Annotated in this window: 47 protein-coding genes and 2 pseudogenes (1 of these 49 running past the window's edge); 18 read left to right on the plus strand and 31 right to left on the minus strand. The window is 73.8% G+C overall.

The window, feature by feature from the left end:
- The 3 genes and pseudogenes from ASG41_RS25340 to ASG41_RS21950 form a co-directional block, all read right to left on the minus strand.
- Positions 1-1063 (minus strand): annotated as a pseudogene (locus tag ASG41_RS25340) (methyl-accepting chemotaxis protein); the annotation flags it as partial.
- Positions 990-2012, minus strand: coding sequence for a GAF domain-containing protein (locus tag ASG41_RS25565; RefSeq protein ID WP_369800070.1), 1023 nt, complete (start codon positions 2010-2012; stop codon positions 990-992). The pseudogene ASG41_RS25340 and the gene ASG41_RS25565, both read right to left, overlap by 74 nt.
- The gene (locus ASG41_RS21950) at positions 1978-2730 is read right to left on the minus strand and encodes a class I SAM-dependent methyltransferase (protein ID WP_082557259.1); all 753 of its coding nucleotides are present in this window, start codon (positions 2728-2730) and stop codon (positions 1978-1980) included. Before ASG41_RS21950 ends, ASG41_RS25565 begins: the two co-directional genes overlap by 35 nt.
- Before the next feature lie 289 nt (positions 2731-3019).
- Between ASG41_RS21950 and ASG41_RS21955 the strand changes: the two genes are divergently transcribed.
- The 8 genes from ASG41_RS21955 to ASG41_RS21990 all read left to right on the plus strand — a co-directional run bounded on the left by ASG41_RS21955 (position 3020) and on the right by ASG41_RS21990 (position 11384).
- Positions 3020-4012 carry a hypothetical protein gene (locus ASG41_RS21955; protein ID WP_056300815.1) on the plus strand — a complete coding sequence of 331 codons (993 nt, stop codon included), beginning with the start codon at positions 3020-3022 and terminating at the stop codon, positions 4010-4012.
- A 4-nt stretch (positions 4013-4016) separates the two neighbouring features.
- On the plus strand, positions 4017-5573 hold the full coding sequence (locus tag ASG41_RS21960; protein ID WP_200939184.1) for a hypothetical protein: 1557 nt from the start codon (positions 4017-4019) through the stop codon (positions 5571-5573).
- The gene (locus tag ASG41_RS21965) at positions 5570-6292 is read left to right on the plus strand and encodes an ABC transporter ATP-binding protein (RefSeq protein WP_056300818.1); all 723 of its coding nucleotides are present in this window, start codon (positions 5570-5572) and stop codon (positions 6290-6292) included. Before ASG41_RS21960 ends, ASG41_RS21965 begins: the two co-directional genes overlap by 4 nt.
- On the plus strand, positions 6289-7590 hold the full coding sequence (locus ASG41_RS21970) for an ABC transporter permease (RefSeq protein WP_082557233.1): 1302 nt from the start codon (positions 6289-6291) through the stop codon (positions 7588-7590). The genes ASG41_RS21965 and ASG41_RS21970 overlap by 4 nt, the downstream gene beginning before the upstream one ends.
- A gap of 43 nt (positions 7591-7633) precedes the next feature.
- Entirely contained in the window at positions 7634-8092 is a 459-nt protein-coding gene (locus ASG41_RS21975) for a DIP1984 family protein (RefSeq protein ID WP_056300822.1), read from the plus strand.
- Between the two features lie 294 nt (positions 8093-8386).
- Positions 8387-9409: an iron-siderophore ABC transporter substrate-binding protein gene (locus ASG41_RS21980; RefSeq protein ID WP_200939185.1), complete on the plus strand. Its 1023-nt coding sequence runs from the start codon at positions 8387-8389 to the stop codon at positions 9407-9409.
- A 23-nt stretch (positions 9410-9432) separates the two neighbouring features.
- Positions 9433-10308, plus strand: a complete 876-nt coding sequence (locus ASG41_RS21985) for a serine hydrolase (protein ID WP_056300825.1) — start codon at positions 9433-9435, stop codon at positions 10306-10308.
- Positions 10309-10412: 104 nt separating this feature from the next.
- Entirely contained in the window at positions 10413-11384 is a 972-nt protein-coding gene (locus ASG41_RS21990) for a zinc-binding dehydrogenase (RefSeq protein ID WP_056300828.1), read from the plus strand.
- A 46-nt stretch (positions 11385-11430) separates the two neighbouring features.
- Here the strand turns inward: ASG41_RS21990 and ASG41_RS21995 are convergent, their stop codons facing one another.
- The 6 genes and pseudogenes from ASG41_RS21995 to ASG41_RS22020 form a co-directional block, all read right to left on the minus strand.
- The gene (locus tag ASG41_RS21995) at positions 11431-12387 is read right to left on the minus strand and encodes a VWA domain-containing protein (RefSeq protein WP_056300830.1); all 957 of its coding nucleotides are present in this window, start codon (positions 12385-12387) and stop codon (positions 11431-11433) included.
- Complete coding sequence (locus ASG41_RS22000; RefSeq protein ID WP_235565008.1) at positions 12384-13304, minus strand: DUF58 domain-containing protein; 921 nt, start codon at positions 13302-13304, stop codon at positions 12384-12386. Before ASG41_RS22000 ends, ASG41_RS21995 begins: the two co-directional genes overlap by 4 nt.
- A 257-nt stretch (positions 13305-13561) precedes the next feature.
- Positions 13562-14485: pseudogene (locus ASG41_RS22005) on the minus strand (AAA family ATPase); the annotation flags it as partial.
- A 334-nt stretch (positions 14486-14819) separates the two neighbouring features.
- The gene (locus ASG41_RS22010; RefSeq protein ID WP_235565009.1) at positions 14820-16211 is read right to left on the minus strand and encodes a C40 family peptidase; all 1392 of its coding nucleotides are present in this window, start codon (positions 16209-16211) and stop codon (positions 14820-14822) included.
- A gap of 176 nt (positions 16212-16387) precedes the next feature.
- Positions 16388-17926, minus strand: coding sequence for an AMP-binding protein (locus ASG41_RS22015; RefSeq protein WP_056300833.1), 1539 nt, complete (start codon positions 17924-17926; stop codon positions 16388-16390).
- Positions 17927-17957: 31 nt separating this feature from the next.
- Positions 17958-18944: a phosphatase PAP2 family protein gene (locus tag ASG41_RS22020; protein WP_056300835.1), complete on the minus strand. Its 987-nt coding sequence runs from the start codon at positions 18942-18944 to the stop codon at positions 17958-17960.
- Positions 18945-19139: 195 nt separating this feature from the next.
- On the opposite strand from ASG41_RS22020, the gene ASG41_RS22025 reads away from it, so the two are divergent.
- Genes ASG41_RS22025 through ASG41_RS22035 form a run of 3 tightly spaced genes read left to right on the plus strand, consistent with a single transcriptional unit; the run spans position 19140 to position 23539 of the window.
- Positions 19140-21965: an aconitate hydratase gene (locus ASG41_RS22025; RefSeq protein ID WP_056300840.1), complete on the plus strand. Its 2826-nt coding sequence runs from the start codon at positions 19140-19142 to the stop codon at positions 21963-21965.
- A 6-nt stretch (positions 21966-21971) separates the two neighbouring features.
- The gene (locus ASG41_RS22030; RefSeq protein ID WP_056300843.1) at positions 21972-22733 is read left to right on the plus strand and encodes an SDR family oxidoreductase; all 762 of its coding nucleotides are present in this window, start codon (positions 21972-21974) and stop codon (positions 22731-22733) included.
- Positions 22730-23539, plus strand: a complete 810-nt coding sequence (locus ASG41_RS22035) for a sirohydrochlorin chelatase (protein WP_235565010.1) — start codon at positions 22730-22732, stop codon at positions 23537-23539. Before ASG41_RS22030 ends, ASG41_RS22035 begins: the two co-directional genes overlap by 4 nt.
- Before the next feature lie 308 nt (positions 23540-23847).
- Here the strand turns inward: ASG41_RS22035 and ASG41_RS22040 are convergent, their stop codons facing one another.
- The 11 genes from ASG41_RS22040 to ASG41_RS22090 all read right to left on the minus strand — a co-directional run bounded on the left by ASG41_RS22040 (position 23848) and on the right by ASG41_RS22090 (position 35826).
- Positions 23848-24645, minus strand: a complete 798-nt coding sequence (locus tag ASG41_RS22040; protein ID WP_056300847.1) for a sulfurtransferase — start codon at positions 24643-24645, stop codon at positions 23848-23850.
- Complete coding sequence (locus ASG41_RS22045; RefSeq protein ID WP_056300851.1) at positions 24642-25094, minus strand: SgcJ/EcaC family oxidoreductase; 453 nt, start codon at positions 25092-25094, stop codon at positions 24642-24644. The genes ASG41_RS22040 and ASG41_RS22045 overlap by 4 nt, the downstream gene beginning before the upstream one ends.
- 49 nt (positions 25095-25143) lie before the next feature.
- Positions 25144-27042, minus strand: coding sequence for an ABC transporter ATP-binding protein (locus ASG41_RS22050; protein ID WP_235565011.1), 1899 nt, complete (start codon positions 27040-27042; stop codon positions 25144-25146).
- Positions 27043-27115: 73 nt separating this feature from the next.
- Entirely contained in the window at positions 27116-27889 is a 774-nt protein-coding gene (locus ASG41_RS22055; protein ID WP_056300854.1) for an enoyl-CoA hydratase/isomerase family protein, read from the minus strand.
- Positions 27886-28137, minus strand: a complete 252-nt coding sequence (locus ASG41_RS22060; protein ID WP_056300858.1) for a helix-turn-helix domain-containing protein — start codon at positions 28135-28137, stop codon at positions 27886-27888. The genes ASG41_RS22055 and ASG41_RS22060 overlap by 4 nt, the downstream gene beginning before the upstream one ends.
- A 163-nt stretch (positions 28138-28300) precedes the next feature.
- Positions 28301-29434, minus strand: a complete 1134-nt coding sequence (locus tag ASG41_RS24035) for a DegT/DnrJ/EryC1/StrS aminotransferase family protein (RefSeq protein WP_056300861.1) — start codon at positions 29432-29434, stop codon at positions 28301-28303.
- Entirely contained in the window at positions 29431-30390 is a 960-nt protein-coding gene (locus ASG41_RS24040; RefSeq protein ID WP_056300865.1) for a hypothetical protein, read from the minus strand. The genes ASG41_RS24035 and ASG41_RS24040 overlap by 4 nt, the downstream gene beginning before the upstream one ends.
- 381 nt (positions 30391-30771) lie before the next feature.
- Positions 30772-32373: a ribosomal protection-like ABC-F family protein gene (abc-f, locus tag ASG41_RS22075; RefSeq protein ID WP_056300868.1), complete on the minus strand. Its 1602-nt coding sequence runs from the start codon at positions 32371-32373 to the stop codon at positions 30772-30774.
- Between the two features lie 81 nt (positions 32374-32454).
- Positions 32455-33222, minus strand: coding sequence for an enoyl-CoA hydratase (locus ASG41_RS22080; RefSeq protein ID WP_056300871.1), 768 nt, complete (start codon positions 33220-33222; stop codon positions 32455-32457).
- On the minus strand, positions 33219-34361 hold the full coding sequence (locus ASG41_RS22085; RefSeq protein ID WP_056300874.1) for a CaiB/BaiF CoA-transferase family protein: 1143 nt from the start codon (positions 34359-34361) through the stop codon (positions 33219-33221). The genes ASG41_RS22080 and ASG41_RS22085 overlap by 4 nt, the downstream gene beginning before the upstream one ends.
- Before the next feature lie 40 nt (positions 34362-34401).
- The gene (locus tag ASG41_RS22090; RefSeq protein WP_056300877.1) at positions 34402-35826 is read right to left on the minus strand and encodes a GntP family permease; all 1425 of its coding nucleotides are present in this window, start codon (positions 35824-35826) and stop codon (positions 34402-34404) included.
- A gap of 213 nt (positions 35827-36039) precedes the next feature.
- Between ASG41_RS22090 and ASG41_RS22095 the strand changes: the two genes are divergently transcribed.
- Positions 36040-36732 (plus strand): FadR/GntR family transcriptional regulator, encoded by a 693-nt coding sequence (locus ASG41_RS22095; protein WP_056300880.1) that lies wholly within the window; start codon positions 36040-36042, stop codon positions 36730-36732.
- Positions 36733-36828: 96 nt separating this feature from the next.
- On the plus strand, positions 36829-38844 hold the full coding sequence (locus ASG41_RS23890; RefSeq protein ID WP_157519665.1) for an SCO7613 C-terminal domain-containing membrane protein: 2016 nt from the start codon (positions 36829-36831) through the stop codon (positions 38842-38844).
- 19 nt (positions 38845-38863) lie between these two features.
- Here ASG41_RS23890 and ASG41_RS23895 read toward each other — a convergent pair whose 3' ends face one another.
- The 10 genes from ASG41_RS23895 to ASG41_RS22150 all read right to left on the minus strand — a co-directional run bounded on the left by ASG41_RS23895 (position 38864) and on the right by ASG41_RS22150 (position 49263).
- A complete protein-coding gene (locus ASG41_RS23895) occupies positions 38864-39337 on the minus strand; it encodes a GNAT family N-acetyltransferase (protein ID WP_157519667.1) in 474 nt (157 codons plus the stop codon).
- 278 nt (positions 39338-39615) lie between these two features.
- On the minus strand, positions 39616-40050 hold the full coding sequence (locus tag ASG41_RS22110; RefSeq protein WP_056300889.1) for a metal-sulfur cluster assembly factor: 435 nt from the start codon (positions 40048-40050) through the stop codon (positions 39616-39618).
- Positions 40047-40523 (minus strand): Fe-S cluster assembly sulfur transfer protein SufU, encoded by a 477-nt coding sequence (sufU, locus tag ASG41_RS22115; protein WP_056300894.1) that lies wholly within the window; start codon positions 40521-40523, stop codon positions 40047-40049. The genes ASG41_RS22110 and sufU overlap by 4 nt, the downstream gene beginning before the upstream one ends.
- On the minus strand, positions 40523-41863 hold the full coding sequence (locus ASG41_RS22120; protein WP_056300896.1) for a cysteine desulfurase: 1341 nt from the start codon (positions 41861-41863) through the stop codon (positions 40523-40525). The genes sufU and ASG41_RS22120 overlap by 1 nt, the downstream gene beginning before the upstream one ends.
- Positions 41860-42687 carry a Fe-S cluster assembly ATPase SufC gene (gene sufC, locus ASG41_RS22125; protein ID WP_056300899.1) on the minus strand — a complete coding sequence of 276 codons (828 nt, stop codon included), beginning with the start codon at positions 42685-42687 and terminating at the stop codon, positions 41860-41862. Before sufC ends, ASG41_RS22120 begins: the two co-directional genes overlap by 4 nt.
- 10 nt (positions 42688-42697) lie before the next feature.
- The gene (locus tag ASG41_RS22130) at positions 42698-43057 is read right to left on the minus strand and encodes a non-heme iron oxygenase ferredoxin subunit (RefSeq protein WP_056300902.1); all 360 of its coding nucleotides are present in this window, start codon (positions 43055-43057) and stop codon (positions 42698-42700) included.
- Complete coding sequence (sufD, locus tag ASG41_RS22135) at positions 43054-44388, minus strand: Fe-S cluster assembly protein SufD (protein WP_056300905.1); 1335 nt, start codon at positions 44386-44388, stop codon at positions 43054-43056. Before sufD ends, ASG41_RS22130 begins: the two co-directional genes overlap by 4 nt.
- Entirely contained in the window at positions 44388-45824 is a 1437-nt protein-coding gene (gene sufB, locus ASG41_RS22140) for a Fe-S cluster assembly protein SufB (RefSeq protein WP_056300907.1), read from the minus strand. The genes sufD and sufB overlap by 1 nt, the downstream gene beginning before the upstream one ends.
- Complete coding sequence (locus ASG41_RS22145) at positions 45821-46555, minus strand: metalloregulator ArsR/SmtB family transcription factor (RefSeq protein WP_235565012.1); 735 nt, start codon at positions 46553-46555, stop codon at positions 45821-45823. Before ASG41_RS22145 ends, sufB begins: the two co-directional genes overlap by 4 nt.
- 194 nt (positions 46556-46749) lie before the next feature.
- Positions 46750-49263: an ATP-dependent Clp protease ATP-binding subunit gene (locus tag ASG41_RS22150; protein ID WP_056301220.1), complete on the minus strand. Its 2514-nt coding sequence runs from the start codon at positions 49261-49263 to the stop codon at positions 46750-46752.
- A 201-nt stretch (positions 49264-49464) separates the two neighbouring features.
- Here ASG41_RS22150 and ASG41_RS22155 point away from each other — a divergent pair, with 201 nt between their 5' ends.
- On the plus strand, positions 49465-50376 hold the full coding sequence (locus tag ASG41_RS22155; RefSeq protein ID WP_056300913.1) for a heme A synthase: 912 nt from the start codon (positions 49465-49467) through the stop codon (positions 50374-50376).
- Between the two features lie 288 nt (positions 50377-50664).
- Here the strand turns inward: ASG41_RS22155 and ASG41_RS22160 are convergent, their stop codons facing one another.
- On the minus strand, positions 50665-51582 hold the full coding sequence (locus ASG41_RS22160) for a heme o synthase (RefSeq protein ID WP_056300916.1): 918 nt from the start codon (positions 51580-51582) through the stop codon (positions 50665-50667).
- Between the two features lie 346 nt (positions 51583-51928).
- Here ASG41_RS22160 and tkt point away from each other — a divergent pair, with 346 nt between their 5' ends.
- The 4 genes from tkt to ASG41_RS22180 form a co-directional block, all read left to right on the plus strand.
- The gene (tkt, locus tag ASG41_RS22165; RefSeq protein WP_056300919.1) at positions 51929-54142 is read left to right on the plus strand and encodes a transketolase; all 2214 of its coding nucleotides are present in this window, start codon (positions 51929-51931) and stop codon (positions 54140-54142) included.
- 76 nt (positions 54143-54218) lie between these two features.
- On the plus strand, positions 54219-55322 hold the full coding sequence (gene tal / locus ASG41_RS22170; protein WP_056300922.1) for a transaldolase: 1104 nt from the start codon (positions 54219-54221) through the stop codon (positions 55320-55322).
- A 76-nt stretch (positions 55323-55398) separates the two neighbouring features.
- Positions 55399-56916 (plus strand): glucose-6-phosphate dehydrogenase, encoded by a 1518-nt coding sequence (gene zwf, locus ASG41_RS22175; RefSeq protein WP_056300932.1) that lies wholly within the window; start codon positions 55399-55401, stop codon positions 56914-56916.
- 31 nt (positions 56917-56947) lie between these two features.
- Positions 56948-57671 carry the 5' portion of a glucose-6-phosphate dehydrogenase assembly protein OpcA gene (locus ASG41_RS22180; protein WP_082557240.1) on the plus strand. 416 nt of this gene lie beyond the right edge of the window, so only the first 724 of its 1140 coding nucleotides appear in the window; its start codon is at positions 56948-56950; its stop codon lies off the right edge, out of view.

Genomic DNA, 57671 nt, shown 5'->3' on the forward strand with positions numbered 1-57671 from the left:
CGAGGATGGCGCGGGTGACCGCGACCTGTTCGGTGAGGACGCCGCCGATGACGGCCTGGGTCTCGTTGATGGTGTCGATGACGGTGCTGATGGCGGCGAGGGTGGCCACGACGGCGTCGACCTGGTCCTGGATGGCGGTGATCTTGGCGGTGACGTCGGTGGTGGCCACGGCGGTCTCGCGGGCCAGTTCCTTGACCTCGTTGGCCACGACGGCGAACCCGCGGCCGGCCTCGCCGGCGCGGGCGGCCTCGATGGTGGCGTTCAACGCGAGCAGGTTGGTCTGGGCGGCGATGGTCCCGATGGTCTGGGCGACCTGACCGACCTGCTGGCTGGACTCACCCAGGGCGGCGACGACGGTGTTGGCCTGCTCGGCCAGGTCCCGGCCCTGGGAGGCCACGGTGGTCGCGGAGAGCACGTTGCGCTCGACCTCCTCGATGGAGGTGACCAGTTCCCGGCCGGCGGTGGCCAGCTGCTCGGTGGCGGCGATGCGGTCCAGGGCGGCACCGAGCAGGTAGGCGGTGTTGCGCAGCGCGGCTTCCCGGCCCGGGGACATCACCAGGGTCCAAGTGGCGAAGAAGTCCATGGTGCCGATGACCTGCCCACCGGAGGTGATGGGCAGGCACACCCCGGACTTCACCCCGGCGCGCTGGGCGGCGGGGGCGCGCACGCAGTCGGTGAGCTCGCCCAGGTCGGGCACGAAGACCATGTCGCGGCGCTGCCACGCCCGCCCCGACAGCCCCACACCGGGGGCGAAGGTCGCGGCCAGGGTGACGGCGCGGAACTCCGGGCCGGCGTCCCCGGACTCCCGCTCGAACCGCAACACCCCTGCCGCGGGGTCGACCCGCCAGAACGAGCCGTAGGCCCAGCCGAAGTCGGTGCGGATGGTGTCCAGGGCGGCGGCCAGCGCGGTGTCGGCGTCGGTGGCGGCGGTCAGCTGCTGCAGCACCTCGGTGACCGCGGCGACGTCCTGGGCGGACTTGGCCTGCGCCTCACCGGCGGCCAGGCGGGCCAGCGCCTGGGACACCAGGGTCCCGATCGCACGCAGGGTGGCCAGCCGGCGCGGTGCGAGCTCCAGGGTCTCGGTGGTGAAGAAGTCCATCGTCCCCACCACCGCACCGGCGGCCACGATCGGGAAGCACACCCCCGACCGCACCCCCACCCGCTGCGCCACCGGGGCCCGCACGCAGTCGCGCACCTGCCCCAGGTCCGGCACGAACACCAGGTCGGCCGTGGCCCACGCGCGCCCCGACAGACCCACACCCCGGGCGAACGTCGCGGTCGCCGTGACCCGCGCGAACTCCTCGCTCACCGACCCCGACTCCGAGGAGAAGTGCAACAGCCCATCGGCCGGATCGAGGCACCGGACCAGGAGGAACCATGCCCAACCCGTTCGTGAAGTTCTGCAGGGTCTCGGTGGTGAAGAAGTCCATCGTCCCCACCACCGCACCGGCGGCCACGATCGGGAAGCACACCCCCGACCGCACCCCCACCCGCTGCGCCACCGGGGCCCGCACGCAGTCGCGCACCTGACCCAGGTCCGGCACGAACACCAGGTCGGCCGTGGCCCACGCGCGCCCCGACAGACCCACACCCCGGGCGAACGTCGCGGTCGCCGTGACCCGCGCGAACTCCTCGCTCACCGACCCCGACTCCGAGGAGAAGTGCAACAGCCCATCGGCCGGATCGATGGTCCAGTGCGACCCGTAGGCCCACCCGAACCCCTCCCGGACAGCGGACAACGCAGCCCGCACCGCCTCCTGGCTGGACGAGACACCCGCCAACGCCGACACCACCGACGTCACCGCATCGACGTCGGCCTCCGCGTCGGCGGTGAGGGCGGCGGCGTGGGAACGGGACAGGGCGGATCGCACGTGGGCCCTCCAGGGGCTGTACGGAGCGCGGGCCGCGGCTTCGACCGTCTCCTGTCTCTCCCTTCGGCGGCCCAGCCAGCCACTGAAGCGGTGGTTGAACACCGGATCAGTCTGAATCAGCCGTTTCCGGAACGGGCCCATCCGGGCGGGAGAAGACGTACTCGGCGAACACCCCGTCGGCGGAGTACTCCGCGGTCTCCAGCACCAGGCCGGCCCGCTCCGCGAGAGCCTCGAACAGCCAGGTGAACGTCGAGTGCTCGTCGCGGACGTGCTCCTCGAAGTCCGCGCGACTCCACCCGTCGCCGCCGTCGGGACCGCCGGTGGCGCACCACGCCTCCAGCCGCTCCTCGGCCTCGTGCACCTCGAAGGACCAGACGACGTCCCAGACCCGGAGCACCCCGCCGGGGCGCAGGGCGTCCCGGATGCGGGCCAGTGCGACGCCCTTCCAGAAGTCGGGCAGGTGGTGCATCGCGTACCGGCTGTAGACGACGTCGGCCGGCGGACCCTGGTGCTGGTAGTCCAGGAACCCGGCCTGCACGACGGTGACGTTCTCCAGCCCGGACCGCCTCAGCTTGGCCTCCAGCTCGGCGATCATCACCGGGGAGACGTCGACGGCGACCACCCGCCCGCACACCCGCGCCGCCGCGAGCGCGAACTGACCGGTGCCCGTGCCGAGCTCCACGACCACCGAATCGCCGTCCATGCCCCAACGCTGCAGCAGCGCCACCTCACGGTCGGGGGCGGCGTCCTCGATGGCGTCGTAGCGCGCGACGTGCCCGGCGTCGAGGTTCTCCCGGCCCGCGCTGGCGACCTGGTCCAGCAGCCACCCCGGACGGCCTGGTGCGTCTGCTGCTGTCATGCCCTGACCGTAGGGCCGGCGCGTCCCGCGGACGAGACCCCGCCACCCCTCGTCCCAGGCGCCGCCGACGCTGCGAGCGGGGTGCCAGGACCGCACGCGCCGGTCGCGGGTGGACCACGCGGCTCACATGCGTCTGCTGCGATACGGCATGGGATCGTTTGGGCTCCGACCTGGGGCGATGTCCGTCTGGAATCTGATACCAACGGCCTCGCAATCCGCCCCCGGGATGACGCCACACGGCCTCCGCGGGCCCTAGGGTCTGGCTCACCGCCGTCTGAGAAGGAGAACCGTGCGCGTCTTGCGAGGTCCCGCCGTCCTGTCCGCCGCCACCGTGCTCGCCGTGCTGCTGGCCGGGTGCTCCGGCTCGGGGGACGACGACGCGTCCGGCGCGCCCGCCGAGCAGACGTCGCCCCTGTCGGAGTACCTGAGCGCCGTCTACGGCGGCGACCTGTCCCCCGACGAGCAGGAGCGCCAGTTCGCCGAGCAGCAGGCTCAGACCGAGGAACTGGTCGCACAGTGCATGCAGGACGAGGGTTTCGAGTACAGCCCGGACACCCAGAGCGGCGGCTTCACCAGCGGAGACGACATCGAGTACGAGCCCGAGGACCGCGACTGGGTCGCCCAGTGGGGTTACGGCGCCGTCAACTCCCCCTTCAACGACCCGGCGCAGCCCACCGAGGAGTACGTGGACCCCAACGGCGACTACCTCGCCACGCTGTCGGAGTCCGAGCAGGCGGCGTTCAACGAGGCGCTGTACGGGCCGGGCCCCGACGAGGACGAGATCTCCGAGGACGGGTCCTTCGACTACGACTGGCAGACCGCCGGCTGCCAGGGCGCCGCCCAGCACCAGGTGTCCGGGGACGACCCGAGCCAGTCCGAGGAGTTCAAGCCGCTCTTCGACGCGATCAACGCCCTCTACGAGGACACCCAGTCCTCCCCCGAGATGTCCGACCTGGACGCCGAGTGGGCCGCCTGCATGGACGCGGCCGGCAAGACCGGGTTCACCATGCAGGCCGACGCGCAGAACTCGGTCTACGACGACATGAACGCCCTCTACGAGGAGATGCCCGTCTCCGAGGACGGCAGCGGTGAGCCCGACCAGGCCGCCACCGACGCGCTGGCTGAGAAAGAGGTCGAACTCGCCCTCGTCGACCTGGACTGCCGCGAGGAGACCGACTACCGGGACCGGTCGGCGGAGATCACCCGTGTCGCCGAGGAGCAGTTCATCAGCGACCACCAGGCCGAGCTCGACGCACTCGTCGCCGCCTCCGAGCAGGACTGAGCCGGTGCCGGACGAGACCCCCGCCCTGCCCGGGGACCCCGCCCCCCGCGCCTCGCCCGCAGCGCGGCTGCGGGCCCGGCTCGGCGCACTGCCGACCCTGGTGCGCCGCAACCGGGCGCTCTGGGTGACCGCGGCCGTCGCCGTGGTCGCCCTGGTCGCCGGGCTGCTCGTGGGCCGGTTCGTGGTGGCCCCGGACGACGCCTCGGCGCAGGTCCCGAGCCCTGGCCTGGTCACCGTGCCGGTGGGGTTCGGCCCGCTGAGCAACGACGTCACCATCCGCGGCGAGGTCGGCTACGCCGACTCCGTCGAGGTCACCATCGACACCTCCTCGATCTCCGGGCCGGCGGTGGTCACCGGGCAGGTCCCCGAGGTGGGTGCCGAGCTGGGCCCGCTGGGCGTCGCCCTCGAGGTCGCCGGCCGGCCCGTCGTGGTGCTGCCCGGTGAGCTGCCGGCCTACCGCACGCTGCGCTTCGGCGTCTCGGGCCCCGACGTCGTCCAGTTCAAGGAGGCGATGCGGGCCGTGGGCCTGGACGCCGGCGACCCGGCCAGCAACGTCTTCGACCAGACCGCCGCCGCCGCCGTCACCTCCCTGTACGCCCAGGCCGGCTACCCGGTCCCCTCCGACGAGGACGGCGCGCAGGACGGCGTCCGGGCCGCGCAGGAGGGCGTCCGGGCCGCCGAGCAGGCCGTCTCCGCCGCCCAGGCGGAGGTCAGCTCGGCCCAGGGCGGCCCGACGGCGGTGCAGGTGCAGGAGGCCGACAACGCGGTCGCCGCCGCCCGCCGCGAGCTGGACGCCGCCCTGGCCGCCACCCCCGACGACGGCGTGGCGATCGGTGGGCTCCGCGACGCACTGACCCTGGCCCAGCTCCAGCGCCAGGCGCTGAACGCACCCAAGGACACCACCGCCCAGCGGGCCGCGCTCACCGCCGCGCAGGGCCAGCTCACCCAGGCCCGCACCGACCTCACCCGCGCCCAGCAGGAGGCACTGCCCTCCCTGCCCGCCGGCGAGGTGCTCTACCTGACCCAGCTCCCCCGCCGGGTCGACGCCGTCGCCGCGGAGCGCGGGAAGGTCCTGGACGGGGCCGCGATGACGGTCTCGGGGGCGACCCTGGCACTCAGCGGCACCGCCGCCGAGGCCGACGCCCGGTTGCTGGTCGTCGGGCAGCCGGCGACCTTCGACCTGCCCGACGGGACCGAGGCTCCGGCGACGATCAGCAGCGTCGAGCCCGGTGCCGACGGCGAGGCCCGCTGGAGGGTGCTGCTGGCACCGGGGCCGCTGACCCCCGAGCAGGTCACCGAGCTGCAGGGCACCAACGTCCGGGTGTCGATCCCGGTCGGGGCGACCGAGGGCGACGTGCTGTCGGTGCCGCTGGCCGCGCTGAGCGCCGGGCCGGGCGGGGAGTCCCGGGTCGAGGTCGTCGACGGCGACCCGCGCGCGGGCGCACAGGCCCAGACCCGGCTGGTCGTGGTCGAGACCGGCCTGGCCGCCGACGGCGCCGTCGAGGTCCGGCCCACCGACGGCGACCTCGGCGAGGGCGACCTCGTCGTCGCGGGCCGGTGACCGCCAGCCCGGCGGCCACCACCGCACCACTCCCGGCCGGCGCGCCGGAGCCGGCGATCGAGCTGCGCGACGTCACCCGGTCCTTCCCCGGCCCGCCCGAGGTCCAGGCGCTCAAGGGCGTCAACGTCTCCGTCGCCGACGGCGAGTACGTCTCGATCATCGGCCCCAGCGGTTCCGGCAAGTCCACGATGCTGAACATCCTGGGCCTGCTGGACCGGCCCACGGTCGGTGAGTACCGGCTCGGCGGGGTGCTCACCAGTGGCCTGGGCGAGGACGAGCGCGCCGCTGTCCGGGCCCGGCAGCTGGGCTTCGTCTTCCAGGCCTTCCACCTGATGTCCCGGCGGACGGTGCTGGAGAACGTGCTGCTGCCGATGCTGTACGCCGGCACCCCGCGGGCCGAGCGGGAGCCCCGAGCCCGGGAGGCGCTGGAGCGGGTCGGCCTGGGCCATCGGCTGGGGTTCCAACCCGGCACGCTGTCCGGCGGGGAGCGCCAGCGGGTCGCGGTGGCCCGCGCGGTGGCCACCCGGCCGCGCGTGCTGCTGGCCGACGAGCCCACCGGCAACCTGGACCAGGCCACCAGCGCGGAGATCATGGCGCTGTTCGAGGAGCTCAACGACGACGGCCTGACCCTCGTCGTCATCACCCACGACGACGGCGTCGCCCGCCGGGCACACCGCCGCATCCGGCTGGCCGACGGCCGCGTCAGCAGCGCCGCGTGAGGGGACTCCGTGGACGCCGCGGTGGGCGTCGCGGCGACGCGGCCGGGCCGGCGACCACACCGCTGCGCGCCGTCGCACCGGCCGACCGGTTCCGGTTCAGCGACCTGCTGGGCGAGGCCACCGCCGACATCGGGTCCCGCCCCGGCCGGCTGGTCACCACGATCATCGGGACGGTGCTGGGGATCGCCGCGCTCATCGCCACCATCGGCTTCGCCCAGACCGCGGCCGGTCAGATCGCCCAGCAGTTCGACGCCACCGCGGCCACCCAGCTGTCGGTCACCCCGGCGACGGCGGACACCACCGGCGGCACGACCGTCGCCGCCGGGGTGCTGCCCTGGGACGCCCCGGCCCGGCTGGAGCGGCTGGCCGGCGTCGAGTCCGCGGCCCTGCTGGCCGAGGTGTCGCTGCCCGAGGTGACCATCACCGCCGTCCCGGTCAACGACCCCTCGCAGGCACCGGTCGCCGCACCGCCGGTGTACGCCGCGTCGGAGGAGCTGCTGGACACCCTGGGCGGGCACGTGGCCACCGGCCGGTTCTTCGACCGCGGTCACGACGCGCGGGGCGACCGGGTCGCGGTGCTCGGCTCCCGGGCCGCCGAGCGGCTGGGCGTGCAGCGGGTGGACACCCAGCCCTCGGTGTTCATCGACGGCATCCCCTACACGGTGCTGGGGGTCGTCGACTCCTACGCCGCCCGCGCCGAGCTGCTCAACGCCGTCGTCCTGCCCACCGGGACGGCGCGCGCCGACCTGGGGCTCACCACACCGGGCGACGCCCAGGCCCGCATCGCGATCGGCGCCGGACCGCAGCTGTCCGAGCAGGCCCCGCTGGCGCTGGCCCCCGACGACCCGGAGAGCCTGGAAGTCAGCGCGCCCCGCGGCCGTTCCGACCTCGGCGAGGACGTCCAGGCCGACGTGAACGGGGTGTTCGTCATCCTGTCGCTCGTCGTGCTGCTGGCCGGCGGAGTCGGCATCGCCAACGTGACGATGCTGTCGGTGGTCGAGCGGACCGGGGAGATCGGGCTGCGCCGCGCGGTGGGTGCCACCAGCCGGCAGATCGCGGGCCAGTTCATGGCCGAGTCCGTCGTCGTGGGTCTGCTCGGGGGGCTGATCGGCGCCTCGCTCGGGGTGTTCTCCGTCGTCGGCCTCTCGCTGGCCCGCGGCTGGACCCCGGTGCTGGACCCCTGGGTGGCTGTCGGCGGAGCCCTGCTGGGAGCGGTGCTGGGTCTCGTCGCCGGGGGCCTGCCGGCCCGCCGGGCGGCCCGGATCGAGCCGGTCGACGCCCTGCGCGGGGGCACCTGACCGCGCACTCCGTCCCGGGCATCGACGCCCGTAGGGTCGGGGCGTGAAGATCGCCGAGGCACTGACCCTGCGGGCCGAGGCCCAGCGCAAGGTCCACCAGCTGCGGGCCCGGATCACGGCCAACGCCCACCACCAGGAGGGCACCGAGCCCACCGAGGACGCCGCGGAGCTGCTCGCCGAGGCCGAGGGCGTGCTCGACGAGCTGGAGGTCTGGATCACCCGGATCAACCGGACCAACGCCGCCGTCGACCTGGGTGCCGACGGCACGATGACCGACGCGCTGGCCCGCCGCGACGTGCTGCGCCTGCGGCACGGCCTGCTGGTCGGTGCGGCCGACGCCGCGGGCGGCGAGGGCTTCCGGCACCTGCGCAGCGAGCTGCGGCAGCTGACCACGCTCCCGGTGCGCGAGCTGCGCGCCCGCGCCGACGACGTCGCCCGGGAGCTGCGCGAGCTCGACGTCCGGGTGCAGCAGGCCAACTGGACCCACGACCTGCTGGACTGACCGGCTCCTACACTGGCCCGGCCGTCGCGGGAGCCGGTAGCCACAGGGGAGCGGGCACGGACCCGACCGTCCGGCGGGCATCCGGACCACTGCTGGCAGGTGGGGGGCAGCCTCGGAGTTCGACTCTCCGGAGCACGACGCAGCCCAGCACGACGCACCACCGACAGTGCACGCAGCACGACTCACCACCACGTGCCGGTCCCTGCGGTGAGGGTGGGGCAGGGGTCTCCCGCGACGGCCCCGCGGCCCCGGTTAGGCTCGCCAGGTCAGGTTAGCCTCACCTCAGGAGTCCCCGTGTTCTCGTCCTCCCGCCGCGCTGCCGTGCTCGCCGCCGTCTCTGCTCTGGTCCTCAGCGGCTGCGGCACCTCCGAGGAGCCGGCTGCCACGGCGGAGTCGGACTCCGCGTCGGCGTCGTCCTTCCCGCTCACGATCGAGCACGCGCTCGGGGAGACCGTGATCGAGGAGGTGCCCACGCGCGTGGTCACCTGGGGCTTCAGCGACGCCGACGCCGTGCTGGCGCTGGGCGTCGTCCCGGTGGCCATGCCCACGGTCACCTACGGCGCGAACCCCGACGGCGTGCTGCCGTGGATCCAGGACGCCGTCGACGAGGCGGTGGCCGGCGGCGCGGAGGCCCCGACGCTGCTGCCCGACAGCACCGAGGTCCCCTTCGAGGCGATCGCCGCAGCCGCGCCGGACGTCATCCTGGCCACGTACTCCGGTCTCACCCAGGAGGAGTACGACACCCTCACCGACATCGCCCCGACCGTCGCCTACGCCGACGAGCCGTGGACGACGCCGTGGCGTGACGTCGTCACCGGCGTGGGCGAGGTCCTGGGACGTGAGGAGCAGGCCGCCGAGCTGGTCGCCGACACCGAGCAGCTGATCGCGGACGCGGCCGCGGCGCACCCCGAGCTCGAGGGCGCCACCGTGGCCGCCGTCTCGGACTTCTCGGGCACCTTCTACGTCTACGAGGAGGCCGACCCCCGAGTCGAGTTCCTCACCGACCTGGGCCTGCAGGTCGCGCCCAGCGTGGGCGAGCTGTCCACCGGCCAGTCGACCTTCTACTACGAGCTCAGCTACGAGGCACTGTCCGACCTGACCAGCGACGTCCTGCTGACCTACTCCGAGGACCGAGCGGCGCTGGACTCGTTCCTGGCCTCACCCCAGGCGCAGACCATGTCCCAGGTGCTGGAGGGCCGGGTGGCGCCCGTGGTCGGTGCCGACAAGGTGTCTGCGGTCTCCCCGCCGACGGTGCTGTCGCTGACCTACAGCCTGGACGACACCGTCGCGGCACTCTCCGCCGCCCTGGCCGCCTGAGCCCTCGGCCGGAGGTCCCGGCGATGACCGACGCCCAGGACGTGCTCGAGCAGCTCGTCCGGGCCGCCGCCGACGATGGGTTCCGCGCGCACGCCGTGCACGTCCGCACCCGGACCGGCACGGCGGCGCACGCCTGGAGCCCGGACGTCCGCCGGGACGTGCACTCGATCGCCAAGGGCGTGTGCGTCCTGGCCGTCGGGATGGCGTGCGACGAGGGGCTCTTCGACGTCGACGCACCCGTGGGTGCCTCCCTGCCCGCGGTGGCGCTGGGACCCGGGGTGGACGAGGTGACCACCCGGCACCTGCTGGGCATGACCAGCGGCATCGACCTGCCGTGGTCGGCGACGCTGATGACGGATTGGCCCGACCTGGCCGTCGAGTTCCTCGGCCGAGCGACCGCCGGGCGCGTGTTCCAGTACTCCAACGCCAGCACCTACACCGCGATGCGGGCCCTCGACGCGGTCGTCGGCGACGTCCTCGCGTGGCTGCAGCCACGGCTCTTCGAGCCCCTGGGCATCCAGGACCCCACCTGGGAACGCTGCCCCCGCGGCCACGTCGCCGGCGGCGCTGGCCTGCACCTGACCATCGGGGAGCTGGCCCGGCTCGGCCGGCTGATCGCCGACGACGGAGTGTGGGATGGACGGCCCCTGGTCTCCCGGCGGTGGACGGACGCGATGCACACGGACTGGGTCGACCGGGACGCCGGCCCCGGCTACACCCGCTACGCCCTCGCCGGCTGGGAGGGCCCGGGCGCAGCCTGGCGGCTGCACGGTGCCCACGGCCAGCTGCTGGTCTTCCGCGGCAGGGACGTCGTGACCATCACCGCCGACGACCACGCGGGTGCCGACCGGATGGCCGGACACGCGGCCGCGGCCTTGGAGCGCCTGCCCGGCGGTTGACCCGGCCCCCCGGACGGGAAGGCGCCAGTGCCGACATCGGTGTGGGCCTCGGTGCCCCACCGCCACTGGGGACCCCAGCCGTCCCACGCCCTAGCCTCGAGGCCATGCGTGCAGTCCAGATCACCCGCTTCGGCGGCCCCGAGGTCCTCGACGTCGTCGACCTCCCCGACCCCACCCCCGGCGAGGGCCAGACCCTCCACGAGGTGTCCGCGGCGGGGGTGAACTACGCCGACACCCACCAGGTGGAGAACTCCTACCTGGCCGCGCAGACCCTGCCGCTGGTGCCGGGCGCGGAGTTCGTCGGCACCCCGGTCGGCGGCGGGCAGCGCGTCGTCGGGCTGCTGGACGGCGGCGGCTACGCCGAGCGCGTCGCCGCGGTCGACCGGCTGTCCTGGGCGGTCCCGGACGGCGTCACCGACGAGCAGGCCCTGGCCCTCGTCCTGCAGGGCACCACCGCCTGGCACCTGCTGCGCACCAGCGCGCACCTGGCCGCCGGGGAGTCCGTCGTCGTCATCGCCGGCGCGGGCGGGGTCGGGTCACTGGCCGTGCAGCTGGCCAGGCAGTGGGGCGCTGGCCGGGTCATCGCCACCGCCTCCAGCCCGGACAAGCGCGCCCTGGCCGAGCGGCTCGGCGCCGACGCCACCGTCGACCCGGCGCTGGCCGACGACGACCCGAAGACCTTCACCGCCGCGCTGCGCGAGGCCAACGGCGGCAAGCCCGTGGACGTCGTCCTGGAGATGACCGGCGGCACCGTGTTCGACGGCTCGCTGCACGCGCTGGCGCCCTTCGGCCGGCTGGTGGCCTACGGCATGGCCGCCCGGACCCCGGCCGCACCGGTCCAGGCCCCGGCGCTGATGCAGAAGTCCCGCGCCGTCATCGGGTTCTGGCTGGCGCACTGCATGGCGCGCCCGGAGATGCTCGACGCGGCGATGACCGACCTGCTCGCCATGGTCGACGCCGGGACGCTGGAGCCGATCAGCGGCGGCCGCTACCCGCTGTCCGCCGTCCGCGAGGCGCACCAGGACATCCTGGCCCGCCGCACCACCGGCAAGCTCAGCCTGGACCCCCGCCGCTGAGGGCCTCCTCCCACCGTGGACCAGCTCAGCTGGTCCACGGTGAGTGCTACAGCAGGCGGTTGGTCCACAGCAGGGACAGCACCACGCCCAGGAACGCGAAGAGCACTCCCCCGCGCACGAACCAGGGGCTGATGTCCTGCGGCTCGGTGGTGTAGCCGATCTGGCTGCCGATGTCGAAGTAGACCTGCTCCAGCTCGGAGGCGCTCGCGGCCTCGGAGTAGCTGCCACCGGTGGCGTCGGCGATCTGCTCCAGGGTGGCCCGGTCGACCGGCACCGGCTGCGACTGGCCCTCGATCTCCACGGTCCCGAAGTCGGTGCCGAACGCGATCGTGGACACCGGCACCTCGGCGGCGACCGCCGAGTCCACGGCCGAGCTGACGTCCCGGCCCACCGTGGAGTAGCCGTCGGACAGCAGCACGACGCGGGCCGGCGGCGCGGACTCCCCCGCCTCCTCCAGCGTCGACTGGAAGTTCTGCACCGCGGTCAGCGAGGTGAAGACGGCGTCGCCGATCGCGGTGGCCTCCGACAGCTCCAGGTTGCCGATCGCCGCCGTCACCGCCTCCCGGTCGGTGGTGGGGCTCACCAGCGTGCTGGCAGTGCCGGAGAAGGCCACCAGCCCCAGGTTGATCCGCTCGGGCAGGACGGTCGCGAACTCCGCGGCCGCGGTCTGCATCGCCTCGAACCGGCTGGGCTCCACATCGGTGGCCTGCATCGACAGCGAGACGTCGACGGCCATGATCACCGTCGCCCGCTCCCGCGGCACCCGCACCTCGGTGGAGGGCTGGGCCAGCGACAGCACGAACGCACCCAGGGCCAGTGTCACCAGACCGAAGGCCAGGTGCCGGCGCCACCCGGGCCGCTTGGGCACCAGCGAGCCGAGCATCGCGACGTTGGTGAACCGCGCCGCGTACTTCTGCCGACGCCGCTGCAGCACCACGTAGAACACGGCCAGCGCGACGACGGCCAGCAGCGCCAGCAGCCACCACGGGGACTGGAAGCTCATCGCGAGGCACCCCCGGCCCCGGCCCGACGCCGGTCGGCGACGAAGCGGACGACGTCGGTCACCCAGTCCCGGTCGGTGCGCAGCTGCAGGTGGCCGGCGCCGACCCGGCGCAGCGTCGTGGCGATCTGCCGGCGCTGGGCGGCGGCGCCCTCGGCGAACCGGCGGCGCACCTCCGCGTTGCCGGTGGGCACCTCCAGCGTCTGCCCGGTCTCGGGGTCGACCACGGTCAGCAGGCCGACGTCGGCCAGCTCCAGCTCGCGCGGGTCGACCACCTCGATGGCCAGCAGCTCGTGCCGGGTCGACAGTCCCCGCAACGGGCGCTCCCAGTCGGCGTCGCCCAGGAAGTCCGAGACCACGCAGACCAGCCCGCGACGACGGGGCGGACGGCGCAGCGACTCCAGCGCCGCGGCCAGGTCACCGCGTCGTCCCCCGGCGGCGCGCGGGGTGCGCACCACCTGGCGGAGCATCCGGTCGGCGGCCAGCCGGCCGGGCAGCGCCGGGTACCGGTCGACCCGCTCGCCGGTGGTCACGATCGCGCCCAGCCGGTTGCCGTCGCGCACCGTCAGGTGGCTGACCGCCGACAGCCCGGCGATCGCCAGGTCGCGCTTCTCCATGTCCGCGGTGCCGAAGTCCAGCGACGCGGACAGGTCCAGCACCACCCAGGTCTCCAGCTCCCGGTCGGCGATGGTCTCCCGCACGTACGGCGACTGGGTGCGGGCGGTCACGAACCAGTCCATCCGGCGGACGTCGTCCCCGGGGTGGTAGGAGCGGGAGTCGCCGGCCTCGGTGCCCGAGCCCGGGACCAGGCCCAGGTGGTCGCCCTGCAGCAGGCCGTCCAGCCGCCGCCGCACCGTCAGCTCCAGCCGGCGCAGCAGCACGTCGGCGTTGGTGTGGTCCGGCTCGGGGGCCGGTGGCACGGGCAGGGCGGTCGGCTCCCCCGAGCCCCGACGACGTCCGATCACGCGGACTGCGGTCCGAAGCCGCCCTGCGGTCCTTGCTGCGGTCCCTGCTGCGGCCCCTGCGGCGGACCCTGCTGAGGCGGACCCTGCTGCTGGGGACCCTGCGGGCCGCCCCACTGCTGCTGCGGGCCGCCGCTGCCGGGCACGACCGGCCCGCCGGGACTGCCCGGCCCGAAGCCGCCGGCGCGCTGGCGCGGGGTGACCTGCGGCAGTGGCACGCTCTGCACGATGCGCTTGACCACGTGGTCGGCCGGCACGCCGTCGGCGAGCGCGTCGTAGGACAGCACCAGCCGGTGGCGGAGCACGTCGGCGGTGATGTCCAGGACGTCCTGCGGGAGGACGTAGTCCCGGCCGCGGACCAGCGCGAGCGCCCGGCTGGCCGCCACCAGGCCCAGCGTGGCGCGCGGGCTGGCGCCGTAGGTGACCCAGTTGGCGACGTCGGGCATGCCGTGCTCGCGCGGCGTGCGGGTGGCCACGACCAGCCGGACGACGTAGTCGACCAGCGCGTGGTGCACGAAGACCCCGGAGGCCGTGCGCTGCAACCGGCGGAGGTCGTCGGGGCCCAGCACCGTCTCGGCGTGCGGCGGGTTGGCACCCATCCGGTAGACGATCTCGCGCTCCTCCTCGGGGCTGGGGTAGTCCACCAGCACCTTCATCAGGAAGCGGTCCCGCTGGGCCTCGGGCAGCTGGTAGACGCCCTCGCTCTCGATCGGGTTCTGGGTGGCCAGCACCAGGAAGGGGTCGGGCAGCGGGTGGGTCACGCCGCCGATGGACACCTGGCGCTCGGCCATGACCTCCAGCAGCGCCGACTGCACCTTGGCCGGCGCGCGGTTGATCTCGTCGGTCAGCACGAAGTTGGCGAACACCGGGCCCAGCTCGGTGTCGAAGGCGTCCTGCCCGGCCTTGTAGATGCGGGTGCCGATGATGTCGGCGGGCACCAGGTCGGGAGTGAACTGCAGGCGGGCGAACGAGCCGCCGACCGCGGTCGCCAGCGTCTCGACCGCCAGGGTCTTGGCCACCCCGGGCACGCCCTCCAGCAGCACGTGGCCGCGGGCGAGCAGCCCCACGAGCATCCGCTCGACGAGCCGGTCCTGGCCCACGATGACCCGCTTGACCTCGAAGAGGACCCGCTCGAGCAGCGCCGCGTCGGTCGAGGGCGGGGTGTGCTGCTGGGCGGGTGAGGCGGGCTGGCTGCTGGCAGCGCTGGTCACGTGGCTCCCTGGTCCGGGCTGGTGGCTGGGCCGTGCTGGTGCACCCGCCAGTGTCCCCCACCGAGCTGTGCGCGGCCGCACCGCGGAGCAGCCCCGTCGACGGCCGTCCACACGTCGCGTCGTCCCTGGTGTCCCAGCAGCCCCGGGGCTGCTACCGTGGTCCACGCGTCGGGCAGCTCCCCCCGTGGCTGCCCGACGCCCCAACGCACGAGAGGCCGGTGTCGGAACCCCGACACCGGCCTCTCGCGTTCCTGCCCCTGTCTCAGGCGCTGGGACGGACCGCCCCGTAGTAGTCGGCGCCGTACCGCACGTTGCTGACCTTGACGTCCTGGCCGCTCGTGGGGGCCTCGATCATCTGGCCGCCGCCGATGTAGAGGGCCACGTGGTAGATCGAGGTGTAGGCCGAGCCCGATCCCCAGAACAGGAGATCGCCGGCCTGCAGCGACGAGGCGTCGACCTGCTTGTTGCGGTTGTTCCACCACTGGTCGCGGCTGGTGCCGCCGATCCGGATGCCGGCGCGGGCGTAGGCGTACTCGGTGAGCCCGGAGCAGTCGAAGCCGTAGACCGCGGTGTCCGGCGGGATGCCGTAGCTCGGGCCGTTCGCACCGCCACCGCCCCAGGAGTAGGGCAGACCCAGCTGGGTGCGGGCGGCCGCGATGGCAGCCTGGGCCGTGGACTGGGACGGCGCCCCGGCGTTCCCACCGGACGGGGCCGGAGCGGGTGCCGGCGCGGGGGCCGGGGCCGGGCGGGACGACGAGCCGCCACCGGAGGACGTCGCCGGGCGGCTGCTGGTCGTCGCGGACGGCGCGGCCGGTGCGGCGGCCGGGGTGGAACGGGTCCGGGTGGGGACGGCGGCAGCTGCGGCGGCAGCGGCAGCGGCCTGCTGACGGGCCACCTCGCGGGCACCCTGCAGGCCGTAGAGCTCCTGCTGGGCGGACTGCAGCTGGGCCTGGAGACCGGCCTGCTGGCCGGCGAGGCCGTCGGCCTGTGAGCGGGCGGCGCTCTCCTGGGTCTGGGCGGTGGCCAGCGACGCCTCGGCCTGGGCCTGCAGGTCGGTGGCGGCGGTGAGAGTCTGCTCGGCCTGCTCCTCGGCCGCGGTGGCCTGGGCCTGCAGCTCGGTGAGCTCGACCAGGACGTCGGAGCGGTGGCTGCCGGCGGCCTCGAGCAGGGCGGCCCGCTCGATCAGCTCGGCCGGGCTGCCCGACGTCATCAGGCTGGCGACCCCGGGGGTGGTGCTGCCGTTCATGTAACTGGTGCGGGCGAAGCTGTCGACGTCGTCCTGGCCGACACCGACGGCCGCGACGGCGGCGTCCTCGGCGGCGGACGCGGCGTCGGCCTCGGCCTGGGCGGCCTGCGCGGCGGTCTGCTTGTCCTCGTAGTCCTGCAGGGCGATCTGCGCCTGCTGGTGGGCGGTGTCCGCGGCGACCTGGGCCGCGGCCAGCTGGGCCGAGATGGCCCCGACCTCGGCGGCGGCCTGCTCCTGGGCGGACTGCGCGGCGGCGATCTCGCCGTCGGTGGGGTTGGTCGGGGTGGCCTGGGCCAGACCCGGGGCGAACCCGACGGTGACCGCGGCGGCCAGCAGCACCGCGGCCGACCGGGCCGACCACCGCTGTCCACGACTGCCCCGGAGGACTCCCTGCACCTTCGTCTGCACGCCTGACGACCTCTTCCACCACCGGTCCACGGTGGCGCCGCCTGAGCGGTGCGCACCGCGGACGCTCTCGACCACGGGACACCACCGGTTGCAGTGGTGCCACGCGGTCCATCGACGGTGGCTCGGCGTGTCTTGACACCGCCTCCCCCCATGGGGGGAGGCGGTGGGCTACGGCGTCAGTTCACGGAGCGCTCGGAGCCCTCCCAGAAGGCCTGGCGCAGCTTGAACTTCTGGATCTTGCCGGTCGCCGTCCGCGGGATGCCGTCCCGGAACTCGACCCGCTTGGGCAGCTTGTAGCCGGCCAACCGGGTCCGGCAGTGCGCGATGAGGTCGGCCTCGGTGACCGTCTCCCCCTCGGTGAGGACGACCAGCGCGGTGACCATCTCGCCCCACTTGTCGTCGGGCACGCCGATGACGGCGACCTCGGCGACGGCCGGGTGGCTGAAGACCGCGTCCTCGACCTCGATCGAGGAGACGTTCTCCCCGCCGGTGATGATCACGTCCTTCTTGCGGTCGGAGATGGTGAGGTAGCCGCCCTCGTCGATGGTGCCGCCGTCCCCGGTGTGGAACCAGCCGCCCTCCAACGCATCGGCGCTGGCGTCCGGGTTCTCCCAGTAGCCGGCCAGCACGGTGTTGGACTGCGCGAGCACCTCACCGGACTCACTGGTGCGCATCCGGGTGCCCAGCGCCGGGACGCCGGCCCGGGACAACGCCCTGGCCCGCTCGATGGGCTCCAGGTCGTCGTACTCGGCGCGCGGGCGGTTGACCGTCAGCAGCGGCGCGGTCTCGGTGAGGCCGTAGATCTGGTTGAACTCCCAGCCCAGCTCCTCCTCGACCCGGGCGATGGTCCGCGAGGGCGGCGGGGCGCCGGCGACGACGATGCGCACCTGGTCGCGGCCGGGCACCTCGCCGTCCCACTCGGCGGCGGCGTCCAGGACGGCGTTCCACACCGCGGGGGCCCCGGCCATCATCGTGACGCCGTGCTGCTGCACGCGGCGCAGGATCTCGGCGCCGTCGATCTTGCGGATCGGCACCTGGCGGGCCCCGACGCCGGCCATCGAGTAGGGCAGCCCCCAGCCGTTGCAGTGGAACATCGGCAGCGTGTGCAGGTAGACGTCGCGGTCGCTGACCTGCATGTGCATGCCGAAGACGACGGCGTTGGTCCAGATGTTGCGGTGGGTCATCTGCACGCCCTTGGGGCGGGCCGTCGTCCCCGAGGTGTAGTTGACGGTGGCGGTGGCGTCCTCGTCGGGCTCGGCCCAGGGCCGCGGCTCGGTGTCGAAGCGCAGCAGGCCCTGCTCGTACTCCTCGCCGGTGAGCAGGCGGTGCTCGGCGGTGACGCCCTTCAGCGCGGGCTCCAGCTCGGGGTCCACCAGCAGCACCTTCGCGCCCGAGTGCTCGACGATGTAGGAGACCTCCTCGGCCGAGAGCCGGAAGTTGACCGGCACCAGCACCCGCCCCGAGCTGGGCACCCCGTAGAGCAGCTCCAGCACGCGGGCGGAGTTGTGGCTGACCACGGCCACCCGCTCCCCCTCGCCCACCCCGAGGGCGTCCAGCCCGGCGCCGACGGCCCGCGCCCGGCGGGCGACCTCGCGGTAGGTCAGCTCGCCGAGGGAGTCCGCGGGCTGCTGCGGCTCGTCCACGATCCCGATCCGGTCGCCGTAGACGAGCTCCGCGCGCTCGAGGAAGTCGCGGGTGGTGAGGGGGACGCGCATGCCGGCTCCGTGGGGTCGGGGCCGACCGGGGTCAGCCGCGGAGAGTGGTCGGCGTCACGCTAGCGCCCAGGAGGGACCGTCGCCGTTGCACGCCGGACGCAACCCCCTCCAGCACCGGGACCGCCCGCCACACCGCCACCGCGTAGGCCGCACCGAGCAGCGTGTCGACGACGTAGTGCTCCCCCGACCAGACCAGCGCCACGGGCATCGCCAGCGCGTAGGCCACCAGCAGCACCCGCTGCCAGCGCCGCCGGGCCCACGACCAGCCGACCAGGCAGACCAGGACGGCGAAGGCGGTGTGCAGCGAGGGCACCGCGGCCACCGGGTTCACCGCGCCCTGCCCGGCGTGCAGCAGCGCCCCGGCCCGGGGCAGCCCCAGCTCGGCCCAACCGTCGCCGCTGCGCCGGGCGACCTCGCCGATCACACCCTCCCGGGCGGCCAGCCACGGCGGCGCGGCCGGGTAGAGCACGTAGGTGACCAGCCCCGCCACGGACAGGCCGACCACCGTCCGCGCGTACCGGGCCCACCGCGCCCGGTCCCGCAGCCACAGCACCGCCAGCACCAGCGGCGTGAGGACGAAGTGCGAGGCGTAGACCAGCGTCACCGCCACGGCCAGCCAGCCCGGCGCGGTCAGGTGCGCCTGCAGCCACACCGTGGGGACGACGCCGAACAGCGCGGTGTCGACGGCGGCCGGCTCGGTGAGGTGCACCGGGGCGCCCAGGCCGTCCGCGATGCCCCGGCTGGCGTCGTAGAGCAGCAGCACCGCGCCCAGCGGCACCCAGTCGGCGAGCAGCCGGACCGCGGCGCGCCGACCCCGGCCCGCGCACCGGCAGGCCAGCCCCGCCAGCACCCACAGCAGCACGCTGAGCCGGTCGGTGGGCAGGCCCTGCCACGCCACGACCACCAGCAGCGCACCCAGGTGTGCCGTCGACAGGACGGCCCGCAGTGCGCGACCCCGATCCGGCAGCCCGGCCGCTGGTGCGGGGACGGCGGGGGTCCCCACCGCCGTCGCCGTCATGGCGGGAAGGTAGGTGTCGGAGTGCCCGGGACGGCGGTTCCGGCGCGCGAGCGGGCCACCTGTGCCCCAGCCGTCCCGTGAGCGCGGTCACGCACCATGTGGCAAGGGTTGCCTCACTCCGCACGCGTCAGCGGGAGCTGGGATGATCGGGGGTGCTCAGAGCGCGATGGGACCAGCGAGGGTGAGGCGCAAGCAGTGGCAGCCAGCAAGGACAGCTTCGGAGCACGGTCGACGCTGAGCGTCGACGGCACGGACTACGACATCTTCCGGCTCGACGCGGTGGAGGGGGCCGACAAGCTCCCCTTCAGCCTCAAGATCCTGCTGGAGAACCTGCTCCGCACCGAGGACGGCGCCGACATCACCGCCGACCACGTGCGGGCGATCGCGAACTGGGACCCCTCGGCCGAGCCCGACCAGGAGATCCAGTTCACCCCGGCCCGCGTGGTCATGCAGGACTTCACCGGCGTGCCCTGCATCGTCGACCTGGCCACCATGCGCGAGGCCATGGCCGACCTGGGCGGCGACCCGACGAAGATCAACCCGCTGGCACCGGCCGAGCTGGTCATCGACCACTCCGTCATCTCCGACGTGTTCGGGACCCCCGAGTCCTTCGAGCGCAACGTCGAGATCGAGTACCAGCGCAACGGCGAGCGCTACCAGTTCCTCCGCTGGGGCCAGGGCGCCTTCGACGACTTCAAGGTCGTCCCCCCGGGCACCGGCATCGTCCACCAGGTCAACATCGAGCACCTGGCCCGCGTGGTCTTCCCCCGCCAGGAGGGCGACCGCACGCTGGCCTACCCCGACACCTGCGTGGGCACCGACTCGCACACCACCATGGTCAACGGCCTGGGCGTGCTGGGCTGGGGCGTCGGCGGCATCGAGGCCGAGGCCGCGATGCTCGGCCAGCCGGTGTCGATGCTGATCCCCCGCGTCGTCGGCTTCAAGCTCACCGGCCAGCTGCCGGACGGCGCCACCGCCACCGACCTGGTCCTCACGATCACCGAGATGCTGCGCAAGCACGGCGTCGTCGGGAAGTTCGTGGAGTTCTACGGCGCCGGTGTCTCCGCCGTCCCGCTGGCCAACCGCGCCACCATCGGCAACATGAGCCCGGAGTTCGGCTCGACCGCGGCGATCTTCCCGATCGACGGCGAGACGATCCGCTACCTGCAGCTCACCGGCCGCAGCGACGCCCAGGTCGCCCTGGTCGAGGCCTACGCCAAGACCCAGGGCCTGTGGCACGACGAGACCCGCGAGCCGGTCTTCTCCGAGTACCTCGAGCTGGACCTGGCCACGATCGTGCCCTCGATCGCCGGCCCGAAGCGCCCGCAGGACCGCGTGCAGCTCTCCGACGCCAAGGCCGCCTTCCGCGAGGTCCTCCCGACCTACGCCGGGCACGGCGACAGCGACCCCGACGACGCCCCCACCGCGGCCTCTACCAACGACGAGGGCGTCGAGGAGACCTTCCCCGCCTCCGACCCGGTGTCCGCCGGCTCCAACGGCAACAACGGCGCCGAGCCGCACACCGTCGTCCCCGACCGGGTGCCCGACCGCGCCTCCAAGCCCACCCGCGTGGTGCTCGAGGACGGCACCGAGACCTACGTCGACCACGGTCACGTCACGATCGCCTCGATCACCTCGTGCACCAACACCTCGAACCCCTCGGTGATGATCGGCGCCGCACTGCTGGCGAAGAACGCCGTCGAGCGCGGGCTGACCAGCAAGCCGTGGGTCAAGACCACGCTGGCGCCGGGGTCCAAGGTCGTCATGGACTACTACGAGAAGGCCCAGCTCACCCCGTACCTGGAGAAGCTCGGCTTCTACCTGGTCGGCTACGGCTGCGTGACCTGCATCGGCAACTCCGGGCCGCTGCCCCCCGCGATCAGCGAGGCGGTCAACGAGGCCGACCTGGCCGTCGTCTCGGTGCTGTCGGGCAACCGCAACTTCGAGGGCCGGATCAACCCCGACGTCAAGATGAACTACCTGGCGTCCCCGCCGCTGGTCATCGCCTACGCGCTGGCCGGCTCCATGGACGTCGACCTGAACAACGACCCGCTGGGCCAGGACCACGACGGCAACGACGTGTTCCTGCGCGACATCTGGCCCTCGCCGCTGGACGTGCAGCGCACGATCGACGAGTCGATCACCAAGGAGATGTTCGTCGAGGACTACGCCGACGTCTTCGCCGGTGACGAGCAGTGGCGCTCGCTGCCCACCCCCGAGGGCAAGACCTTCGACTGGGACGCCGAGAGCACCTACGTGCGCAAGCCCCCGTACTTCGACGGGATGCCGGCCGAGCCGACCCCCGTCGAGGACATCACCGGGGCCCGCACGCTGGCCGTCCTGGGCGACTCGGTCACCACCGACCACATCTCCCCGGCCGGTTCGATCAAGGCCGACTCCCCCGCCGGGAAGTACCTGGCCGAGCACGGCATCGAGCGTCGTGACTTCAACTCCTACGGCTCGCGCCGCGGGAACCACGAGGTCATGATCCGCGGCACCTTCGCCAACATCCGGCTGCGCAACCAGCTGGTGCCCGGCACCGAGGGCGGCGTCACCAAGAACCACCTCACGGGTGAGACGACGACGATCTACGACGCCTCGCGCGCCTACATCGACGCCGGCGTGCCGCTGGTGGTGCTCGCGGGCAAGGAGTACGGCTCCGGGTCCTCGCGTGACTGGGCCGCCAAGGGCACCGCGCTGCTGGGCGTCAAGGCCGTCATCGCCGAGAGCTACGAGCGCATCCACCGCTCCAACCTCATCGGCATGGGCGTGCTGCCGCTGCAGTACCCCGAGGGCCAGACCCGGGAGTCCCTCGGCCTGACCGGTGACGAGGAGTTCACGATCACCGGCATCACCGGGCTGAACGACGGGTCCACCCCGCGCACGGTGAAGGTGGTGGCCGGTGGCGTGGAGTTCGACGCCAAGGTCCGCATCGACACCCCCGGCGAGGCGAACTACTACCGCAACGGCGGGATCATGCAGTACGTGCTGCGCTCCCTCCGCGGGTCCGTCCCGGCCTGATCCACCGTGGACCTGGGTCTGGGCGGTCGCGGCTACCTGCTCACCGGCGCGAGCAGGGGGCTGGGGTTCGCGACCGCCCGGGCCCTGGTCGACGACGGGGCGCGGGTGCTGGTCAGCTCGCGTTCCGGTGACTCCGTCGACGCCGCCGTCGCCTCCCTCGGTGGGGCGCCGGCGGCGCACGGCCGCACCGCCGACCTGGCCGACCCCGCGTCGGCGCAGGACCTGGTGACGGCGGCCGTCGCCGAGCTCGGGCGGGTCGACGGGGCGCTGGTCTCCGTCGGCGGCCCGAAGCCCGGCTCGGTCCTGGACACCGACGAGGCCGACTGGCGCGACGCCGTCGACTCCGTCCTGCTGGGCACCATCCGGTTGGTCAAGGCCCTGGTCCCGGTCCTGGGCGAGGGCACCGCGATCGGCCTGGTGCTGTCCACCTCGGTCCGCCAGCCCATCGGTCACCTCGCCATCTCCAACGGCCTGCGCCCGGGCCTGGCCATGACCGCCAAGGCGCTGGCCGACGAGCTCGGACCCCGCGGCATCCGGGTCTTCGGCCTGCTGCCCGGCACCATCGCCACCGACCGGATCACCGACATCGAGGCCGCCTCCGGCGACGCCGCGGCCATGCGGGCCCGCACCGAAGCCGGCATCCCGCTGCGCCGGGTCGGCCGCCCCGAGGAGTTCGGGCGGGTGGCCGCGTTCGCGCTGTCCCCGGCCGCCAGCTACCTGACCGGCGTGATGATCCCCGTCGACGGCGGCGTCACGAGGGCCCTGTGAGCGAGACACCCGTGGCCGCGGGGCACGTGCTCGTGGCGTGCGCGCACGGCACCCGCAACCCGACCGGGCGCCGGCTGATCGCCGAGCTGGCCCTGGGCGCCCGGGCGCTGCGCCCGGAGCTGCGGACCACGGCCGCCTTCGTCGACGTCCAGCCGCCCACCGTCGTGGACGTCGTCGCGGGGCTGGCCACCGAGGGCACCCCGGCCGTGGTGGTGCCGGTGCTGCTGTCCGGCGGCTTCCACGTGCACGTCGACATCGCCGGTGCCGTCCAGGCCCACCCGGGCACCCTGGCCGCCCGGCCACTGGGCCCGGACCTGCGGCTGGTCGAGGTGCTGCTGACCCGGCTGGCCGAGATCGGCGCGGACGCCGAGGACCCGACCACCGCCGTCGTCGTCGCGGCCGCCGGGTCCAGCGACGCCCGGGCCACCGCCGACGTCGAGGACACCGCCGACCTGCTGCAGCGCTCCTGGGCCGGGCCGGTCACCACCGGTTACGGCTCGGCCGCGCAACCGACCGTGCCCGACGCGATCGCCGCCGCCCGCGCCGCGGGCGCGCAGCGGGTCGTCATCGCCGCCTACCTGCTGGCGCCCGGCCACTTCCACGACAAGGTCAGCGGCGCGGGGGCCGACGACGTCACCGCTCCCCTGCTGCCCGACGAGCGCATCGCCGCGGTGCTGCTGGACCGCTACGACGCCGCCCTGGAGACCGCCCGCCTGCAGGCCGACGCCGAGGCCCGCCGCCCCGGCTCGCCCAACCGGGTCGAGACGCTGGACTTCTGGCCCGGCCCGGACGACGTCGACACCTGAGCCCGCACGACCCCGGTCACCGAGTGACCACCGGCGCCCGTGCGCGCCCGGACTCCTCCCCCCGGACCCCAGCCCGGCCAGGGCGCAGCGAGCTCCCGATGTCACATCGAGGGGTCCGGCGCCGGCGAGGAGCCGCTCGATGTGACATCCAGCGGTCTCGTGCCGGGCAAGGGCTGCTCGATGTGACATCGAGCGGTCCGGTGCCGGCGAAGGGCTGCTCGATGTGACATCGAGCGGTCTCGTGCCGGGCAAGGGCTGCTCGATGTGACATCGAGCGGTCTCGTGCCGGGGAGGGGCGGCAGCGAGGGTCAGGTGCCGGTCGCCACCGGTCGCTGCGGGTCCGCCGACCACTCCGACCACGAGCCAGGCCACAGCGCCGCGTCGACCCCGGCGACGGCCAGCGCGGCCACCTGGTGTGCGGCGGTCACCCCGGAGCCGCAGTAGACGCCCACGGTCGTCCCCGGGGTCACGTCCAGCGCAGCGAACCGGTCGGCCAGGTCGGCGCGGAAGCGACCGGTCGGCGTCAGGTTGTCCGTGGTCGGTGCGCTCACCGCACCGGGCACGTGCCCGGCGCGGGGGTCGACCGGCTCGGCCTCGCCCCGGTACCGCTCCCCCGCCCGCGCGTCCAGCAGCACCCCACCGGTGCCGGGCAGTGCGGCGGCCTCGTCGGCGGTCAGCACCGGCATCCCGCCCCCGGTCAGCACCACGTCACCGGGCTCGGGGACGACGTCACCGGACTCGACCGGACCGACCCAGTCGGCCAGCCCGCCGTCCAGGATGCGGACGTCGGCCACCCCGGCCCAGCGCAGCAGCCACCAGGCGCGGGCGGCCGCCGTCCCGGGGCCGGCGTCGTAGACCACGACCCGGTCGCCGGCGGAGACGCCCCAGCGCCGGGCGGCGGCCTGCAGGTCGGCGAGCTCGGGCAGCGGGTGCCGACCCGCGGCGGACGCCGGTGCGGCCAGCTCGGTGTCCAGGTCGACGTAGACCGCCCCCGGCAGGTGACCGGAGAGGTACCGCTCGCGGCCGAGGCTGTCGCCCAACGCCCAGCGGACGTCGAGCAGCACGGCGCCGGCGACGTCGTCGGGCCCGGCGAGCACGGGGGTCACCGCACGGACTCCAGCTCGGCGGTGAGCGCCGCGACCGCCTCGGGGCGGCCGTGGAACTGGGCGGGGGTGGCGGTGAAGACCGAGATCTTCCAGCGCCGCCCGTCCCGCACGACCACAGCGGTGTGCACGGCGTGCAGCCCGGGGTCCAGGCGACCGGTGCCGGGCTGGGCCATGCCGGCGACGGCGTGCAGCACGGCCACGCCGTCGCTGATCGAGCGCACGGAGCGGACCAGCCCGACGTAGGCCGGGGTCTGGTGGTCGGCGAACAGCCGGCGCATGTCGGCGGCGATCTGCAGCCGACCGTGGGTGCTGCTGCCGTCGAAGCCGACGACGTCGCCGTCGTCGGTCAGCACGGCGGAGACACGGGCGCCGCTGCGGGCGTTCCACCCGGCCAGGTACTCGGCGTAGACGGCGCGGATCTCGGCGTCGTCGGGGTGCAGGGCGGACAACGGGCCTCCGACGGGGTGGTGACGGCTGGGACTCCTGCGACGCTAGTGGTCAGGCCTGTGTGGCGGCGGGTGACACGGTCTCCTCGCGGTCGGAGAACTGCGTGCGGTACAGGTCGGCGTACCGGTGGCCCAGCGCCAGCAGCTCCTCGTGGGTGCCCTGCTCGACGATGCGCCCCTCGTCCACGACCAGGATCAGGTCGGCGGCCCGGATGGTGGACAGCCGGTGCGCGATGACCAGCGACGTCCGGCCGGTGAGCGCGGTGTCCAGCGCCTTCTGCACCGCGACCTCGCTCTCACTGTCCAGGTGCGCGGTCGCCTCGTCGAGGATGACGACACCGGGGCCCTTGAGCAGCACCCGGGCGATGGCCAGGCGCTGCTTCTCCCCGCCCGACATCCGGTAGCCGCGGTCCCCGACCACGGTGTCCAGGCCGTCGGGCAGCGAGGCGACGAGCGCGGCGATCCGGGCGCCGGTGAGCGCGGCCCACAGCTGGTCCTCGGTGGCCTCGGGGCGGGCGTAGACCAGGTTGGCCCGGATGGTGTCGTGGAAGAGGTGGCTGTCCTGGCTGACGACGCCGATCGCGGCGCGCAGCGAGTCCGCGGTGGCCTGCCGGACGTCGAGCCCGCCGACCCGGACGGCGCCGTCGGTGACGTCGTAGAGCCGGGGCACCAGGTTGGCGATGGTCGACTTCCCGGCCCCGGAGTGGCCGACGAGGGCGACCAGCTGGCCGGGCTCGGCCCGGAAGCTGACGTCGCGCAGCACGACCGTGGACCCGCCGTGCTCGGGCAGCGACAGGTCCTCCAGCGAGGCCAGCGACACCTGGTCGGCGGTCGGGTAGGAGAACGACACCCGGTCGAACTCCACCGAGCGGTCGTCGGCCGGGACCGGCCGGGCGTCGGGTGCCTCGGCGATCATCGGCTCCAGGTCGAGCACCTCGAAGACCCGGTCGAAGCTGACCATCGCGCTCATCACGTCCACCCGGACGTTGGACAGCGCGGTCAGCGGTCCGTACAGCCGGGACAGCAGCAGCGCCAGGGAGACCACCGCACCCGGGGACAGCGACCCGTCGAAGGCCAGCGAGCCGCCCAGGCCGTAGACCAGCGCGGTGGCCAGCGCGGCGACCAGGGTGAGGGCGGTGAAGAACGTGCGGCCGTACATGGCCGACAGCACCCCGATGTCGCGCACCCGGGCCGCGCGGGCCCGGAAGGACTCGACCTCGGCCTCGGGCCGGCCGAACAGCTTGACCAGCAGCGCACCGGCCACGTTGAACCGCTCGGTCATCGTGGCGTTCATCGAGGCGTTGAGCCCGTAGGACTCCCGGGTGATCTCCTGCAGCTTGGAGCCGATCCGCTTGGCCGGGAGCACGAACAGCGGCACCAGCACGATCGAGAGCAGCGTGATCTGCCAGGACAGCGTCAGCATCACCCCGGCGGTGAGCACCAGCCCGATCGCGTTGGACACCACCCCGGACAGCGTCGAGGTGAACGCCTGCTGCGCGCCGATGACGTCGTTGTTGAGCCGGCTGACCAGCGCGCCGGTCTGGGTGCGGGTGAAGAACGCCACCGGCATCCGCTGCACGTGGGCGAACACCCGGGCGCGCAGGTCGTAGATGACGCCCTCCCCGATCCGGGAGGAGTACCAGCGCTGGGCCAACGAGCTGGCCGCGTCCACCAACGCCAGCCCGGCGATGAGGAGCGCGATCCGCACGATGTCGGCGGCGGTGCCGTCCAGGCGGGCGATCCGGTTGACGATGTCGCCGGCCAGCAGCGGCGTCAGCACCCCGATCACCGCCGAGACGACGACCAGGGACAGGAAGAACGTCAGGTCCCGCCGGTAGGGCCCGGCGATCCCCAGGATCCGCTTGACCGTCCCCGCAGGGATCTCCCGGCCCGGCTGTGGGTTGCGCTGGAACGACCGCATGGCGGCCATCGAGGTCATGGGTGAGCTCACGGACTCCACCTCTCACGTGTCGGTGGGGCCAACCGGCGCAGCCGCGCCGGTGTTCCGCTCGGCGGTCGGTGGGTCAGCGGCCGGCGAGCGCGTGCAGCCGGGCCAGCTGGGCCGCCCGCTCGGCGGCGTCCTGACCCTCGGCGTCGACGGCCGCGGCCCGGCGGACCAGCTCCGCCGTCGCCCGGCTGGCGGCGATGTCGGGCCCCATGATGCCTGCGACCAGCGCGGTGACGGCGTCCTCGAGCTCCTCCGGCGCGACGACGGCGTTGGCCAGCCCACTGGCCAGCGCCTCGGCGGCGCCCACCCCGCGGCCGGTCAGGCACATCTCCAGGGCCCGCGAGTACCCGACGGCCTGCACCAGGGTGGAGGTGCCGGTCAGGTCGGGCACCAGCCCGAGCACGGCCTCCGGGAGCTTGAAGGTGGCCGCGGTGCTGCACACCCGCAGGTCGCAGGCCAGCGCCAGCTGCGCGCCGGCGCCGATGGCGTGCCCCTGCACGACGGCGACCGAGACGATGCCCGGGCGGCGCAGCCACCGGAAGCCGGCCTGGTACTCCCGGATCCGCTGCTGCGCGCCGTCGTCGCCGAGGGCGAGGAGGGCACCGAGGCCGCCGTTCTGGCCGGGGTCGGTGGAGAACAGCGAGCGGTCCAGGCCGGCGGAGAAGGCCCGGCCAGCGCCCCGGACGACAACGACGCGGACGTCCGGGTCGAGGGACTCCCCGATGGCGGCCAGCCGGTACCAGGTCTGCGGGGTCTGGGCGTTGAGCTGGTCGGCACGGTCCAGGGTGACGGTGAGGACCGCGCCGTCCCGGGCGGTGGTGACCCAGCCGTCGGCCGGGTCGCCGCTCACGACGCCTGGGAGCGGTTGGCGCCGCCGCGGCTGCGGAGCGTGGCGCCGGACTCGCTGAGCAGACGGTGCACGAAGCCGTAGGAGCGCCCGGTGGACGCCGCCAGCAGGCGGATGCTCTCCCCGGCGTCGTACCGCTTGCGCAGCTCGTCGGCGAGGGTGTTCCGGTCGTCCCCGGTGATCCGCTTGCCCTTGCCCAGTTCGGCGGCAGCGTCCGCTGCGGTCGAGTCGGCTGCGTTCGAGTCGGCCATGACTCCCCTCCGTGCCAGCGTCTCCACGCCCGCCGCGGACGGCGGTCGTGGTCCCCCACTGGTCTGCCGGTGCCGCGTCCTGGTGACGTCGGCCTCCCACAAGGATGATCACCCCTGTGCGACCGTCGCGCCCGCTGACGACCGGAATGCCCCGGCCGGTCGCTCAGACCCCCCGTGCGGCCCCGACGACGACGTCGACGACCCGGTCGACCTCCTCCGCCGTCAGGTCGTTGGCCATGGGGAGGGCGAGTGCCCGCGCGGCCAGCGCCTCGGTGACGTCCAGCGGCCCGTGCCGGGGCGCGTCGGCGTACGCCGGGTGCCGGTGGGCCGGCCGGTCGTAGTAGGCCGTGATGCCCACCCGGCCGCTCGCCCCGGCCGCGAGGACCGCCGTCCGGGTCTCCGGGTCCGGCGCCGTGACGTAGCCGGCCTGCCACGTGCCGCCGGCATTGCCGACCTGGAACCGGAAGCCGAGCGGCGTCAGGTGCTCCCGGTAGTGCGCGGCAATCGCACGACGACGGGCCAGCACCGTGTCGAAGGTGTCGAGGACGGCCAGCGCCGACGCCGCGTGCAGCTCGTCCATCTTGGCGTTGATCCCGGCGTAGCCGGCGATCCTGCCCTCGGTGAAGCCGAAGGAGTGCAGCGCGTCGACCCGTGCCAGCAGGTCCTCGTCGAGGGTGGTCACCAGGCCGCCCTCCCCGATGGCGAAGGACTTCGTGGCGTGGAAGGAGTACACGTGGGGTGTCGCCTCCCGACCGCTGCGGGCCCCGCTGTCGTCGGTGGCCCCGAAGCCCGCGGCGGCGTCGACGACGAGCGGCACCTCGGCTGCGTCGCAGACCGCCTGCCACCGCCGTTGCAGGTCCGCACGCGGCGGCGTCCCGAACGTGTGGGTCGCCAGGACGGCCGCCACCTGGCCACCGTGGTCGGACAGCGCGTCGGCGAGCGCGTCGGCGTCCATCTGCCAACCGGCGGGCTCCACGTCGACGAAGAGCGGCTGGTGCCCGAGGACGCGGACGGCGCCGGCGGTCGCGACGAAGGTGTACGAGGGCACGACCACGAGGGGCAGCTCGGTGGTGCCCCGGGCGTCCATGACGGCCCGGAGGGCGACGACCAGGCCGCTGGTCGCGTTGGTGACCGGCACGCAGCCGACCCCGCCCAGGTAGTCGGACAACCGGCTCCGCAGCAGGCGCTCGCAGGGCCCGCCGTTGGAGAAGAACCGCGCCTCCTCGGCCAACCGGTAGTAGGCCCCGAGAGCCGACAGGGAGGGCAGCTGGGGCCGCAGGAAGGGTACTGCGTTCACGCCCGGCCCTCCGGCGCGACGTCGATCCCGCGGTCCTGCGCCCAGGCCGCGGTCTCGGCTGCCACGGTCGACCAGTCGACGGCTGCCGTCCGCGTGCTGAGCTCGTGCCGCGCCCCGGGGATCGGGGCCTCCATGTGGTGGACGAGCTCGGGGTCGGAGGCGAAGAGCGTCCGCCGCCGCGAGGGACGACGTAGCGACCGGGCGCTGGCAGCGAGCCGGATGGACCCGCGGGCCAGTGCGCGCGGCCAGCCGGAGGGCGGGGTGGACCGGAACGGGAAGAGGTCGACGCCCAGCTCGGCGGCGGTGAACGGGAGGTAGCCGCCGGCGACCATCCAGCTCGTCTGGTCCCAGGCCCCGCCGCTGAGGGCGCAGAACCGCAACAGCCGGAGGTCCTCGCGCAGGGTCCCGACGCGCAGACCGAACGTGCTGGTGGCGTACGCGGCCGGGTACCAGTCGAGACCGTGCAGGGAGACCGCAGCCGCGCCCGCGCCGGGCTGGTCCTGCTCGACGACCCGACGACGGCTGGCGGCCACGTCCAGGGCGCCGGACCCGTACACGGTCAGGTAGTCGGCCTGGGGCAGACCGGCGGCTCCCTCCGCCAGCCGACGCAGGGCGTCGGGGCGGTACAGGTAGTCGTCCTCGGCGAACCAGAGGAACGTGTCCAGCGGCGTCGCGCGGGCCGCCTCACGGCTGAAGGTGGTGCGCAGCGACCGGCGGTCGCTGCCTCCCCGGATGTCCACGACCTCACCGCTGGACTCCATCAGGGTCAGGAGGCGACCGGGGCGCACCTGGTCGTTGACGAAGACCAGCTCGGGAGCGTGGTCCAGCTCCTCGGCCGCGCGCAGCAGGGACGCCAGTGCCAGCGTCTTGCTGTAGTAGTCGGGCCGCGGCTTCGTGTTCTCCCCGCCGTAGTGGCGGTAGAGGACGCGGATCGGCGACGGGCCGGCGGTGGGCACGGGGACTCCTCGGGTCGGCGGCGCCCGAGGACGGTGGCCCTGGGCACGACAGGGCACCCGACGTCGAGCCGACCGGGCGCCCCCGGACCGCGGCGCGCGACCGGCGGCACGCCACGACTCGCCGCGCACCCCGTCCGGCCCGTACCGCGACCTGATCTGTCGCGAGCATGGCAGACGTAGGCCCTGGCGAGGGGCTCGGTCATCCTTTCGAGGGACCGGCGCGCGCGGTCCGTGACCCGTGTGGTGCGGCACGACCACGGACCGCGAACGACTTGCCATCGACTGTCCCCACGGAGGTCCTGGCCTCGTCGGTCGCCCGCGGCCGGGTGGGAGCGTGGCCGACGAGGACGCGGCGTTCAAGGCGCGTCGTCGGAGCCTCGATCAGGCCAGTTCGACGAGCTCCGCGAAGTCGGCGGACCAGGTGTCCTCGGTGCCGTCGGGCAGCAGGATGACCTTGTCCGGGTCCAGGGCGGTGACCGCGCCCTCGTCGTGGGTGACCAGCACGATCGCGCCCTGGTAGGTGCGCAGCGCCTCGAGCACCTGCTCGCGGCTCGCCGGGTCCAGGTTGTTGGTCGGCTCGTCCAGCAGCAGCACGTTCGCCGCCGAGCAGACCAGGGCGGCCATCGCCAGCCGGGTCTTCTCCCCACCGGACAGCGTGCCGGCCCGCTGGTCGACGGCGTCGCCGGAGAACAGGAAGGCACCCAGGATGCGGCGCAGCTCGGTGGCGGTCTGGTCCGGGGCGGCGGACTGCATGATCTCCAGCAGCGAGCGGTCCATGTCCAGCGTCTCGTGCTCCTGGGCGTAGTAGCCCAGCCGCAGCCCGTGCCCGGCCTTGACCTCGCCGGTGTCGGGCTGCTCGGTGCCGGCCAGCATCCGCAGCAGGGTGGTCTTGCCGGCGCCGTTGAGGCCCAGCACGACGACCCGGGTGCCGCGGTCGATCGCCAGGTCCACACCGGTGAAGATCTCCAGCGAGCCGTAGCTCTTGGACAGCCGCTCGGCGGTGAGCGGGGTCTTCCCGCACGGCGCCGGGGTCGGGAAGCGCAGCTTGGCGACCCGGTCCTGCACCCGGACCTGCTCCAGGCCCGCGGCCAGGCGCTGGGCACGCTTGTCCATCGACTGGGCGGCCTTGGCCTTGGTCGCCTTGGCGCGCATCTTGTCCGCCTGCGCGGTCAGCGCGCCGATCTTCTTCTCGGCGTTGGCCCGCTCGGAGCGGCGACGGCGCTCGTCGGTCTCCCGGGCGTCCAGGTACCGCTTCCAGCCCAGGTTGTAGACGTCGACCGTGGCCCGGTTGGCGTCCAGGTGCCACACCTTGTTGACGACGGCGGCCAGCAGCTCGACGTCGTGGCTGATCACGATGAGCCCGGAGCGGTGGGTGGCCAGGAAGCCCTTGAGCCACGCGATGGAGTCCGCGTCCAGGTGGTTGGTGGGCTCGTCGAGCAGCAGCGTCTCGGCGTCGGAGAACAGGATGCGGGCCAGCTCGACGCGGCGGCGCTGGCCACCGGACAGCGTGTGCAGCGGCTGCTCGAGCACCCGGTCGGGCAGGCCCAGGTTGGTGCAGATGCGCGCGGCGTCGGACTCGGCGGCGTACCCGCCCATGGCGGCGAACTGGTCCTCGAGCCGGCCGTAGCGGCGCACGGCGCGGTCGCGCTCGGCGTCGTCGGCGGGCTCTGCCATCGCGATCTGGGCCTTGGTCAGCTGGGACTTGAGCTCGTCCAGGCCACGGCCGGACAGCACCCGGTCGCTGGCGCTGATCGACAGGTCGCCGCTGAGCGTGTCCTGCGGCAGGTAGCCCAGCTCGCCGACCTGGTCGACCTTGCCGGCGTGCGGCACCCGCTCACCGGCCAGCGTGGTGAGGGTGGTGGTCTTGCCGGCGCCGTTGCGCCCGACGAGCCCGATCCGGTCACCGGGCTGGACGCGGAGGTCGGCCTCGCTGATCAGGATGCGCGAGCCCGCGCGGAGCTCGAGGCCGGTGGTCGTGATCACTGAGCCCATGGTACTGGCGTCGGGGGCTGGAACCGACCCCTTCCCGGGGTGACATCGGTGGCACCCCGGGGAGGGTGGTGGTCAGCGGCCGGTCCACCCCGGGGCCTGCCGGCTGGTGAACGCAGCGACTCCGGCGGCGAAGTCGGCCGAGCCGTACACCCGGTCCAGGACGTCGTCGGCCTGCACCGGCACCGCGGCGGCGTGCAGCCGGCGCAGCGTCTCCTTGGCCGCCCACTGGGTGAGCGGGGCGTTGGCCAGCAGCTTGCCGACGACGTCGGCCGTGGTGGCGGTGACGTCGTCGGTCACCCGGGTGACGAACCCGGCGCTGCGGGCCTCCTCGACGTCGAGCAGCCGGGCGGTCATCACCATGTCGACGGTCCGGGCGTGCCCGAAGTGCCGCAGGGTGAGCGCGTAGCTGGCCGCGGACAACGTGTTGCCCAGCGTGCGGGCGATCGGGTAGCCGAAGCGGGCCGACCGGTCGGCGACCCGCAGGTCGGCGGCCGCGGCGATGGCCAGGCCGCCGCCGATGCAGAACCCGTCGATCGCCGCGACCACCGGCACGGTGACGGCGAGCAGCCGTCCGATGGTGGCGTCGATGCGGGCCTCGTAGGCCACCCCGGCCGGTCCGTCGAAACCGGCGAACTGGGCGATGTCGGTGCCGGCGACGAAGGCCTGGCCCCCGGCGCCACGCAGCACCACGACCCGGATCTCGTCGTCAGCGTCGGCGCGCTCGCACGCCTCGACCAGTCCCTCGTACATCGCGAACGTCATCGCGTTGCGCTGGGCGGGCCGGTCGAAGGTCACCGACAGGACCGGCCCCTCGACCGCGACCCGGATGTCGGCGCTCATGCCGGCGCCCCGGTCGTCGAGGACCCCAGCGGCGGGCCGGCGTTGTCCCGCCGGGTGGGCGTGCGGGAGAAGCGCATCGGCGAGCCCAGCTGGGTGACGGGGCCGATGGTCGGGTGCTCGGCCTCCCAGAGGAAGTCCCGGGCGGTGAGCGCCTCGTCGGTGAAGACCTCGTCGTAGGTCTGGATCGGCGCGCAGGGCACGCCGCCTCCCTGGAGGGCGTCGAGCACCTGCGCGGTGGTCAGCGTGGAGGTGACCTCCTCGATCGCCGCGATCAGGGCCGGGCGGTTCGCCATCCGGGCGCTGTTGTCGACGAATCGGGGGTCCTCGGGCAGCGCGTCCAACCCGAGGGCCGTGCAGAACCGCAGCCACAGGCCAGGCGTGTTCGCGCCCACCGTCACATGACCGTCCGTGGTGACGACGGCCTGGTAGGGCGCCTGGGACTGGTGCGCAGCGCCCTGCGGGCCGGCGACGCCGCCGTCGCCGAAGTACCGGCCGGCCTCCCACACCGCCAGGGACACCCCGGACTCGTACAGCGAGACGTCCAGGTGCTGGCCCTGACCGGAGCGGTCCCGCTCGCGCAGGGCAGCGGTGACCCCGAGCGCCACGTAGAGCGCGCACACCAGGTCGCACACCGGGACGCCGACCTTGGCCGGCCCCGAGTCCGGGAACCCGGTGATGCTCATCAGGCCCGAGCGGGCCTGCGCCATGACGTCCAGGCCCGGCTGCTGGGCCAGCGGCCCGTCCTGCCCCCAGCCCGAGGCCGAGGCGTAGACCAGCCGAGGGTGGTCGGCGGCCAGGTCCTCGTAGCCCAGCCCGAGCCGGCGCATCGCGCCCGGGCGGAGGTTCTCCACCAGCACGTCGGCGTCGGCGACGAGGTCGAGGAAGGCGGCGCGGCCCTCCTCGGACTTCAGGTCCAGCGCGACGGACTCCTTGTTCCGGTTGATCCGCAGGAACGCCGAGCCCTCCCCCTGCACGAGGGGGGCGTTGCCGCGGACGAAGTCGCCGGTGCCCGGGGTCTCCACCTTCACCACCCGGGCACCCAGGTCGGCCAGCTGCATGCTGGCCCAGGGCGCGGCGATGAAGGAGCCGACCTCGACGACGGTGACGCCGGTCAGCGGTGGTGCGGTCGGTGCGGTCACGTGCGGGTCCTCTCGCTGGTGGGGTCGGTCGGGTGTGCTGTCACAGCACGAGGCTCAGCAGCAGGACGACGCCCAGCCCGACGACCGAGGCCACCGAGGTCGACGTCCCGACGACCTTGACGGCGCCCTTGGTGGTCTGACCCAGCAGGTTCTTGGCCATCCAGAAGAAGTTGCTGTGCACCGTCATCAGGAACAGCGCGCCGGAGGCGGCGGCCAGTGCGATGAGCACCGGGTCGATGCCGGCGCCGGCGGCGACCGGGCCGAGGATGCCGGCGGCGGTGATGGCCGCGACGCTGACCGAGCCGATGGCCACGTGCAGCACGACGGCGATCAGCCAGGCCAGCAGGATCGGCGGACCGGCGCTGGACTCGAAGAACTGGCCCAGGACGTCGCCCAGGCCGGTGGCCTTGACCAGCCCGGCCAGCGAACCGCCCAGGCCGGTGAGCAGCAGCACCTCACCGAGGTTGGTGAACGAGCGGTCCAGGGACCGCTTGACCCCGGTCTGCCCGCGGTACACCTGCACCAGGACGACGGAGGCGAAGGCGCCGATGAGCAGGGCGATGGTCGGCGTCGCCAGGAACGTCAGCAGCGCGGCCTCGACGCCGAACACGTCGGTGAGCGAACCGGCGGCGATGAGCAGCAGCGAGACCACCACCGGGGCGACGGCGAGCCCGATGGGCACCCGTCGTCCCTCGGTCTGCGTCTCGGTCCGGGCGGGCGCGGTGGCCACGGCGCCGCCGGCACCGCCCGGAGGGGCGGAGCCCCCGGCGGACCCGTCCTCGGGCAGGTCCACGCCGTCGAGGCGGTCGAAGGTGACCCGGTCCTCGTCGGTCGCCGGGTCCCAGAACCGGGTGCGCTCGATGAGCACCTGCAGCACGAAGACGGTGACCACGATGGTGACGGCGCCGGCGAGGGTGCCGAAGAGCAGGTAGCGCCACAGCGGGATGTCGATGACGCCGGCCAGGGCCAGCGAGCCGACGCTGGGGATCATCATGGTGAGGCCGACGAGGATGCCGGTGACCAGCGCGGAGGCGACCCGCGGGATGCCCTTGTCCCCCACCGTTCGGGCCATGCCGCGGGCGATCGGGGCGGTCACCACCAGCATGACGTCGGCGAAGATCGACTGCAGCGCCGTGCCCGCGGTGACGGCGAGGGCGTAGGGCGAGCGCCGGGGCCCGAAGGCCCGCAGCAGCCCGCGGACGATCCGGTCGATGACGCCCAGCTCGCTCATCGTCGTCCCCAGCGTGATGCCGAAGGCGATGAGCAGGCCGATCTCGGCCAGGATCGAGCCGAAGCCGGTGGTGAGGGTCTCCACCGTGCCGTCCAGGCCGAGTCCCGAGGCGATGCCGAGGTAGAGGATGCCGGCCAGCAGGGCGAAGACCGGGTGGACCTTGAGCAGCACGATCAGGGCGATGACGCCGATGATCGTGATGGCGGTGTGCATCAGCAGGATGCCGTCGGACATGGGCGCGGACCTTCGTGTCGGCCGCGTCCGGGTGGGCGCGGCGCCTCGGCAGCGAGGCGGTGTGTGGTCGGACCTCAGTGGTCGGACCACACCGTAGCGGGGCACCTGTGACCTGGGCTACTCCGGCCCTCTTGGTTCCGTTGGCGTGTCGAGGGCGGCACCCGGCCCGCAGGGAGGGCGCCCGGGGCGCTGACGTGCTCGTACGCTCACCCCGTGCGGGCCACCGAGATCGTCCTGCGGCACGTCGAGGACCAGCTGCAGGACGGGTCGCTGCTCGTCGGCATGCGACTGCCCGGGGAACGGGCGCTGGCCGAGCAGTGCGGGGTGTCCCGCGGCTCGGTGCGCGAGGCCCTGCAGGTGCTCGCCGCCATGGGCGTCGTCCGCCGGTCGGTGGGCTCCGGCGCCGACGCCGGTGCGGTGCTCATCGCCGAACCGCTCGCCCCGCTGAGCTCCGCGCTGCGGCTGCACGTGGCCACCAGGGCCTTCCCGGTCGCCGACGTCGTGGAGACCCGGGTGATGCTGGAGTCCGGTGCGGTCGCCGCCGCCGCCCGCGCCGGCGCACCGCTGGACGGCGTGCTGGAGCTCCTCGCCGCCATGGAGGACCGGGCCCTCGACGTCCGCGCCTTCCTGCACCTGGACGCCCAGCTCCACGTGGCCATGGCCGAGCTGTCGGGCAACGTGCTGGTGGGCGCCGTGATGGCCTCGCTGCGGTCCTCCATCGAGACCTACGTGCAGGCCTCGGTCCCGCACGTGGCCGACTGGGACTCCCTGCTGGACCGGCTCCGCCGGGAGCACCGCGGGGTCGTGGAGGCCATCGCCGCCGCGGACCCGGACGCTGCCGCCGACCTCGTCTCCCGGCACATCCGGGGCTTCTACGCCTCCTCGGGGCTGTCACCCGCTCCCTGACCGCTGCGGGCGCCCCGGCGCACCCCTACCGTGGTCGGGAGGCCCCGCCGACCACTCCACCCCGACGTCCACCCGCAGCCCGGCCCGGAGGTGACCGTGAGCGCTCCCCCGCGCCCGTCGCGCCCGGTGCCCCCGCTGCCCTACCCGGTGGAGTCCTACCCGCCGCAGGTCCGGGCCGCCCCGCTGCGCGACCGCGTCACCCCGCAGCAGCTGCTGCTGGGCGGCGGTGCGGTGGCCGTCGTCGGCACCGGGCTGGCCGCGCTCACCGTCGGCAACCCGCTGGGTGTGGCCGTCGTGGTCGGGTTGCTGCTGGTCTGCGCGGCACTGGCGGTGCTGGCCGGGCACGCCGGCAGCCGCACCGCCGGTGAGGCGCTCGCGCTCAGTGCGGTGGCCTCGGCGGGCGCACTGGTCGGGGTGGGTGCCACCTCGGCACCCGACGGGCCACTCGCCGCCGCCACGCTGTCCGGCTTCGTGGCGGCGGCGGCGCTCGCGCTGTGGCCGTTGAGCCCCCAGCTGCGCACCTGGCCCGTGACCGCCTGGGTCGCCGGCCAGGTCGCCGTGCTCGTCCTCGTGCTGGACACCGGGGTCTCCGGGGTACGGGCGGCCGCGGTCCTGCTGACGGTCGCCGTGACGGGACTGGTCGTCGCCCGGCTCGGTTCCGACGCGGTCGCCTGGACCGGGCTGCTCGGCGCGGTGCCCTGGTGGGTGTGCGGCGTCGTCCTCGCCGAGCGGGTGGCCTGGTCGGGCGCGGACCCGCTGCCGGCGGCCGGGCTGGCCGTCGGTGCCGCCGTCGGGCTGCTCCTCACCGCCTCCCCGGACGTGCCCCAGCTGCCCACCCGCGGCCTGGTGCCGGTGCTGTCCGGGCTGACCGCCGGGACGGCCGTCGGCGGTGCGGCGCTGACCGGCCCTCCGGGCTGGGTGCTCGGCGCCGGCTTCCTGGGCCTGGGGCTCGCCGCCGTGGTGGCGGTCGCCGCCTCCCGTGGACCCGACTGGGTGCCCCGCGACGCCGGCCTCACCGCAGCCGTCACCCTGACCACGCTCTCCTGCGCCGGACTGGGGCGCGCGGGCCGCTGGGGGGACCTGGGCCTGCTGCTGGTGGCCACCGCCGCCGCCGCGGCCCTGCTGTCGGCGCGCAGCCGGGACACCCGCCCCTCCACCGTCCCGGTCACCGTGGGCGCCGCGGCCGCCGCGGTCGTGCTGCTGACCACCACCGGCCCGGTGTCGCCGTCCGGGGTGGCCGTCGTGCTGGTCGCCATCGCCGTCACCGCGCTCGGGGAGGCCGTGGTGCTCGCCGTGGTCCTCCCCCGCCGGGCCGCCTCGCGGGTCGCCTCCTGGGTGCGGTCCCGGGTCGGCGGTCGCGCCGCCCGGCGACCGGCCCCCGCCGACGTCCGCGACGCCTTCGCCGCCCGCGACACCGGCCGCACCGCGGAGCCCCGGCTCTCGCTGCGCCGCCCCGCGGGCGACTCCCCCGACGAGCGGGCCGCCGCGCCCACCGCCACCACCGGTGCGCTCGTCGGCGCCCTCGGGGTCGGGACGGCGGCGTCGGCCGGTGCGTGGGCGGTCACCGCGGTGCTGCTCGCCGTCCTCGGCCTGGCGCTCATGGGGCACGGCGACGTCACCCGGGAGCGGACCACCCGGGTGCTGGGCGGCCTGGCACTGGTCGCCGCGGCCTGGTCGGCCGGAGCCCAGCTGGGCTGGTCTGCCGTCGAGGTGGTGACGGTCCCCGCGGGCGTCGTGCTGCTGGCCGGGGACTGGCGGCGGCTGCCACACGGTGCGTCCTGGGCGGCCTGGGGCCCGGGTCTGGCCGTCGGCTTGCTGCCCTCGGTCGCCTGGACGCTGGTCGACCCCACCCCGCTGCGGCAGGTGCTGGTGCTGCTGGCGGCGCTGGTCTGCGTGGTCGGCGGGCTCGGTGGCGCGGTGCGGGCACCGTTCGTGCTCGGCCTGGTCGCCGTCGTGGGCGTGACCGTCGGCTGGCTGCTGGACGGCGTCCCCACGCCGTGGCTGGCCGCCCTCCTGGTGGTGGGCGCGCTGCTGCTGGCCCTCGGCGCCGCCCGAGAGCGGCAGCGCCGGCGCGGCGAGCGGGTGCCGTCCCGGCTGCGCACCTTCCGCTGACCCGGTCCGGGCCCGCCGCTCAGGAGCCGAAGAGGGACTCGGCGCAGACGACGCGGTAGCCCGCGGCCAGGAACGACCGCAGCGACGCGGTGTTGGCCGGGGCGACCTGGGCCCAGAGCGGACCGTCCACCAGGGCCGGTGCGGCGGCGGCCAGCGCAGCACCGAGCCCGCGGCCCCGGGCAGCCGAGTCCACCTCGATGCTGACTTCCCACCGGCCGGCGAGACCCCGCCCCAGCGTCAGCAGCGCCGCCGCGTCCGGAGTGCCGAGCACGCGGACGTCGGAGCGGTGGAGGTGCGCCCGCTGCACCCGGGGGTGCCCGGCTGCTTCCAGTGGCTGCAACGGGAGGGCCGGGCGCACCGGGGCCGCGGGCGCGACCAGCACGGCGTCCACCACGCCCGGTTCGACCCCGGTCTCGTCGGCCAGCGCGGCCAGGAACCGGGCCGACAGCGGCGCGGCGATCGGGTCTGGGGAGGCCGCGGTCCACGCGCTCACCCAGCCGGGGTCGACGTCCGCGCCGACCACCGCCCACGCGGTTCCACCGACGACGACAGCCCGCGCCCCGAGGGGCGCGGGCTGTGTCGTGACGCTGCCGTCAGCGGCGGGGTCGACGCCCGCAACCAGGTCCGCCAGCACCGCCGGGAGCGGTCCTCCGACCCTGTCCTGCGGCCTGCCTGCAGGAGTCCGCGGCGTGCGAGGCGAGGTGCTGGAACCGCCTTGCTGCAGGGACCCACCGCGAGCTCGCTCGTGGTGGGAGGCAGCAAGGTCCTCGGTCAGACCCGGAAGCCCAGTGCGCGCAGCTGCTCGCGACCGTCGTCGGTGATCTTGTCCGGGCCCCACGGCGGCATCCACACCCAGTTGATCCGGATGTCGTCGACCAGGCCGGGGCCGGGGCCGCCGGTGAGGGCCTGGCGGGCCTGGTCCTCGATGACATCGGTCAGCGGGCAGGCCGCCGAGGTCAGCGTCATGTCGATGACGGCGACGTTGGAGTCGTCGACCTCCAGGCCGTAGACCAGGCCCAGGTCGACGACGTTCACGCCGAGTTCGGGGTCGACCACGTCGCGCATGGCCTCCTCGAGCTCCTCGAGGTCGGCCTTGATGAACGGGGCCCTGGGCGCCGCGGCGGCGGCGGGCGCCGACGTCGCGTCAGCGGCGGGGGCGTCGACGGCGGTGGTGTCGACGGCGGTGGTGTCGGTGGTCTCGCTCATGCGGGCTCTCCCGTGGTCGTCGCTTCGGTGGGCTCCCAGGCCCGGGCGCTGGCGTCCTTGAGGGCCATCCAGCTCATCAGCGCGCACTTGACCCGCGCCGGGTACTTCGATACCCCGGCGAACGCGACGGCGTCCTCCAGGCTGTCCTCGAGCTCGTCGGCCACGGACGTGTCGCCCTTGGCCTGCATCAGCCGCACGAAGTCCTCACCGGTGGCCAGCGCCTCCGGCACGCTCTTGCCGACGACCAGGTCGTACATCGCCGACACCGAGGCCTGGCTGATCGAGCAGCCCTGCCCCTCGTAGGAGACGTCGGTGAGGGTGTCGCCCTCGACCTTGACCCGCAGGGTCACCTCGTCCCCGCAGGTGGGGTTGACGTGGTGCACCTCGGCGTCGAACGGGTCGCGCAGACCGCGGCCGTGCGGGTTCCGGTAGTGGTCCAGGATGATCTCCTGGTACATGTCCTGCAGCTTCATCAGGCTCCCTCCTCCACCGCGTCAACACCGAAGAAGCGCTGGGCATGCCGGACGCCCTCGACGAGTGCGTCGACGTCGTCGTAGCCGGTGTGCACGTAGAACGTGGCCCGGGTGGTGGCCGGCACCCCCATGCGGCGCACGACCGGCCAGGCGCAGTGGTGCCCGACCCGGACGGCGATGCCCTGGTCGTCGAGGACCTGCCCGACGTCGTGCGGGTGGATGCCCTCGACGACGAAGCTGATCGCCCCGCCGCGGGCGACGGTGTCGGGCGGGCCGATGACCCGCACGCCCGGGATGGCCTGCAGCTGCTCGAGGGCGTAGCCGGTCAGCGCCTCCTCGTGCGCGAGCACGGTGTCCATGCCCAGCGCCGTGAGGTAGTCGCACGCCGCGGCCAGCCCGATGACCTGCGCGGTCATCGGCACCCCGGCCTCGAAGCGCTGCGGCGGCGGGGCGAAGGTGCTGCCCTCCATCCGCACGACCTCGATCATCGAGCCACCGGTCAGGAACGGCGGCAGTGCGTCCAGGACCTCGGACCGGCCCCACAGCACGCCGACCCCGGTGGGCCCGAGCATCTTGTGCCCGGAGAACACCAGGAAGTCCGCGCCGAGGGCGGCCACGTCGACCGGCTGGTGCGGCACCGACTGGGCGCCGTCGACCATCACCAGCGCGCCCACGGCGTGCGCGCGCTCGATGATCGGGGCCAGCGGCGGCATGGTGCCCAGGATGTTGGACTGCTGGGTGACCGTGACGAGCTTGGTGCGCTCGTTGACCACGGTGTCCAGGTCCGACAGGTCCAGGCGACCGTCGTCGGTGAGGCCCAGCCAGCGCAGCGTGGCGCCGGTGCGCTCGCACAGCTGCTGCCACGGGATCAGGTTGGCGTGGTGCTCCATCTCGGTGACGACGATCTCGTCGCCCTGCCCCACGGCGTACCGGTGGAACTCGGGCTCCTTGGCGGTGACGGCGTTGCTCATCGCGTAGGCCACGAGGTTGATCGCCTCGGTGGAGTTGCGGGTGAACACGACCTCGTCGGACTGCGCGCCGATGAAGGAGGCGATCGTCGCCCGGGCCTGCTCGTAGGCCTCGGTGGCCTCCTCGGCCAGGGCGTGCGCGCCGCGGTGCGGGGCGGCGTTGACGTTCTCGTAGAACCAACGCTCGGCGTCGAGCACCTGGCGTGGCTTCTGCGAGGTGGCGCCGGAGTCCAGGTAGACCAGCCGCTTCCCGTCCCGGACCGTGCGGTCCAGGATCGGGAAGTCGGCGCGGACCGCCTCGACGTCCAGCGGGAGCGGTGCGCGCCCCTGTGCTCCCGAGGGAGCCGCGGAGCGTGAGGCGGTCACGGTCATGCCGTGGCCGACCCGCTCAGCAGGGCAGCGGCGTCCGAGGCGACCAGCGCGTCGGCGTCGGCCTTGAGGTAGGCGGCGTAGCCCTCGGCCTCGAGCTTGTCGGCCAGCTCCTTGCCGCCCTCCTCGACGACCCGGCCGGCGACGAAGACGTGCACGAAGTCGGGCTCGATGTAGCGCAGGATCCGCGTGTAGTGCGTGATCAGCAGGACACCGACGGAGCTGTTGGCCTTGGCCCGGTTGACGCCCTCGGAGACGACGCGCAGGGCGTCGACGTCCAGACCGGAGTCGGTCTCGTCGAGGATCGCCATCTTGGGCTTGAGCAGGCCCATCTGGAGGATCTCGTGGCGCTTCTTCTCACCACCGGAGAAGCCCTCGTTGACGTTGCGCTCGGCGAAGGCGGCGTCCATCTCGAGCGCCTCCATCTCGGTGCGCACGTCCTTGACCCAGGTGCGCAGCTTCGGCGCCTGGCCGGTGACGGCGGTGGCCGCGGTGCGCAGGAAGTTCGACACCGAGACGCCGGGGACCTCGACCGGGTACTGCATGGCCAGGAAAAGGCCGGCCCGGGCGCGCTCGTCGACGGTCATCGCGAGGACGTCCTCGCCGTCGAGGGTGACGGTGCCACCGGTGATCGTGTACTTCGGGTGCCCGGCGATGGAGTACGCCAGGGTGGACTTGCCCGAGCCGTTGGGGCCCATGATCGCGTGGGTCTCGCCGCTGCGGATGGTGAGGTCGACGCCGCGGAGGATCTCCTTGGTCTCGTCACCCTCCCCGACCGTCACGTGCAGGTCGCGGATCTCCAGCACGCTGCCGGTGGTCTCGCTCATGTCATGCCTCTCAGTTCGTCTCGGCCGCGGAGGTGTCGACGAGGACGTCGACGTAGATGCTGTCGCCCTCGACGCGGACCGGGTGGGTGGTGACCGGCTTGTTCGCCGGCAGGTTGGTGGGCGCACCGGTGCGCAGGTCGAAGCACGACCCGTGCCAGGTGCACTCGATGGTGGGGACGCCGTCGACGATCTCGACGTCCCCGTCGCTCAGCGGGTAGTCCTGGTGCGAGCACAGGTCGGTCAGGGCGTACACCTGACCCTCGTGCCGCGCCACGACGAGCTCGATGGCATCTGCGCCGTCGCCGACGGAGACCGGGAGGGCCTCGCCGTCGGCGACCTCGGAGAGGGAGCAGACCCGCTGGTAGCTCATGCCGGCTGGAGCTCGCCCTGCTCGACGTCCTGCTCCTCGAGGCCCGGGAGGGCACCCAGCCGCTGCTCGATGGTGCCCATCAGGCGGTCGGCCAGCTCGGGGACGGCGATCTTCTGCACCACGTCGGCGAAGAAGCCGCGGACGACCAGGCGGCGGGCGGTCTCGGCGTCGATCCCGCGCGAGCAGAGGTAGAACAGCTGCTCGTCGTCGAACCGGCCGGTGGCGCTGGCGTGGCCGGCGCTGACGATCTCGCCGGTCTCGATCTCCAGGTTGGGCACCGAGTCGGCGCGGGCGCCGTCGGTGAGCACCAGGTTGCGGTTGAGCTCGTAGGTCTCGGTGCCGGTGGCCGCGGGGCGGATCCGGACGTCGCCGACCCACACCGTGTGCGCTTCCTCGCCCTGCAGCGCGCCCTTGTAGACGACGTTGCTGACGCAGTTCGGCGTGGCGTGGTCGACCCAGAGCCGGTGCTCCTGGTGCTGGGTCTCGTCGGCGAAGTAGACGCCGGAGAGGTCCGCGGTGCCGCCGGGGCCGGCGTACTCGACGTTGCTGACCAGCCGGACCAGGTCCCCGCCCAGGGTCACGACGACCTGGCGGAAGGTGGCGTCCCGGCCGACGACGGCGTCGTACTGACCGCCGTGCGCCGTGCCCGGCTCCCACTCCTGGACGCTGATGAGCTCGACGTGCGCGCCGTCGCCGACGAGCACCACCACCCCGCCGGAGTACTTGGCGGAGCCGGAGTGGTCCAGCACGACGGTGGCCTTGGCGAACGCGCCGACCTCGATGACGGTCTGGCCCCACACGACGTCGTCGGAGCCGGTGCCGCGCAGCGACAGCGTGACCGGGCGGTCCAGCTGCGCCTCCGCGGGCACCCGGACGACGGTCGCACCGCCCGCGCGGACGCGGGTGAGGGCGGCGAGCCGGTCGACGGGCTCGGGCAGGCCCTTGAGCAGCGGGTCGTCGGCGCCGACGGTGGTCAGCTCGACCCCGTCGGGCAGGTCCGACGTCAGCTCCAGGCGGGCGTCGGAGTCCGCGCCCTCCAGCAGCGGGCGGACCCGCTTCATCGGGGTGAAGCGCCACTGCTCCTCCCGACCCGTGACGACGGCGAAGTCGTCGGGGTCGGCGGAGGTGAACCGCTCGGCCGGCGAACCGGTCGGGGTCGGGCCACCGTGGCTGTGCGATCCCGGCCCGGCACCGGCGGTGCCGGTGTCGGAGGCGGGGGTGGTCGGCGGGCCGGCCTGTGCGCCGACGCCGGGAGCGAAGAGCTCGCTGGCCAGCGCGGCGGACTCGGCCGGTCCGGCGATCGTGTCGGGGGTGTCAGTGTTCTCCGGCATCAGCCGACGGCACCTTCCATCTGCAGCTCGATCAGGCGGTTCAGCTCGAGGGCGTACTCCATCGGCAGCTCCCGGGCGATCGGCTCGACGAAGCCGCGCACGACCATCGCCATCGCCTCGTCCTCGGACAGACCACGGCTCATCAGGTAGAAGAGCTGGTCCTCACTCACCCGGGAGACGGTCGCCTCGTGGCCCATGGACACGTCGTCCTCGCGGACGTCGACGTAGGGGTAGGTGTCCGAGCGGCTGATCGTGTCGACCAGCAGCGCGTCGCACTTCACCGTGGAGCGGGAGCCGTGGGCGCCCTCGTCGATCTGCACCAGGCCCCGGTAGGAGGTCCGGCCGCCACCGCGGGCGACGGACTTGCTGATGATGTTCGAGGAGGTGTGCGGGGCGGCGTGCACCATCTTGGCGCCGGCGTCCTGGTGCTGGCCCTCGCCGGCGAAGGCGATGGAGAGCACCTCGCCCTTGGCGTGCTCACCGGTCATCCACACGGCCGGGTACTTCATCGTCACCTTGGAGCCGATGTTGCCGTCGACCCACTCCATGGTCGCGCCCTCGTGGGCCACGGCCCGCTTGGTGACCAGGTTGTAGACGTTGTTCGACCAGTTCTGGATGGTCGTGTACCGGCAGCGGGCGTTCTTCTTCACGATGATCTCGACGACCGCGGAGTGCAGCGAGTCCGACTTGTAGATCGGCGCGGTGCAGCCCTCGACGTAGTGCACGTAGGCACCCTCGTCGATGATCATGAGCGTCCGCTCGAACTGGCCCATGTTCTCGGTGTTGATCCGGAAGTAGGCCTGCAGCGGGATCTCCACGTTGACGCCCGGGGGCACGTAGATGAAGGAGCCACCGGACCAGACGGCGGTGTTCAGCGCGGAGAACTTGTTGTCCCCGGAGGGGATCACCGAGCCGAAGTACTCGCGGAACAGGTCCTCGTGCTCGCGCAGCGCGGTGTCGGTGTCCAGGAACAGGACGCCCTGCTGCTCGAGGTCCTCACGGATCGAGTGGTAGACGACCTCGGACTCGTACTGGGCCGCGACGCCGGAGACCAGGCGCTGCTTCTCGGCCTCCGGGATGCCCAGCTTGTCGTAGGTGTTCTTGATGTCGGCCGGGAGGTCGTCCCAGGTCGCGGCCTGCTTCTCCGTCGACTTCACGAAGTACTTGATGTTGTCGAAGTCGATGCCGGAGAGGTCGGAGCCCCAGTCGGGCATGGGCTTCTTGCCGAAGAGCTTGAGGGCCTTGAGGCGGCGCTCGAGCATCCACTCGGGCTCGTTCTTGCGGCGCGAGATGTCGCGGACGACCTCTTCGTTGATGCCACGACGGGACGAGGCGCCGGCGACGTCGGCGTCCGCCCAGCCGTACTTGTAGCGGCCGAGCTGGTCGATCTGCTCGTCCTGCGTCAGCGGGGTGACGGGCTGCTCTGTGGTGGTCATGCGGGCGTCCTCTCCCGGGCGATCTGGCGGGTGTGGCTCGGTGCGGGGCGGGGTGGTGCGTCCGCCCGCTCTCTCGGTACAGGGCTCCCGGGGCGGGTTGTGTTCCCGCTCCGTCGGCTCCCGGGTATGTGGGTGGTGCAGACCCCGTCGCCGTGGGCGATGGTGGCCAGGCGTTGGACGTGCGTGCCGACCAGCCGCCCGATGACCGCGGTCTCGGCCTCGCACAGCTGGGGGAACTCCGCGGCGACGTGGGCCACCGGGCAGTGGTGCTGGCACAGCTGGCCGCCGCTGGAGATGGCCGACGCCGAGGCCGCGTAGCCCTCGGCGGTGAGCGCCTCGGCCAGGACCTGGGCCCGGTCGACCGGCTCGGGGCCGGTCGTCGAGGCGGCCCGCTCGACGGCGGTGGAGCAGCGCTGCTCCAGGCCGGCCAGCTGGCGCTCGGCGACGTCCCGGACGGCGTCGGGGCCCCCGTGCGCGGCGACGAACCGCAGCGCGGTGAGCGCCAGGTCGTCGTAGGCGTGCGGGAAGCCTGAGCGGCCGGCGTCGGTGAGGCTGAAGTGCCGGGCCGGGCGACCGCGGCCGCGGACCGAGCCGGGCAACGAGCGCTCGGCGACCCGGCCCTCGGCCACCAGGCCGTCCAGGTGCCGGCGGACGGCGGCCGGCGAGACGCCCAGGCGGGTGGCCAGCTCGGTGGCGGTCTGCGCGCCGTGCTCCAGCAGCAGACCCGTCACACGGTCACGGGTGCGCCCGTCGTCGGCCGGTGCCGACGGACGGGCGGACTGCGCCGCAGTGGATTCCACAACACGAGTGTGCGCTATTTCGCGGGGCTCGCAAGCAAGGTCGCCCTAACCCGAACGCGCCGGTCACGGGCGCGGGGAGGGGCCCCGGTGGACCCCTCCCCGCGCTCGTGGCACCCGGTGCCAGGTCAGACGGTCGCCGGCTCCCCGACGGTGAACCGCAGCTCGCCGTCGACGACGTCGACACGCAGCCGCTGCCCCTTGCCCAGGTCGCCGCTCAGGACCATCCGGGACAGCGGGTTGTCCACCGACCGCTGGATGGCCCGGCGCAGCGGCCGGGCACCGAACGCCGGCTCGTGGCCCCGCTGCGCCAGCCAGGTCACCGCCTCGGGGCTGAACTCCACCCCGATGTCCTGCGCGCTGAGCCGCCGACGGGTCTCCTCCAGCAACAGGTCGGTGATCCGCTCCAGCTGGTCGGCCTCCAGCTGCCGGAAGACGACGATCTCGTCGATCCGGTTGAGGAACTCGGGCCGGAAGGACTCCCGCAGCCGCCGCATGACGGCGTCCCGGACGTCGTTGCCCGACCCGTCGGAGGAGGTGAAGCCCAGCGGCCCGCGGGCGGCGTTGACGATCGCCTCCGAGCCCAGGTTCGACGTCATCACCACGACGGTGTTGGCGAAGGACACCGTGCGACCGCGGGAGTCGGTCAGCCGACCGTCGTCCAGCAGTTGCAGGAGCGTGTTGAACACGTCCGGGTGCGCCTTCTCCACCTCGTCGAGCAGCACCACCGAGTAGGGGTTGCGGCGGACCGCCTCGGTCAGCTGACCGGCGTCCTCGTAGCCGACGTAGCCGGGGGGCGAGCCGACCAGCCGACTGACCGTGTGCCGCTCGGAGTACTCGCTCATGTCCAGCCGGACCATCTTGTCCTGGTCACCGAACAGCGCCTCGGCCAGCGCGCGGGCCAGCTCGGTCTTGCCGACGCCGGTCGGGCCCAGGAAGAGGAAGCTGCCGATCGGCCGGTCCGGGTCGCCGAGACCCGCCCGCGAGCGGCGGATCGCCTCGGAGACGACCTCGACGGCCTCGTCCTGACCGACCACCCGGGCGTGCAGCACGTCCTCCAGCCGCAGCAGGCGGTCACGCTCCTCCTCGGTCAGCTGGGCCACCGGGATGCCGGTGGACCGGGACACGACCTCGGCGATCTCGGCCACCCCCACCTCGGGGATGCCCGCCTCACCGCCGGTGCGGGCCTGGCTCAGCCGCTGCTGCGCCGCGGCCAGCTCGTCGCGCAGGCTGGAGGCGGTCTCGTAGTGCTCGGCGGCGACGGCCTGGTCCTTCTCCCGGCCCAGCCGCTCCACCTCCTGCTCCAGGGAGCGCAGGTCGGTGGTCGGCGTCTTGACCCGCAGCCTCACCCGGGCGCCGGCCTGGTCGATCAGGTCGATGGCCTTGTCGGGCAGGAAGCGGTCGGCCACGTAGCGGTCGGACAGCTCGGCCGCGGCCACCACCGCCTCGTCGGTGAACCGCACCTGGTGGTGGGCCTCGTAGCGGTCCCGCAGGCCGCGCAGGATCTCGATGGTGTCCAGCACGCTGGGCTCGGGCACCAGGATCGGCTGGAAGCGCCGCTCCAGGGCCGGGTCCTGCTCGATGCTGGTCCGGTACTCGTCCAGCGTCGTCGCGCCGATGACGTGCAGCTCGCCACGGGCCAGCGCCGGCTTGAGCATGTTGCCCGCCCCGGCCGAGCCCTCCGAGCCCCCGGCGTCGACCACGGTGTGCAGCTCGTCGACGAAGACCAGCACCTCGGCGCTGTTGTCCCGGATCTCGTCGATCACCTTCTTCAGGCGCTCCTCGAAGTCGCCGCGGTAGCGGGTGCCGGCGACCAGACCGGTGAGGTCCAGCTCCACCAGCCGCCGGCCGCGCAGCTGCTCGGGGACGTCACCGGAGACGATCGCGGCGGCGATGCCCTCCACGATCGCGGTCTTGCCGACGCCGGCCTCACCGATCAGCACCGGGTTGTTCTTGGTGCGGCGGGACAACACCTCGATGGTCTGCTCGATCTCCGAGGCCCGGCCGATGACCGGGTCGATCTTCCCGTCGCGGGCCATCGCCGTGAGGTCCCGGCCGTACTCGTCCAGCGTCGGCGTGCTCGAGGGCGGCTGCTCCGCGCTGCCGCCGCCCCCGCCCCCGACCGGGACGCCGGCCGCGGCCCGCTGCAACGCCTCGGGCGTCACCCGGGAGACGGACAGGAAGCGGCCCGCCCCGGACTCCGGGTTCAGCGCCAGGGCGAAGAGCAGGTGCTCGGGCCCGATGTAGGTCGAACCGCTGGCCCGGGACACCTGGTGGGCGTCCAGCAGGGCCCGCTTGGCCGCGGGGGTCAGCACCGGCGGCTGCTCGGTGGCCTCACCGCGGCGCAGCGCCGCCTCCAGCTGACCGGCCAGCTGCCCCGGGTCCGCACCGGCACGGGAGAGCAGGCCCCGGGTGGGCTCGTGGCCGGCGAGCGCCCAGAGCAGGTGCTCGGCGTCCAGGTCCCGGCTGCCCCAGGCCGCGGCCTGGTGGGCAGCCGCGCCGACCACCTGGCGGGCCTGGTCGGACAGCAGCGCGGTGATGTCCACCCGCTGCATGCCCCGGCGGGCGCCCGAGCCGAGGAAGGCGGCGAAGAAGTCGTCGAAGGGGCTCCTGCCGGAGCCGGAGTCGAAGGGGTCGGTCACGGTGGTCACTCCTGGGGGTCGTCCTGCGCCGACTCCGCCCCGCCGGGTCTCGGCGGGGGGCCGTGCGCCGCGGGGGCCGGTCCGGGGCCGTCGCCCCGGGTGCCCTGCGCTGCCGGACACAGCGCTCACGCAGGGGGTGACCTTCCCCGCTTCGCCACCGGCGAACACGGCCTGCCCCCGACGGCCACCTACGCTGGGTCCGTGCCGGTCTCCTCTGCCGTCGTCAGCCGCGTCGCGCTCGCCAACGTCGTCGCCAACGGGCTCATCGTGGTCACCGGGGGCGCCGTCCGGCTCACCGGATCCGGCCTCGGCTGCCCGACCTGGCCCGAGTGCACCGACGGCTCCATCGCCCCGACCCCCGAGCTCGCCGGCCACGGCCTGATCGAGTTCGGCAACCGGCTGCTGACCTTCGTCGTCGCCGTCATCGCCATCGCGACCGTCGTCGTGGTGTGGCGCTCGGCCCGGCGCGAGCTGCGGAGGTGGGCGGTGGCCAGCTTCCTGGGCATCCCCGCGCAGGCCCTGCTCGGCGGGGTCACCGTGCTCACCGGGCTGAACCCGTGGACGGTGGCCGCGCACTTCCTGCTGTCCATGGTCCTGGTGGCCGTGGCGACCACGCTGTGGCTGCGGTCCCGGGAACCGGGCGTGGGCCAGCTGCTGGTCCGGCGTCCCATCGCACTGCTGGTCACCGGCATCGCCGCCACGGTCGCCGCGGTCCAGGTGTTCGGCACCGTCGTCACCGGTTCCGGTCCGCACAGCGGTGACCCCGACGCCGGCCGCACCGGCCTGGACGCCGAGCTGGTCAGCCAGCTGCACGCCGACGTCGTCTTCCTGCTGATCGGGCTCACCGTCGCGCTGCTGGTCGCGCTGTACGCCACCGACTCCCCCGGTCGGGTCCGCCGGGCCGCCCGCGACCTGCTGGTGGTCGAGCTGGCCCAGGGCGTCATCGGCTACGTGCAGTACTTCACCGACCTGCCCGTCGTGCTGGTGCTCCTCCACATGGCCGGCGCCGTGCTCATCTCGGCCTACACCGCCCGGCTGCTGTGGGCCGTCCGCGGGCCGGCGTCCGAACTGCCGGTCGACGCGCCCGCCGAGCCGTTCGCCGCCGCGCGCTGACCCACGGGGCCGCGCGCCCCACCGAGTGACTCCTGAGGGGGCGCCGACACCCGTCGGACGCCCCCTCAGCCGTCGGTCGGCAGATCGCCGGGCCCGCCCCCGGGTCTCGTGCGGCGAGTGACACGTGAGCGTGGACCACCGGCCGACGGGTCCACGCCCAGCTGTCACTCGACGGCCGGACCCGGGTGCCTCCTGCCGGGTGCGGCAGCGGTCCGAGCCCGTCCTGTCGTCGGCCGCGCCACGAGGTGCGCGGGGAGACGTGCGGGAGGGTGCAGGGCGACCGTGAGGTCAGAGCAGGACGTCGACGGCCAGCGCGATGGACAGCAGGGTCATGTGCGTGATCGACACCGAGAACAGCCGCATCGGGCGGTCCGGGCCGCCGGCCCGGATCCGGTTGAGCCAGGCGTGGGACTCGGCCACGAACCACAGGCCCAGCGCGACGAGGGCGACCAGCGTGATGACGCCCAGGCCCGGGGTCACCCACACCAGGGGCAGCGAGACGGCCAACGTGGCCCACGCCCACACGACCGAGTGGCGGCCCACGGTCACCGCCCCGTCGGTCACCGTGAGCATCGGGACGCCGGCGCGGAAGTAGTCGTAGCGGTAGCGGCTGGCCAGCGCGTAGAAGTGCGGCATCTGCCAGCAGAAGACGATCGCGAAGAAGACGACGGCCGGCCAGTCCAGCGAGCCGGTGACCGCGGCCCAGCCGATGAGCACCGGGGCGGCGCCGGGGAAGCCCCCGACGACGGTGTTGTGCTTGGTCCGGCGCTTGAGGACCATCGTGTAGAGCACCGAGTAGGCCAGCACGGCCCCGGCGGTGAGCGCGGTGGCCAGCGGCGTGGTGAACACGCCCAGCACCACCAGGGACACCCAGGCCAGCAGCACCCCGAAGGTCAGCGCCGCGCGCGGGCTGATCACCCCGCTGGGGATGGGCCGGCTGCGGGTGCGCGACATCAGGCGGTCGATGTCGCGGTCGTACCAGCAGTTGATCGTGTTGGCCGCGCCCGCGGCCAGCATCCCGCCCACCAGCGTGGCGACGACGAGACCCGTGCCCGGCCAGCCGCGGTCGGCCAGCATCATCGCCGGCAGCGTGGTGACCAGCAGCAGCTCGACCAGCTTGGGCTTGGTCAGCGAGACGTAGGCACCGACGAGGGCCAGCGGCGACGTCCGGAGCGCGGTGGTGCGGCGCTCGGCGACGGCCGTCACCGGGAGACCCCGGACGCGGGGCGCCCGCAGACGCTCGGTCGGCAGGTCAGCACGGGAGGATCCAACCACTTCGGCCGGGGGCGGGGGTTCACCCCATGGTAGCCCGGGAACACCTCGGGAACACCCCGCTACCACTAGGCTCGACACGTTGATGCTGCGTGCGCAGCGGGTAGGGCCCAGGTCGGCGACGATGCCGACGACGACGCCGCCCTCCTCCCCGACGACGGGGCGGGCGGGCGCGGGGAGACCACCCGCCGACCACGCACCGTCGTCCGCCCGGAGCGGCGGCACCACCGACGCCTCCGGACGGTCCGACGCACGACCGACCCCGAGGAGCACGAGCCAGATGGCAGACAAGAGCACCGAGTCCGAGGCACCGGCAGAGGCCGCCTCCGACAGCCCCACGGGGTCCCCCGCGCAGCCGAACCCCACGCTGCCCGAGGGCTTCACCGACCTGGACCGCAGGGCCATCGACACCGCCCGGGTGCTCGCCATGGACGCCGTGCAGAAGACCGGCAACGGCCACCCCGGCACCGCGATGAGCCTGGCCCCGCTGGCCTACCTGCTCTTCCAGAAGCACATCGCACACGACCCGTCGGAGCCGAACTGGGTCGCCCGCGACCGCTTCGTGCTCTCCCCCGGGCACACCGCGCTGACGCTGTACACCCAGCTCTACTTCTCCGGCTACGGCCTGGAGCTCGACGACCTGAAGGCGCTGCGCACCTGGGGCTCGAAGACCCCGGGCCACCCCGAGGTCGGCCACACCACCGGCGTCGAGACGACCACGGGCCCGCTGGGCCAGGGCGTCGGCAACGCGGTCGGCATGGCCATGGCCGCCCGCCGCGAGCGCGGCATCTGGGACCCGACGACCGATCCCTCCGCCGAGAGCCTGTTCGACCACACCGTCTGGGCCATCGCCTCCGACGGTGACATGGAGGAGGGCATCTCCGGCGAGGCGTCCTCGCTGGCCGGCACGCAGCAGCTGGGCAACCTCGTCGTGGTCTACGACGACAACAAGATCTCGATCGAGGACGACACCACCGTCGCCTTCACCGAGGACGTCGGCATGCGCTACGAGGCCTACGGCTGGCACGTGCAGCACGTCGCCGACGGCGAGGACCTGGCCGCGCTGGACGCCGCGCTCACCGCCGCGAAGGCCGAGACCGGCCGTCCCTCGCTCATCGTCATGCGCACGGTGCTGGCCTGGCCCGCGCCGAACAAGCAGAACACCGGCGCCGCGCACGGCTCGGCACTCGGGGACGACGAGGTCGCCGCGACCAAGCGGATCCTCGGCTTCGACCCGGAGCAGACCTTCGAGGTCTCCGACGAGGTCATCGCGCACACCCGCCGCGTCATCGAGCGCGGGCAGGCCGCACGTGCGCAGTGGCAGCCCCGCTTCGACGCCTGGCGATCGGCCAACGCCGACCAGGCCGCGCTCTTCGACCGGATGACGACCCGCACCCTCCCCGAGGGCTGGGCCGACGCGCTGCCGACCTTCGACGCCGACCCCAAGGGCATGGCGACCCGCAAGGCCTCCGGTGCCGTGCTGGCCGCGATCTACCCGGCGCTGCCCGAGCTGTGGGGCGGGTCGGCCGACCTGGCCGAGTCCAACAACACCGCCGTGGAGGGCGAGCCCTCGTTCCTGCCCTCGGTGCACCAGACCAAGATGTGGAGCGGTGGCCCCTACGGCCGCACGCTGCACTTCGGCATCCGCGAGCACGCCATGGGCTCGATCATGAACGGCATCGCGCTGCACGGCGGCACCCGCGTCTACGGCGGCACGTTCCTGACGTTCTCGGACTACATGCGACCCGCCGTCCGGCTCGCCGCGCTCATGCAGCTGCCGGTCACCTACGTCTGGACGCACGACTCCATCGGCCTGGGCGAGGACGGCCCGACGCACCAGCCGATCGAGCACCTGGCCGCGCTGCGGGCGATCATCGGCCTGGACGTCGTCCGCCCGGCGGACGCCAATGAGACCGCCGTCGCCTGGCGCACGATCCTCGAGCACGACGACCGGCCCGCCGGCATCATCCTGTCCCGGCAGAACCTGCCGATCGTGGACCGCTCGGAGTTCGGCTCGGCCGAGGGCACCGCCAAGGGCGCCTACGTGCTGGCCGAGGCCAGCTCGGGCACCCCCGAGGTGATCCTGATGAGCACCGGGTCCGAGGTGCAGATCGCCGTCGCCGCCCGTGAGCAGCTGGAGGCCGCGGGCACCCCGACCCGGGTCGTGTCCATCCCGTGCCAGGAGTGGTTCGCCGAGCAGGACCAGTCCTACCGCGACGAGGTCTTCCCGCCGTCCGTCCGGGCCCGGGTCAGCATCGAGGCCGCGATCGCCATGGGCTGGCGCGAGTTCGTCGGCGACGCCGGCCGGATCATCGCCCTGGACCACTACGGCGCCAGCGCGCCGTACACGAAGCTCTACGAGGAGTTCGGCCTCACCGCGGAGGCCGTCGTGGCGGCAGCCCGCGAGAGCATCCAGGCAGCTGCCGGCAACCCCGGCCCGGCGTCGGGTTCCGACGTCGTCGGCGGCCTGCACACCCGCACCGCCGACCAGTAGGCCGCACCCCACCACCCGTGAGTCAGCGGCGGGCCCCCGCGCGGGGGCCCGCCCGACCGGAGAGAAGGCACACCCCATGACCCAGAACGAGAACCTGGCGAGCCTGTCCGAGGCCGGCGTCGCCGTGTGGCTGGACGACCTGTCCCGCGACCGGATCCGCAGCGGCAACCTGCAGCAGCTCGTCGACGAGCACTCCGTCGTCGGCGTCACCACGAACCCCTCGATCTTCGCCGCCGCCATCAGCGGCTCGGAGTCCTACGACGACCAGCTGCACGCCATGGCCGTCCGCGGGGTCAGCGTCGAGGAGGCGCTGCGCACCATCACCGCCGCCGACGTCCGCGACGCCTGCGACCTGCTCGCCCCGGTCGCCCAGCGCACCGGCCGCGACGGCCGCGTCTCCCTCGAGGTCGCCCCCGGGCTGGCCCACGAGACCGACGCCACCGCCGCCGAGGCCGCCCACCTGTGGTGGCTGGTCGACCGGCCGAACCTGTTCATCAAGATCCCGGCCACCGTCGAGGGCCTGCCGGCCATCACCGAGACGATCGCCAACGGGATCAGCGTCAACGTCACGCTGATCTTCAGCCTGGACCGCTACAAGGCCGTCATGGAGGCCTACCTGGCCGGCCTGGAGAAGCGCGCCGAGGACCCCGAGGCGTCCTTCGAGGGCATCGAGAGCGTCGCGTCCTTCTTCGTGTCCCGGGTGGACACCGAGATCGACAAGCGCCTGGACGACGCCGGTGCCGACGCCTCCCTCAAGGGCAAGGCCGGCGTCGCCAACGCGCAGCTGGCCTACCAGGCCTACGAGGAGGTGTTCTCCTCCGACCGGTGGAAGGCGCTCGAGGCGCGCGGGGCGAGCAAGCAGCGCCCGCTGTGGGCCTCGACCGGGGTCAAGAACCCCGACTACAGCGACACGCTGTACCTCTCCGAGCTCGCCGCCCCCGACACGGTGAACACCATGCCGGAGAAGACGATGCAGGCCTTCGCCGACCACGGTCAGGTGGGCCGCCCGGTCACCGGGACCTACACCGACGCCGCCGCGGTGCTGCAGTCGGTCACCGACGCCGGCATCGACCTCGACGACGTCTTCCGCGTCCTGGAGGACGAGGCCGTGCAGAAGTTCAACGACGCCTGGGACGAGCTCACCACCTCCGTCCAGGAGCAGCTGCAGGACAAGAAGTAGGACCCGGAGGGGCCGACGCACCGCCGCGTCGGCCCCTCGCCTGCACCGCCCCCACACCGTCACACCCGAGGGACAGATGACCACCAACCCGTTGCGTGACCCGAGGGACCGGCGGTTGCCCCGGGTCCCGGAACCCTGCGCCCTGGTCGTCTTCGGCATCACCGGAGACCTGGCCCGCAAGAAGCTGCTGCCGGCGGTCTACGACCTCGCCAACCGCGGCCTGCTCCCCACCAACTTCGCGCTGCTGGGCTTCGCCCGCCGCGACTGGGACGACGTCGACTTCGCCGAGCTGTCCCGCTCGGCCGCCCAGGAGCACGCCCGCACCCCGTGGCGCGAGGAGGTCTGGGAGCGGCTGGCCAACTCGGTCCGGTTCATCCAGGGCTCCTTCGACGACGACGTGGCCTTCGACGAGCTGGCCAGCACCCTCGGCGAGCTCGAGGGCAGCCACGGCATCGGCGGCAACGCCGCGTTCTACCTCTCCATCCCGCCCAGCCTGTTCCCCGTCGTGCTCAAGCAGATGGAGCGCACGGGCATGGCCACGAGCACCCCTGAGCGCTGGCGCCGGGTGGTCGTGGAGAAGCCGTTCGGCACCGACCTGCCCTCCAGCCGGGAGCTCAACCAGCTCGTCGACTCGGTCTTCACCGCCGACGACGTCTTCCGCATCGACCACTACCTGGGCAAGGAGACGGTGCAGAACCTGCTGGCCCTGCGCTTCGCCAACACCCTCTTCGAGCCGGTCTGGAACGGCGCGCACGTCGACTCCGTGCAGATCACCATGGCCGAGGACGTCGGCATCGGGGGCCGGGCCGAGTTCTACGAGCGCACCGGCGCCGCCCGCGACGTGCTGCAGAACCACCTGCTGCAGCTGCTGGCCCTCACCGCCATGGAGGAGCCGGTCGAGTTCTCCGCCGAAGAGATCCGCACCGAGAAGCTCAAGGTGCTGCGGGCCATCTCGGTGCCCAAGGACATGGCGCGCTTCGCCGTCCGCGGGCAGTACGAGCAGGGCTGGCTGGCCGGCCAGCGGGCCACCGGCTACCGCCAGGAGAAGGGCGTCAGCGAGGACTCGACCACCGAGACCTACGCCGCCGTCCGCCTCGGCGTCGAGACCCGCCGCTGGGCCGGGGTGCCGTTCTACCTGCGCACCGGCAAGCGCCTCCCCCGCCGGGTCACCGAGATCGCGCTGAGCTTCCAGCGCGCCCCGCACCTGCCCTTCGCGCCCACCGACACCGAGGAGCTGGGCCACAACCAGCTCGTCATCCGGGTGCAGCCCGACGAGGGCGTGACGCTGAAGTTCGGCTCGAAGGTGCCCGGCAGCGTGATGGAGGTCCGCGACGTGTCGATGGACTTCCTCTACGGCGAGCAGTTCACCGAGGCCTCCCCGGAGGCCTACGAGCGGCTGCTGCTGGACGTGCTGCTCGGTGACGCCACGCTCTTCCCGCGCAACGCCGAGGTCGAGGCCTCCTGGGCCGTCATCGACCCGTTGGAGGAGTACTGGGCCGACACCACCCCGTTCTCCTACCGCGCCGGCGAGTGGGGCCCGCGGGCCGCCGAGGAGATGCTGGCCTCCGAGGGCCGCGCCTGGCGGCGACCGTGACCCCCACCGCCCCCTGCCTGGAGACCAGCTCATGAGCACCCTGTGGGACACCAACGGCTCGGCCATCGTCAAGGAGCTCGCTGCCCAGCGCCGCACCGGCGGCGCGGTGATGAGCGGGGTCGCCCTGACCCTGGTGGTCATCGCCGACGAGGACCGGGTCATCGAGGCCGAGGCGGCCGCCGCGGCCGCCGCCGAGGTGCACCCGTGCCGGCTGCTGGTCGTCGTGCGCCGCCAGGTCGCCGCGCCGTCCCCCCGGCTGGACGCCGAGGTGCTCATCGGCGGGCGCCTGGGCCCCGGTGAGGCCGTGGTCATGCGCATGTACGGCCGGCTGGGCCTGCACGCCGAGTCCGTCGTCCTGCCGCTGCTGGCCGCCGACGCCCCCGTCGTCACCTGGTGGCACGCGGCACCGCCGGACCGGATCGAGACCGACGCCCTGGGCGTCATCGCCGGCCGTCGGGTCACCGACAGCGCGATGGCCGAGGACGCCCTGGCCGCGCTGCGAGCCCGGGCCGAGGACTTCACGCCCGGGGACACCGACCTGGCCTGGACCCGCAGCACCCCGTGGCGCTCCGCGCTGGCCTCCACCCTGGACGCCGTCGTGGGCCGCCGGGGCGACGCCGTGCAGGTGCTCGGCGGCCACCTGGTCGGCGACCCGGAGAACCCGACCGCGCAGCTGGTGGCCGGCTGGCTGAGCTCGCGCTGCGGTTGCGCCGTGGACATCGAGCCCGGCCCCCGCAGGACCGGGTCCAAGGGCA

It is taken from the genome of Modestobacter sp. Leaf380 (assembly GCF_001424485.1).
GTDB lineage: Bacteria > Actinomycetota > Actinomycetes > Mycobacteriales > Geodermatophilaceae > Klenkia.

Coding starts and splice junctions, on each gene's coding strand:
- zwf (WP_056300932.1), top strand. CDS start 55,399: ATGACCACCAACCCGTTGCGTGACCCGAGGGACCGGCGGTTGCCCCGG.
- ASG41_RS22080 (WP_056300871.1), bottom strand. CDS start 33,222: ATGAGCGCCGACATCCGGGTCGCGGTCGAGGGGCCGGTCCTGTCGGTG.
- ASG41_RS25565 (WP_369800070.1), bottom strand. CDS start 2,012: ATGGGCCCGTTCCGGAAACGGCTGATTCAGACTGATCCGGTGTTCAAC.
- ASG41_RS22020 (WP_056300835.1), bottom strand. CDS start 18,944: ATGACGGCGACGGCGGTGGGGACCCCCGCCGTCCCCGCACCAGCGGCC.
- sufB (WP_056300907.1), bottom strand. CDS start 45,824: ATGACCACCACAGAGCAGCCCGTCACCCCGCTGACGCAGGACGAGCAG.
- ASG41_RS21950 (WP_082557259.1), bottom strand. CDS start 2,730: ATGACAGCAGCAGACGCACCAGGCCGTCCGGGGTGGCTGCTGGACCAG.
- ASG41_RS22090 (WP_056300877.1), bottom strand. CDS start 35,826: ATGTCCGACGGCATCCTGCTGATGCACACCGCCATCACGATCATCGGC.
- ASG41_RS21985 (WP_056300825.1), top strand. CDS start 9,433: ATGACCGACGCCCAGGACGTGCTCGAGCAGCTCGTCCGGGCCGCCGCC.
- ASG41_RS22060 (WP_056300858.1), bottom strand. CDS start 28,137: ATGGCCGACTCGAACGCAGCCGACTCGACCGCAGCGGACGCTGCCGCC.
- tal (WP_056300922.1), top strand. CDS start 54,219: ATGACCCAGAACGAGAACCTGGCGAGCCTGTCCGAGGCCGGCGTCGCC.
- sufU (WP_056300894.1), bottom strand. CDS start 40,523: ATGAAGCTGCAGGACATGTACCAGGAGATCATCCTGGACCACTACCGG.
- sufC (WP_056300899.1), bottom strand. CDS start 42,687: ATGAGCGAGACCACCGGCAGCGTGCTGGAGATCCGCGACCTGCACGTG.
- ASG41_RS21990 (WP_056300828.1), top strand. CDS start 10,413: ATGCGTGCAGTCCAGATCACCCGCTTCGGCGGCCCCGAGGTCCTCGAC.
- ASG41_RS22110 (WP_056300889.1), bottom strand. CDS start 40,050: ATGAGCGAGACCACCGACACCACCGCCGTCGACACCACCGCCGTCGAC.
- ASG41_RS22015 (WP_056300833.1), bottom strand. CDS start 17,926: ATGCGCGTCCCCCTCACCACCCGCGACTTCCTCGAGCGCGCGGAGCTC.
- sufD (WP_056300905.1), bottom strand. CDS start 44,388: ATGCCGGAGAACACTGACACCCCCGACACGATCGCCGGACCGGCCGAG.
- tkt (WP_056300919.1), top strand. CDS start 51,929: ATGGCAGACAAGAGCACCGAGTCCGAGGCACCGGCAGAGGCCGCCTCC.
- ASG41_RS22130 (WP_056300902.1), bottom strand. CDS start 43,057: ATGAGCTACCAGCGGGTCTGCTCCCTCTCCGAGGTCGCCGACGGCGAG.
- ASG41_RS21995 (WP_056300830.1), bottom strand. CDS start 12,387: ATGAGCTTCCAGTCCCCGTGGTGGCTGCTGGCGCTGCTGGCCGTCGTC.
- ASG41_RS22120 (WP_056300896.1), bottom strand. CDS start 41,863: ATGACCGTGACCGCCTCACGCTCCGCGGCTCCCTCGGGAGCACAGGGG.